Source organism: Candidatus Litorirhabdus singularis (assembly GCF_026262625.1).
GTDB classification, from domain to species: domain Bacteria; phylum Pseudomonadota; class Gammaproteobacteria; order Pseudomonadales; family Halieaceae; genus Litorirhabdus; species Litorirhabdus singularis.
Window position 1 is genome coordinate 1 of record NZ_SHNN01000001.1, and the last position, 57,671, is coordinate 57,671.

Below are 57,671 nucleotides of genomic sequence, written 5' to 3' on the forward strand. Positions count from 1 at the left end.
CATGATCCAGCACCAGGAAGTCGATGCCGCCACCGCCGTAGAGCGTGTCTTGCCCTGCCTCACCTTCCAGACGGTCACCGTCCGCACCACCCCATAGGGTGTCGTTGCCCGCGCCACCGCGCAGATCATCCTGGCCGCTGCCGCCGAAGATAACGTCGTGGCCACCGCCCGCGACTACGACATCGTTGCCGCTGCCGGCGTCTATAGTGTCAATGCCTGCTCCCGAAGTGATCGTGTCGCGGCCAGCACCGCCCCAGATCGCATTGTTGCCGCCGGCAATCGATATAACGTCAGCTCCGGACTGGCCGTGGACTTCACTGTTGCCGATGCCAACGGTGATCGTATCATCGCCGCCCGGACCGGTGCTCTGTCCGGGCCCGTCGTCACCGAAGATGAGCTGATCGCCGCTGCCGACTGTGATCTGGTCATTGCCGGCACCGCCAAAGACGGCCTGGGTTCCCGCGCCGACGTTGATCTCGTCATTGCCGGCTTCACCGTACACGGTGAAATTACCACTCGCGGCAACAATGCTGTCGTGACCCGCCTGACCGTGAATCTCGCTATTGCCAGCACCGACAGTAATAGTGTCCGCGTCACCCGCTCCGGTGTTTTCACCTGGCTTATCGTCGCCCCAGATGAAATGGTTACCGTTACCGGCGACGATCGTATCCGCGCCGGCGCCGCCGTAGACCCTGGTACCAAGAGTCGCGTTGGCGCTGTAAATCTCATCATTGCCGGCTTCGCCCCAGATCTCGCTGTTGCCTGCGGCGACAGTGATCACATCGTCGTCAGTCCCGCCGCGGATCATGCTGTTACCGACCCCGGTGGTGATGGTGTCGATACCCGATCCGCCGTACACCACCTGGTTTCCTGCCCCGAGGTTGATGTCGTCATTGCCGGCTTCACCGTAGACGGTGAAATTGCCATTCGCGGCAACAATGCTGTCGTGACCCGCCTGACCGTGAATCTCGCTATTGCCAGCACCCACAGTAATAGTGTCCGCGTCACCCGCTCCGGTGTTTTCACCTGGCTTATCGTCGCCCCAGATGAAATGGTTGCCGCTGCCGGCGACGATCGTATCCGCACCGGCGCCGCCGTAGACCCTGGTACCGAGGGTCGCATCAGCGCTGTAAATCTCATCATTGCCGGCTTCGCCCCAGATCTCGCTGTTGCCTGCGGCGACAGTGATCACATCGTCTTCAGTCCCGCCGTGGATCACGCTGTTGCCGACACCCGTGGTGATGGTGTCGATACCCGATCCGCCGTGCACAACCTGGTTGCCCGCGCCGAGACGAATGGTGTCATCGCCCTCGTCCCCGAAGACGGTATACGCTCCGTCAACCAGGCTGACATGTCCATCAACCGACGACGAAATGACGTCGTTGCCGGCCTGGCCGTGAACCTCGCTGGCCCCGGTTCCGAACGTAATATCATCAGCGTCGCCAGTGCCCGTGTTTGCACCCGGCTCGTCGTCGCCCCAGATCAGATGATTGCCGCTGCCGGCAACGATCGTATCCGCACCGGCGCCACCGGAGATGCTGCTGCCCGCCGTCGCATTGCCGACAGTAATCGCATCGTCGCCGCCGCCGCCGAATACGTTTAGATCGCCGTTGCTCGCCAGGAAAACGTCGTTGCCGCCACCCAGATCGAACGTGAACTGGGTACCTGTCGTCTGCTGGAGGGCAACCATATCGGCAATCGTCAACGAGTCAACTCCTGCACCAAGCTTGAGGTTGACCATCTCCATCGCCTGGTAGGTGAACCCGCCGGTGATGCCCAGCCCGGAAATTTGCGTCGCAGACAGGGTGCCCGTGCTTGACGCATTGTTGCCCACATCAGACACATTGAGCGTGTCGACACCAAGATCTCCGCCCTGCAGAGTAAGCGAGCCGTTAAGCTCGCCAAGGCTGCTTTCACCTTCGGCACTGATCGAGCCCACGTTGAATGTGTTGGAGCCAGCGCCGCCGATCACGGTCGTATTCACGCCGGACGGAGTGCTGAGCACGGCGATTGTATCTGCCCCGGCACCGGCATCGAGCGTGATCTCGTCGCCACCCGACAATGGCCCGATCTCAAAAATATCGACGTTAACCACACCCGCCCTTGCGACTCGATAAGTATCGATCTCGAAAGTATTGGTCGTGCCATCACTGGCAGCGGTCACACGAGAAACCTTGGCAACCGAAACCTCATAGTTTTCGGCTGCGCTGGTGCCATTAACGGTTACGGTATCCCGCACGCTGTCACTGCCAAGATTCAGGTTGAGCTGACTCAGCTCAGTCCCCGTGAGGTCATTTACGATGAACGAATCCGCGCCACCGCGGCCTTCTATAGTGACGCTTTCCACGGTATATGCGGTCAGAGCGCCCGCACCGATACTGACCTCCAGACCGGCGCCAACGGCGCCAACGACAAACTGCTCCGCGCCGTTCGCGCCTTCGATGCTCAGTGAGTCCTGACCACCCTGGCCGTAGAAGGCCAAATCGATTCCGTCGCCGACAGACCAGATGAAACGATCGTCGTCGGCACCGCCTTCGATGGTATCCCGACCTGCGCCGCCGATGATGACGTCAGTGCCACTGCCGCCAAACAGCAGGTCGTTGCCGCTGCCGCCGGAGAGCTGATCGGCACCGGCATCGCCGTAGGCGGTTACAATCCCTGTTCCCTGACTGATCAAGGTATCGGCGCCACCACCAAAGTGAACCTCTAGCGGCGAGCGGACCCCTTGCGCGATCTGCAAATAATCGTCACCGGAACCCATGTCCTCAATCAAGATGCTGGCAACGTTATCAAAAGTCTGCGATACGCCGAACATTGTGACCTTTACTTTTTCGCCGGTCTGCGACGCAAACCCGACGCGTTCGATCAGGACATGTTCGTTCTCTTCGTCACCCAGTAAGTTGCGCTGTGCGCGTAGCGCCGGAGATCCGACGTTAAGCGTCAACACGCCGCTTTCATCAACCTGGCCGAGAACAACCGGGTTTTCGGGCGGCGTGAGCGCTAGCGTGCCCACGCTGAAGGTATAACTTTTAAGCTCGATGTTAGGGTAGTAAATACGGACGCTACCCAGGAAGCCGAGGTCTACAACAGAGCTGTCAATAAAAGGTACCGGCACCGTACCAACACTCACAAGGATATCGCCGGAGGCGGAATTATAGCTAACACCAACGTCCACTGAGGGAAGCCCGATATAGAAGATTTCAGCACTAACACTAAGGCTGCCTGCGATATTGAGAACCTTCGGTCCCGTTCCACCCGACGATTTCCCGTTGCTATCGAGAAGACTCACAAGCAGGTGCGCAGTGCCGCTAATATTGAAGCCGTCTGGACCCAGTGTCAGGCCGCCATCGATAATAAATTCGAATTCCCCTTCCGTGGAAATGAATGCGCTACCGCTAACGCTACCTATACTCAGAAATTCACCGGACAGCTTGATTTGCAGGCTGGATACGTCAGCGCTCAGCAGCACGTAACCGGACACATCGAGCGTAACCAGTGACAGCAGGTCAAGACTGCCCTCCATGAATAGCAGCCCGTAGGTATAGCCGGGAGTAGACGCATCCAGCGTCCAGGCCTGCCCGTTGATCAGACTCTGCAGATCGGCCTCGGCAACCGCATCTGGCGAGGCAGGAGCTGCCCGGGGAATGATTACCGTGAGGCCACTGGGCCGACTTGGATCCGAGGCACCGCCTGGAATCTCGAAGGTAACATCTTCACCCGTTGTGTTAACGATAAACACAAACTGCCCACTGAGAGTGAGCACGCTTCCCAGGTCGCCACCGCCCAGATTACCGTCCAGAGTCAACAGCAAGTTCGCGGCAAGACCGTCACCCCGAATTGCCAGGAAACCGAATACTTTAAACGTCATGAAGGCGCTGCCGGCCGGACCGATGCTCATTGACGCGGGCAGTAATTCTCCATTCACTTCCTTAAACACCGCGATGTTGAAGCCTTGTCCGGCCGATAACTCGAACACGGCGACGCCTTCGATCTGGAAGGCCGACTCGCCCGGTGCAAAGATTTGGTTATTGTTGAAGTCGATGCGGAAATCAATACTGCCGTCCAGTCGGATAGCGAACGACTCGGCGGGCAGAGCGATGCTGACAGGGGTGTTATCGACATTCAAAAGAACAATGTCTGGCTTTATCTCAGCGGTGGTATTGATGCGTAACAGGGCTTCAGCGTTGGCATAGAGTCCGAATGATTCCAGGAATTCAAAGTTGGTCGTGAGCAGCGCGGCGCCCCATATGTTGAAGTCAGGTATTCCGGGTCCGTCATCCAAGGTCATGATGAACAGGCCATTCGCAACGCCTAGTTCGCCAAAATTGACCTCACTCAGCGCCATATCGAAGGCAAAGTCGATGCGTGCATCAGCAGCGCCAGCAAAAGTGACATCAAGCATAGCCGAACCGGTCAGCGACAAAGTTGTCACCGATGGGACATTCAAATCGACACCCCCGTTAACGGATATGCGCAGACCGTCCCCGAGATCTTTCTGGTTGGCGACCTTGAGAACTGAGTCTGACCAGTAACCGCCAAGGTCCGCACCGACGCCGGTTTGATTCAGGGCCAGGCTGTCATCCGTGTCTGCGACATAGGCATCGCTCAGGGGTTTAGCAATATCCGCATCGATATCGATATGGCCATCGACTACGCTGTAGCGGGAGACCTGGCGACTACCGTCTGCGGTGATGACCACATTTACCAGCACGCGATCGCCGTCGTCAACATCGCTGATGATGCCATCGCCATTGATATCCAGCAGGCCATCAATGACAAGGAAGCCGGCGAAACTGGCGTCATCCTCGTCATTTATAATATTGTTGCCATCGACATCGACCCCGCCAGCAACGATCGCCCGCGTGAACCCGAACCCTTCCCCCCAGAAAGCGGGGTCCGCTCCGATGACGGCAACATCCCCGGCATCGCCGCTGACAACGCTATCCCCGTCAACATCAATATATCCGTCGATAACGGCATAAGGGACGACTAGCTGGGAGCCATCTACACCGACCACAAAGTTGAAGATTTCGCCGTCATCGGCGGCGTCGATCGTCCCGTTCTTGTCGATGTCTAACAGACCAGCAATGACGGGAACTACACCCAGCGCGCCATCATCCAGAGCGCTGATGATGCCGTCGTGATTAAGATCAACACGCCCTTCCAAAACCGATGCCCCGATCACAAAGGAGACCGCACCCGGTGTGACGCCCGGAACACCCGGTGTGACAGCTGAGACGATGAAGGTGCCATCGATAGAGTCCGGACCAGAGCCTGCTACGACAATCGAGTCGCCTACTGAAAAGCCAGTATTTACGTCAGTACTGTCAAGCGTGAAGGTCACTTCCCATGGACCACTGCCGCCGGATAGGTCAGCGATATTCGCTGCCGTTACATTCGTGCCTATACCCGAGGGGAAATCCGAGGCTGCATCGACCGCCTGCGGCACACTATTGATGAGTGTTTCAAAAGTGACATCGGCATAGATGACCATCAGCGGGTCGACGCCGAGGGCCTCCTCAGGCAGGTCAGCCAGGAACAGCATGGAAGCCGCACCAGTATCGAAGTTACTGAGGTCTGCATATACCTTGGCTGATAACTCGACCGTGTTCCCTAGAATCATGGTGCCGTTCAGGAGCAGCTCGAGGCCCAAATCGTCGCCCGTTACCTTGACGCCAAGCAACAGATCTGTATCAAATTTTACCACGTCGTTACTCGTGCGCGGCGCGAAATCAAGTGTCGCACCGGCTTCGATAACAAAAGATCCGAACAGTGCCTCCCAGATATTGTCTGTGCCGGCCTGATTGGCTACCTGCTGATCCAATTGCGCCTCCCACTCTGCCAGGCTCAGTCCCTGGGTAGAATTGAAGCCGGGATCGCGCAGATCGAACGGGTCAGAGATGCTGATCTTCTTGACCTCAATATTGCCACCCAGGGTGTAGGCGAGGGGGTTAGTCTCAGAGCCATTGGCACCGGTGAGATAGGTAATGACGTCCTCGTCTACCGACTCAACGATGAAGTTCTGCTCGCCGCTATTGAGATCAGTATCATCCGCATTAACGATTCGAAATGCATCGCCTTGTCGAAGGGTGTGATCTGGTACTGTCAGGGTAATTCTGACCGGCGCCCCAGGATCGCCAGAGTTGACTGCCGAATTGAAGCCACCTTCTGTATTAACCTTGAGCGGCGCGCGTACCTGCAGGTCCTCGATCGTGGAGCTAAACCTCATCCCGCCGCGTAGCTCTGTGATTGTCAGGCCCGAGGTAGCGTCAAGAAGGATTTTAGTGTCAGAGTAAAGGAAGAATTGCGAAGGCCCATTCTCGCTGACGACATAGCTGACGCCGATTTTTATTGCTCCCTTCTTCTTCTGACCGACTTTTATTACATCTTTGAGAGGTCCCTCAGGGTCTTCCCCGTTGATCTCAAGAAACCCCCTGATCGCCAGATAGGACACCGTTTCTACTGTTTCATTGGTATCCGTCGTGACTACACCGTCACTGTCGAGCCCGACCTCCTTATAGATAAAGCCGCCACCAATTTTGCCCATCTTCGGAATTAGTATCTTGAAGCCCCCGGAAATCCCGGTGATATCTTCGATCGCCGATCGTGCGTAAGAGACATCACCCGATAAATCGTCTCCTAGCGGGGCGATCGGGTATAGGAAATTCAAGTCAATGTCGGAGACGCCCTCGGCCAATCGATCCATGTTGAAGACAACGCTATTAGAGCCTTCAAATAAAACGGCCTTGGAAAGCAATTCATTGGTGCTTTCACTGCCGGTATCAATGCCAATGAAAGTCGTATCCATTCTGAGCGCGCTGTTCGAGTCGTCTTCACGGAAATCGGCAAACTCAAGCTTCAAAAACTCGACCTCGGTCACCAGCCAGCTCAAGGAAGGCCAGATAGCGGCCTCATTGATCGCATCGAAGTTAAGTGTGCTGCTACCGTTACCGAGCTGGATGGTGCCGGACACCGCATTAAGATCAAGATCATCCGTCTCATCCGTATCATCCAATGCAATGACGCTACCACCCGTCCAGGAATCGGCACTTCCCGGATCGAAGCTGTAAGAGACCAGAACATGGTGCTCACCACCCTCAACATAAAACCCTGCGACCGTTATCGTCTTGCCGTCAGCTGGGTCCGTGTCATCAAAGCCGGCCTCGTTTGAGTGTATAACCAGTATTTCATCACCGACATTCAGGTCGCCCCCCAGACTTTTGACCGTCAAGTCCACCAGGTAGGTGCCGTCAGCGACATTAATAGTTTCGGTAACTAGTCCCAGCCCCGCTATATCCAATTCTTCGGTGACCCCTGGGCCACCGGCAATCACCCGGTTGACAGATTGAATGTGTGTTGCAGCGGTAAACTTATCGTCGGTAATAACGATGTTAGGACCGCCGGGGAGCAATATGCCTACTTCGGACTCCACCAGGACCTCGCCAGTCCAGCCGCTGGGCGTGTGAACCAGCTCCGAGAAAGTCAACGTCAGAGCCTCGAGCTGGAGATCGACTCCCCCGCTCAGCGTCGCCCCGACAGTGACGATGTTCGGAATGTCTCCCGCACTGGTAGTGAAGATGGCATTGTTGCCTGTCGGCGGATTGGCTGGGTCAAAGCGGTTGAGAATGCCGGTGATGACGTCATTGAGGGTGGCACCATTGGCCAGAATCGTGTCGTCCTCACCCGGCAGGTGGCGCTCCCCTGACCCCAGCTGGTTAACCATCAGGCCAGCCACGCCAGCAGCGCCGTGTTCAAATCCGAGTACGTGGCCAATCTCGTGCATCACAACGGTGAGCAAGTCGATGCCTGCCGGCGCAGCTCCGCCAAACTCGGAATCATCTGACGGAGTCGTGTCGATGAACCAACCAAAGTCGTCAGCGGTGGCATCGATAGTGATCGTGTTACCGACAGCCTGCGCCAGTGCATCACCAGCCAGATCTGCCACCAGGAATGTGACCGTAGATAGGTCCTCACCGGTCGGGATCAGCCCGGAATCAGTCCAGCGCTGGATGGCCTCCGTAACGATGGCCGCTAGTCTTGGGTCAGTGGGCTCTTCCGTAAGCACAGTCGTGGAGACTGACGCCGGATCAGGGGTGCCAGTACTCAGCAGATAGTCTGCCACATTCTGGTGCAGGTGTTCCTGGGTGCTTGCAGAGCTATATTGTGTGGCGGCCCGCAATGAGCCGGGGGCGAGTGTTGTCTTGATAGCGGCGTTAACGGTGGCGCCGTCGCGCGCAAGTGTGTACGCACGGTCATCGGCAACCGGCGGGGCACGCGGCATGTTTACAGCAGCGGGCGGTGCGCGCGACTGCGCGTCATCTGACGGCGGAGCGCGCGGCGTCGCATCATCAGAAGTGGCTGCTTCAAGTACCGTTTCGTCATAAAGTGCAGACACAACCGGCCCTCTCTGGGCTGTGTCAGATACGTCGGGTTCTCTAACTGTTTGAATTCCTTCACTTACTGGCGGGGCCCGTGGCGAAGCATCATCCCCGCCCTCAGCAATAACGGTTACATTACTTTCCATAACCTGGAAGCCCTGATGCGAGCCGGCCTCCCCGCTTTTAACGGTCTTGCTGTTGCTCTTACGCAACTCGCTGCGCGTGGAACGATTCGATTCCTGCATGCGATGGCTGGCGGCGACCACGCCAATAGCCACGCCAGATGCGCCATCACTGACCCCGGCATTATTCTGAAGCCCGGTTGCCAGAGCGCCCCTATCCAGCACCTGCTGCACTGGATCTGAAGGGCTGTCGCCCGGCGTCGCACCATTATTGCCCACTGCGACCTGCACGCCTTGAGCCGGTGTCGGGGTATATTTAGCCTGCAATTGACCAATTTCAAAGGCATCACCAGCAGTCTCGCCAATGGCAGCCGAACCCTGAGCGCCCGGCATTGCCATCTCTGAATGCTCTACATTCGCTGCTGACGGCCAATTATCTGAAGCCCCACTTACGGCAACCGTGACTGGATCGGCCATCACATGCGCATGGCCGGTTGCGGCCTGCTGTTCCTGCGAGGTTACCTGCTCCTGCAACAGATACTGCATCAGCTGCTGCTTGTTTTGCTCTGCATTCGAACCAGCGGGAGCAGCAGCTGCGTGACTTTCATCCACACCCGCCTTTTCCTGCTCAAGCAGGACGTCAAGCGACCAGCCGTGACCGGCGGCCGTAACATCAATATAAATGACGTCACCCCGGATCTCGGCGATCACGCCATCAGCCAGATCAGCCACTTGAAAGCTGATGTCCGCCAGCCTCTCGGCAAGCGCGCTGTCGGTTGTTGATAATACCTCAATAGCCTTGTCGAGGAAGCCGTTCAGCTGCTCACTCGAAAGCGAATCGGTAACAGCGGTGACACCGCCGTTGGTTTGGCTACCTTCCTGCTCAGAACCATCAGCAGATGTTCGCAAGAGGTCATCAGCCGTTACGGCATGACCCGGCTCCTGACCAGCGAGGCTGGTCACCAGTGAGAGCAGGTCAACCTCGCCGGTGTCGCTGAGGCGCAGCTGTGATGCTGCTTCATTTACTTCGACATGATTCTCGGGGCCGGCCCAGTCAGTTGGCCACGCAACAGTCTGTACGCCATTAGCCGATTCATCAGAACCGTTACCGACCATGATTTCGGTGTCAGCAGCAAGATCAATTTCCTGGATTATAACGGAGAGCTGTTCGGCGTCACTGGCACTGCCATCGTCGGCAACCCAGCGCGCCAGTTCTGCCAACACCGGATCACCGGAGAGCAGTAAACGGGGCTCAAGGGATTCCAGACGAAACATACTGTCTCGCCCTTGCTCACTTTCGGCCGGAACCCCCGTGTCGGGGTGATGACCGTCGGTCTTGGCTTTTTTAAGCCATTCCCACACTGGCGTCTCCCCAGACGTTGAACCTACTTGTTTGCATATACTTTACGAATACGATCCTGTTTGCACTCACCACCCAGGAACGCCCGAGGTATAGAACGACAGCTTTATTTCCTATTTAGTGACTGGACCTCTGCCGAGGAATTTATCCAGCCGTCTTGTTCTTGGATGAAAACGATTATTCAGCAGACCGTGGCCGAGCCTGCGTGCAGAGACTATATACCTGCTCTAACTTGAACAGCAAGCAACAATCCGTATTGGCGTCAGGTGCTTGTTTGCTGGACCCTGTCAGACCTCAGCCAAAGTCAGAACCACTTAAAAACCTGACCCTGTTATCCTGCTCAAAATGCCGAAAAACCTCATCCGATATCATAAAGCAATATTCGTGCCACAGCTTATAAATCAATGACTTAACTGATCATGGCTGAGCAGAAAGCCAGCGTGTGTATAGTTTTCTGACAGCTGCCCGTGTCGCATCAAAGGTGGCGACGGCAAGCTGATTACTGGCTGGCATGTAAAGCGCTGAGCGCAACACTTGCTGAGTCATGAATGCTGCTCCGCCGCAGCCACAGTCTGCCCTGCGCGTCGTCCAAAGAAGGTTGCGTCACCAACCGACATACCACTGGCATAGCCCTTGGCAGTGCGCGGCAGGCCTGCGGTGGTGCGACCCGCAGCATATAGGCCTGGAATGATATCGCCTTGCGCGGTCAACACTTCGCCGGACACTCTCGTCTCCAACCCACCCAGAGTAAACATCAAATAACCCGGGTTCTCCCCCAGCGGGTACTTCACTTCTTGCGGGCAATAGCTGACCAGTGCGAACGGGCCTTTAGCAATCGGCTTCACCCAGTTGGATTCCTTCTGGAACAAAGGATCTTCACCCCGCGCCGCGTGCTCGTTGTAATAGGTTACGGTCGCCTGCAGCGAGCCTACTGGTAAACCTGCTTCCGCCTCTACCTCGGCAATCGTATCGCCGGTGCCGGCAATCCGCAGCCGCTCCATATAATGCGACAGCTCGAAGTCTTCATTCTGCACCAGCATGTAAATCTCATGATTATCCTGCAGCCCAGCGTAATGACCCAGCCGCGCCAGGTAGGTATCTTCATTGATAAACCGCTGACCGCGGCCATTGACCAGAATGCCATAAGTCAGCTTTGCCGGTGGATAGAAAGCAAAACTCAAAAAACATTCATTCATGTTAATCGCATTGGCACCAGCGGCGATCCCCATCTGGATTCCGTCACCCAGATCCCATTGGTTACCGTAAGGCTCGCCCAGACCGATCACATGCGGCGCATGCTTTTCAATCATCTGTCGATTCATCACAAAGCCACCGGCAGTTAGGATCACGCCGCGAGTCGCTTTAATATAACGCTCTTCGCCATCAATTTTTGCAGCGACTCCGCGCACCCTGCCCTCATCATCCTGCAGTAGTCCGACCACGCGGGCGTCGGACTGAATGATGGCACCCGCTTCTTCCACATGACGCATCAGCGCCTGCATGAATATCCTGCCACCCTCATCACCTTCTTTTGAAGGCACATGACCACGCGGAATCGGCGTCGCAATTTTGTTAAAAGGATGAGCGCGCTCGTTACCAGTAAACAGCAGCGACTCGTCAGTGAACGGCACTACGGTACGGTCCATGATCGCTTCGCGCTTGTAGGGAACGCCCAGTGATTCCGCCCAGTCAAAATGCGCTGCCGCACCTTCTACATACGTGCGAATCTTTTCCGCATCGCCGTGGGCACCAAAACACTCGGTGATATAGGCGAGCATGTTCTCAGTGGTGTCTTCCATACCCAACGCTTTGTGGATGGCTGTGCCGCCACTACCACCGAGGTACATTTCACAGCTCGACATCTGGGTAGCACCACCACCACCGCTGGCCCGCTCCAGCACCAACACATCCGCTCCGGCTCGCCTGGCTTCTAACGCCGCAGCAGCACCGGCACCGCCGTAGCCACAAATAACCACTTCGGTGCTGAGATAAAAGTCACTAATGGTTTCGTAACGCCGCAGCCACGGCCTGACGGTTGTTGGTGCCATAGTCGTTTACCCTTTTATTGTCGTTACTGTATCAGTCGACGCAAAGCTGACGCAGAGCCTGCGCAGCTGTTAGCGCACTCGTATTTTGGGTTCCGGTTGCCCACGCCGCATGCGCGACAGAAACTCATTCAACGGCGCCGGCTCTGCGACCTCAGGTTCGCCATCACCCGGCGCAGTCGCCCAAAACTCTTTCCAGCTGGGCCACAAGTCGTGAAAAGCGCCCGCATAGCTCTCGCGATCCGGCCAGCGCATTTTGTCTTCGCCCACCGGCGGCTTATTCAGGTCTGTGGCGTACCAGTAGCAAGGCAAGCGCCTGCGAAAAAACCAACGCCCGTCTACACGCTCATAATCGTCCCAGTACAGCATCTGCATAATCACCCACTCGGTGCTGCCATCGGCACAGGGGGTTTCATGTTCATTTTTGGAATACAGCACGCCATGGGCATGATCGGGATCATCAAACTCAATGATATGGTTGCCCACGTGATGAGAAGTCCCGGTGAACTGCAGACGCAAAGTATCATCCAGCCAGTGCTTCAAATGCGCCCGCCCGACATGCTCGCGACTGACACGAATATCAGCGGCAAACAGGCCAACGTGAGCATCCAGATCGCGCATATCCAGAGACAGGGAATACTTGGCAACCAGTTGGCGAATCTCATCCAGCGACTCGAGCCGGTCTATGCGCGCCAGTAAGGGTTCATCTGACATCATTACTCCTCCCAATCCGCGGTGCCAGCATTGAGCTCCACCGCACGGCCACCGTCAACATTCAGTTCCACGCCGGTAATATAGGACGCTTCATCACTGGCCAAAAACAGTATCGCATTGGCCGCTTCAGCGGGTTCTCCAATGCGGCCCAGAGGCACTGAGCGCCCCGTGGCTTCCTGCCCCGCCGCATCCGGAATAGCTGTGGTCGTAGCGGGCGTCAGCATAATACCAATCACTATGGCATTAACTCTCACCCCCTCGTGAGCCCACTCGATGGCCGCGTTGCGGGTCAGACTTTGCAGGGCCGCCTTGGCCGCGCTGTAACCGGCGACGCCGGGAGTGGCCAGGTCGGCGCAGACTGAAGAAACATTAACAACTGCACCGCCATTGGCGGCCAGTTGTGCATGACACTCGCGCATCAGCAGCATGGGCGCATCCACCGCGATGGCGAAACTTTGGCGCCAACTGGCCAGGTCGTGATCCGCCAGCATGCCTGGCACCAAGGCGTTGGCGTTATTAACCAGAATATCGAGCCGCCCAAAGGTCTTTACGGTGCTCGCCACCAATTCTTTGACAGCGGGCTCATCGGTGACGTCCAGACATACCGCTAACGCCTGCCCACCTGATTCCTCAATTTCATTAACAATGGCGGCCATTAATTGCTCGCTGCGAGCACACAGCACAACCGCACAGCCTTCCGCCGCAAACCGCCGCGCGGTGGCCTCTCCAACACCGGAGCTGGCACCGGTAATAATGGCTACTTTGCCCTGTAATCTTTCCGCCATGACGTGCACTCCCCAACAAAGCCAACACTATAGCCAATAGTGACGGTCGACTACACCGCAGACGGGAGGCAGCAGCAAGGATTCAGGGCGTGGTGGACGCATTTAAACCAGTGCACCCGGAACTGCGCGCTAGGCGTCAGATAACGTTGTCCAACTGCAAGTGCTGGTCGATCTCAGCCAGCACTCTGGCGCTATCTTCGTCAACCAGGATGGCGTTAAATCCCAGCGCCTGAGCCGCCGCAACATTGGCTGGATGATCATCCAGAAACAGGCTCTGCCGGGCAGAGACATCACCCATGCGCTGCAAGGCCAACTCAAAGATTGCAGGGTTGGGTTTGCGCACGCCCTCAAAGCTTGAGTCAATCACCTGCTCAAACAACTCATCGACAGGGAACAGGCTACGCCAGCCATCGCTGAACTCACGCACATTATTGGTGATAATCGCCAGACCGAAGTCCCGCTGCTGCAACTGCACTACTTTGTCCACCAGCTCAGTGCGCAGGCCGCCGTCCCGCGGCAAGCTGCCAAACACTTCATACAGATCAACCTCAAACCCCTGCAGCTGGCCTAACGCAATAATCTCCTCTCGGCAGGATTCCAGGCTCATTTCGCCGCGCTCCAGTCGATGCCAGGGATGATCACCATCGATGTGATAGGAGCCAAACATGATCTCGGCGAACTGGCCGGGAGCCGCACCGCGCTGAATACCAAAATCGTCCACCACAGAAAATGGCGAGAAAGTGAACACGCCACCAAAATCAAAAAATACGGTTTGTATCGTCATAGTTCTCGCACGTAGTCCAGTTGTCCGTCACTCATAATACAACGATGGCGGGGTCCGGCCAGCGCCGGATCAGCATCTGCATAACCCGTATCGCCCTGATACAGGAAGTGGAAGGCGCCATCGAGTTCAGTGATACAGGGTTCATAGACCCAGGGCTCCTGCGCCGAGAGCGACTCAGTCAATGTCTGACACTCCGCATAGGGCAGCAATTCCAAAAGGGTGACATAGGTCGGCGGCATCAACCGCAGCTCCCCAGATCGAAGTTCGCTAATAGCGTCCTGCGGCCGCACCCAGCGATGGTGGGATATCTCCCCGCCATCGACAAGCACATCCTGATTATCATTGAGCACCGCTGCAAAGAACCAGGTCGCAAAGCGCTTCTTCGCCTGCTCTGGTGTGGTCCAGTGCGAGAGATAGAAAAGCTGCTCGGGGGCGACGATTAAACCCGCCTCCTCCTCAGTTTCACGAATAGCGGCATTCAGCGCAGCCTGATCGCTATCCGCGCCATCTTCACGGTCCACGGGATCTACTCGGCCGCCGGGGAAAACCCACATGCCGCCCATATGCTGTACTTGCTCGCTGCGGCAAACCATCAGCACCTCTACACCATCATCGCCATCGCGAACCAGTATCACGGTTGCTGCCGGGTGCGCAGTCGTGGGAGTCTGCTCCAGCATAAGGTTACGACCCCTGACTTTGCATGGCATCGGGCTCCGAGATGGGAAGCGGCCATTCAGTGACCCGGCGCTCGCCATCAGGGCCGATGGCGGTGATAAACAAGTCTTGCATTTTCACAGCCCGACCGTCTGCGGAGCGCAGCTCAAGTGGCGCAACCTCCTCACCGGTTTCACGATCGCGCACTACAATAAAGCGTTGCTCAGGTGTGCACTGCCACTCCTCACTCCACTGCATCATGGCTATCATAACCGGCATTAAGGCCTCACCCTTGGCGGTCAACTGATAAGCACAGCGCTTGCCACCCTCGCGCAGCGGAATACGCTCTATCACCCCCGCATCGGTCAGGGTACGCAACCTTTCTGTGAGGATATTGCGGGATATGCCAAGACCATCACGCAACTGCTCAAAGCGGCGCACGCCACCCCCGAAAAAAAAGTCGCGCACAATCAGCATACTCCACCACTCACCAATTACATCTAACGCCTGCGCAAGCGTGCAGTGCATATCACCGAATGATTTTTTCACCATAATTCTGAAATCCGCATTGAAGGTTCTGTTAGCCCTGTTATTCAGGTCACGATACCGGAATTTCCAGCTCAACACAAAATTAGTTGCATTAAGGGACTTTTAAGTATTATAGTTTCATTAAGAGACTAGTTCTCTTATAAAACTTTTATTGGGAGATTCATCATGAAAACACTTATAGCCTTACCGTTAATTATTGCGGCACACAGCGCAACCGCCGGAATCGTGCCGGACGCCAATGCCTTCGCCGCTTGCGAAGCACGTTTCGAGCGTGTCAACCGCGATCAAGAACTGGGACTGGAGCGAGCCGCGACGCATCGCGCGCCTGGTGAGTCCAGCAACAGCTATCGCTACTACTTCAATGCTTACAGTGGGGAAGATAACTGGCGGGTTGAGTGCCATGCCAGTCGTGTCGGGAAAATCCGTGAGTTTGCGGTTGAGCCGGGCTCATGGGTATTCGAAGCCTCGCTCAGCGAGAGTGTCGCGGGTTATTAGTGCGCTAACGCAGCCTACTTCAACACTACTGACCACCATTGCCCGGAGACGGGCAATGGTGCTTTGGTGACTGTCACGGCGTAAATGCAGCCTATAAGATTTGCGAATCAGGCCGGGAAAAACCGACTGATAGTATCAATGACGCAGGCGGGGCGCTCACTAGCTTCTATCTCCACGGTAATTCTGACCACCACTTGCACGCCCCCTTTAACTGCCTCAGCACTGAGCACCTCACCGCCTCCACGCACGCGACTGCCAACCGGCACCGGCGCCGGAAAGCGCACCTTCTCGCAGCCGTAATTCACGCCCATGGAGACATTGTGCACTTCCATAATCTGCGGCAAGAACAAGTTGGCCAGAGACAGGGTCAGATACCCATGAGCAATGGTGGCGCCGAAGGGGCCATCCTTGGCTTTTTCGGGATCAACATGAATCCACTGGTGATCGCCGGTAGCTTCGGCAAACTGGTCGATACGCTGCTGTTCTATCTGCAACCAGTCGCTATAACCCAAGTGCTGTCCGACCGCGCTTAGCAGGTCATCTGGCTTGTCAAACACTGTAGTCATCGCATTTTCCTGTTACGAAGTATTTTGATGGCACATACTAACTGACGACTGAGCTCGTTGCATCAATCTAGTCATAGATAACCTTCGCTCTGACTGGCTGACATTGGGTTCAAAAGGCATTATCCTGACCAAAAACAACAACAAAAATATTAAAGGAAGACCTCCATGCTAGAAAATCTTGATATCCCTGCACTCGTTAACACCTACGTAGTGCCCTACGCGATTAACATCGTGATGGCAGTGGCCATTTACTACGTTGGTAAGATTGTCGTCGGCATCGTCATTGGTGTGGTCGGCAAATTGCTGAACCGCGCTGAGATGGAGCCCATGCTGGTAACATTTGTGAGCAATCTTCTGCGCTGGATTTTGCTGCTATTCGTCATCATTGCTGCCCTCGGTCAACTCGGAATCGAAACCACTTCACTGGTTGCACTGCTAGGCGCCGCCGGACTGGCCATCGGCCTGTCTCTGCAGGGCTCGTTGCAGAACTTTGCTTCCGGTGTAATGCTGATGGTATTCCGCCCCTTCAAGAGTGGTGACTTTGTTGAAGCTGCTGGCACCTCTGGCATCATCGAAGCCATAGGTATTTTCACAACCACCATGCGTACCGGCGATAACAAAGAAGTCATTATCCCGAACGGCGGCATTTACGGCGGCAACATCATCAACTACTCGGCCCGCGACACCCGTCGTGTCGACATGGTGTTCGGCTGCTCCTATGACGCCGATGTGCGTGAAGTCAAAGCCCTGCTGGAGAAAATTCTCAGTGAGGATGACCGCATTCTTGCCGATCCAGCGTATACCGTTGCCGTGGGTGAACTGGCTGATTCCAGTGTCAACTTCATAACCCGCCCCTGGGTTAACTCGGCCGACTACTGGGCCGTACTGTGGGACACCACTGAGCGAGTCAAAATTGAATTTGACGCAGCTAACATTGGCATTCCGTTCCCGCAGATGGATGTACATATAGAAAAAGACGACTGATATGGAGCAGCTCAGCGGTCAGGACGCCATGTTCCTGCATGCAGAGCTGGACGGACTCCCCCAGCATATTGGGGGCGTCAGTATCTACGACCAATCCACCGCGCCGGACGGCGTGGTGCGATTCAAACAAATTCTGGCTTTACTGGAATCACGCCTGCCCCTTTCTCCAATCTTCCGCCGCAAGTTGCAGACCGTACCTATGGGTCTGGATCGGCCCTATTGGATCGACGACCCCAATTTTAACCTCGAATATCATGTACGCCACATCGCCCTGCCCAAACCAGGCGACTGGCGACAGCTATGCATTCTAGTGTCGCGACTGCATTCGCAACCCCTGCCACGTGACCGCCCGCTATGGGAAATGTACGTCATAGAAGGTCTTAAAAACGTTGAAGGCTTGCCGCATAACTGCTTCGCCCTTTTAATAAAGGTGCATCACGCGGCCATGGACGGTGCCACCGGCGCGCAGTTCATGAACGTCATTCACGACCTGGACCCGAAACCCAAAGAATACGCAGTGCCGGCTACCCACTGGACTGGCGAAAAAATCAGCCAGCGGGAACTGCTCACGCGCGCTTATATTAACGCCTGGCGCAAACCGGCAGAAACCTGGAAGTTGGCCAAGAGCATTATCCCCGCCGTGCGACGCATTCAAGCGGGCAAGGAGAATCAGGATTTCGAGGCGCTTGACCACAAACAAGTCACTCGCTTTCAGGGCAAAATTTCCCGCCACCGTGTGGTTGAAGCGCGCAAGTTCGACTTCGAGAAAATTCGCGCCATCAAGAACTCAGAACCAGGCGCCACTGTGAATGACGTAATGCTGACCATTGTCGCCGGGGCACTGCGCCGCTACCTGCAGGATAAGGACGAGCTCCCCGATGAGACCTTAGTCACCGGTTGCCCTATTGACGTGCGCAGCGATGACGAACGCGCCGACGGCGGCAATATGGTGGGCTTTATGAATGTAGCTTTACATACCGAGATAGCGGACCCACTTGAGCGCCTGATTGCAGTGCACAAAGCTACCAAGGGTTCCAAGGCCTATGCTCAGGCGCTGGGGCCACGAATTGCGATGGATATTACTGATGTGGTGCCGGGCAATGTGCTCTCCGTAGCCCTGCGCGCAGCCTCAGCCACCGGCGTGGCAGAAGCCACTGTCATTCAAAATACCATTGTCACCAACGTTCCGGGAGCCCCGTTCCAGCTGTTTTTATGCGGCGCCGAATTGGTCGACTCGATCAGCCTGGGACCGCTGCTGCCCAATGTTGGGCTGTTCCACATTGTGTACAGCGCGGTGCAGAACAAACAGGGTACGATTACGCTGTCCTTTACCGCTTGCCGCAAGATGCTTCCAGACCCGGCCTTCTACGCCGACTGCCTGCAGCAATCTTACGACGAGCTGTGCCAGGCTACACTCGGCCACTGAGCTTTTATTGCAACGCACGGGGACTGGCGCCAACCGCCTGATCCCAGCTAATATCACCCCCCCTATCTGATTCCTATAATGACGAGGACACTATGAGAGCAGCCGTGCTTGAAAACCCTGGCCAACCGCTGAAGATTTATGATGATGTAGACATTATCGAACCACGCACTGGCGAAGTTAGAGTCAACGTCAAATATTGCGGTTTGTGCCACTCGGATCTCAGCATCGCCAACGGCACCATGCCCACCGGTGAAAATCCGATTATTCTTGGACATGAAGCGGCAGGTATTGTCGACAGCGTAGGGCCGGGGGTCACCAACCTGAAGCCCGGCGACCATGTGGTACTGACACCAACACCACCCTGTGGCCAGTGCTACTACTGCCAGCGCAACCAACATAGCCTGTGCGTAAACAGTATGAACATAATGACTAATACGCTCGCCGATGGCACTACCGGCCTGTCACGCAATGGCGCAACGCTAATGCGCGGCCTGGGCGTGGGAGCCTTGGCTGAGTATGTTATTACCCCGGCCACGGGCGCCATCAAAGTCGACAACGACGTGCCACTGGAGACTGTCTGCGTGATTGGCTGCGCCCTCCAGACCGGCGTCGGTGCAGTGCTCAATACCGCTGAAGTTGAAGCCGGGGCCACTGTGTTGGTGATGGGCGCTGGCGGCATAGGCATCTCTACCATACAAGGTGCGGTACTCGCCGGTGCTGCCATGATCGTGGTGTCAGACCCGGTTGCTGAGCGCCGCGCCGCTGCGCTGGAGTTCGGTGCTACACATGCGTTCGACCCAATCAGCGAGGACTTGGTAGCCCGCTGTTTTGAGCTAACCGGCGGCATAGGCATGGACTATGCGTTTGAAACCGCAGGAGTCGCAGCCCTGATTGAGCAGGGCATCAACGCTACACGTATGGGTGGCAAAATAGTCTGCGTAGGCGCGCCTCCGGTTGAAGATCCTATCAGTATTCCCAGTGCCGTCATCTTCGCTATCTCAGAGAAAAAACTCTGTGGTTGCCTGCTCGGCAGCAGCAATAGCCTGCACGAAATTCCCCGCCTGATCAGGCTGTGGAAAGCCGGCAAGCTCAATCTTGAAGATATGATCACTGCTCGGCGTCCGCTTTCGGAAGTCAACGAAGGCCTTGCCGATCTGGCGGCCGGCAAGGGTATTCGCACCGTTCTCGAAATCTAACAGGCGCCGCTTACAGGCGAAAGGCCTGTACGGCGGCTCTGGCCGCCGCAGCTCTTACAAGAATGAGTATTTTTATGGATTTTGAGCTCACTTAGAGACGCAAAGTCCGACAATCGCGACACATTGAAGCGATTATCCGCGCCCACACCGCTCCGGCTGCCCTTCCCCAAGGTCGGACGCATGTCACGTATTACGCAAATTTAATCAAAAAATGGTCAATAGCCGCAAAATTATCAACAGCTTGCAGTCTATGCAGCTCGTCATCGCTGTATAATCTCTGGCCGTTCCACCATCAGTTTCAGACGAAAGGTATTAGCGTGGCTTCCAGCGCCGTGAGAAAATTTCTGCCAGTGCTCCTCCTGCTTGGCTCCGTAGCCGTCACCGCTGTGCTGATCGCCAATCGTCCGCAAACCGTTATGGCACCACCACCAGAACGAGCCGCACTGGTCGATGTGGCAGAAGTTGTACTGCAAGACCTGCGCATTGAGGTTCAGGCACAGGGTACGGTGCAGCCGCATCGCGAAACCACGCTAGTACCCGAAGTGAGTGGTAAAATTATTTACGTAGCACCCAACCTTGAAGCCGGTAACTATGTCGCCGCTGATGAAGTACTGCTGCGCATCGACGACCGCGACTATCAGGCTCATCTGCTGCGGGCGAAGGCGGCAGTAGCTTCCGCTCAAAGCAACTTGGCGCAGGAGCGCGGACGCGCCGAAGTCGCCTTTAAGGAATGGAAGAAGCTACCCAAGAGCACCCAGCGCAGCCAACAGGCGACTGACCTTTATCTGCGCAAGCCTCAGACGGAGCAGGCCGAGGCAGAGCTGTTGTCAGCTCAAGCAGATATGCAAAGAGCCGCGGACGACCTCGACCGCACCGTCATTCGCGCACCCTACGACAGCCTGGTGAAAGAAAAACAGGCGGATCTGGGCCAGTACGTCAGCCCAGGGACCTCACTCGCAGCCGTCTTCTCCGTGGATTACGCAGAGGTGCGTCTGGCTATCCCGCAAAGCAAATTGAACTACCTCGAGCTCCCCGGGGTCACTGGCTACGATGTAGCCAGCGCACCAGTCGTAGATCTGTATACCGACGTAGCTGGAGAAGTGAGTCACTGGCCGGCACGCCTACAGAGAACCGAGGGGGTATTTGATGAACGCTCCCGGGTCTTATTTACTGTGGCCAGGGTAGACGACCCTTACGCACTTGGCTTGGGCGACCACAAGCCCCTGCGAGTGGGAAGCTTCGTCAAAGCCAATATCCAGGGCAAGCTGATGCAGAATCTGGTGGTACTACCGCGCTTCGTCTTGCGCGCAGGTAACAACATCTGGGTTATCGACAAAGAAATGACGCTGCGTAATCGCAAAGTGCAGACGCTGCGCACCGAGGGTCGAGACATTTATGTCAGTGAAGGTCTGCAGAATGGCGACCTTGTCTGCCTCACCACTATCAGTGCGGCCCTACCGGGCATGAAGGTACGCATCAATGATCGCCGCAGCACGCTCCTGCGCCAGGACTCGGCCATGGAGGCCGCAGGCGCACCGGACAGCGATACCAACCAGGCTAGCGACGATAAGAACGGGGCTGACCAAACCTCCGCAGCAACCAGCAGCGACGGTAGCAAAGCCGCATGAGAAATAAGCAACGTAGCGGCATCATCGCCTGGTTTGCCACCAACCCGGTCGCGGCCAACCTGCTAATGCTGGTCATTATTGTCATAGGTCTGTACACCGGATTAACCATCAAACGATCGATGATGCCGGAGTTCACCATCGACATGGTGCAGATCACCATGGCTTATCCTGGGGCGGCACCAGAAGAAGTCGAAAAGGGGATTGTCCTCAAGATCGAGGAGTCCCTGTCTGATCTCGAGGGCATCGAGCGCATCCAATCTGAGGCCATGGAGTCGCTGGCTCACGTTTATGTCGAGCCGGACAACGAAGACGATGTGATGGAGTTGATGAATAACATCAAGACTCGCATCGATGCTATTGCACATTTCCCCGAGGGCGCCGAAAAGCCCATCGTCGGGCGCATAGAAATCCCCTTTAACGCCTTGACCATCCAGATTTGGGGCGACCTTGACGAACGCAGTATGAAGGAGCTTGCCGAGGAAATACGCCTGGAGCTGATCGCCGACGAAAACATCTCGTCGGTTGATATCTGGGGCGGCCGCGACTTTGAAATAGCGGTAGAGATTTCCGAAGAACGCCTGCGTGAGTATCATCTGACACTCGGCCAGGTGGCCAATATAATCGCGACTTCTTCCATCGACCTGCCCGGCGGCTCTGTGCGCACCGAGAATGGCGATATCATGCTGCGCACGCAGGGCCAAGCCTATGAACAGGGTGATTTTGAGACCATCGTCCTAAAGACGTTTCCCGACGGCACGCGGCTAACGCTTGGCGAAATTGCCAACATCAACGACGGCTTCACCGATACCACCGGATTCGCTGTGTTCAATGGTAAGTATTCTATTGGCCTGCCTATTATGGCCATGGGGGAGCACGATATTCTCAAAGCAGCGACCGCAGCTCATGAGTACGTCGAGCGCAAGAATGCCCGATTGCCTGAGGGTGTCCAACTGACCATTTGGCAGGATAGCAGTTACTACCTGAACCAACGTCTTGGCATGATGATGAAAAACCTGGGCATGGGCGCCATCGTCGTATTTCTGGTGTTGGCCCTATTTCTGGATATCAAACTGGCATTCTGGGTGATGGTGGGTATTCCCATCTGCTTCCTCGGTTCCATAGCGTTGTTTGGCTCACCGTTGATCGGCGGCACCCTCAACATTATCAGCGTGTTTGGCTTTATTCTGGTGCTGGGTATCGTCGTGGATGATGCCATCATTATAGGCGAGAGCGCGTTCAGCGAACAGGAGGCCAAAGGTCACAGTGTTGACGCGATAATCTCAGGTGTACATAAGGTCGCCACACCTGCCACCTTCGGGGTACTCACCACCATAGTCGCCTTCATGCCAACCCTGTTCATAGAAGGCGGTATCGGAAATTTCGGCGAAGCCATCGGTTGGGTCGTGATCTTCTGCCTGGCATTTTCACTGGTTGAATCAAAATGGATTCTGCCGGCACACCTGGCGCACACCAAGCCAGCCACCTCAAAGTGGCTGAAGTCGGTTAACCAGCTGCAGGCCTCCGTCAACCGCCAGCTCAAGCATTTTATCCACACCAAGTACCGCCCATTGGTGGAGAAATCCATCGACAACCGCTACATGACAGTGTCTATTTTCCTGAGTATGCTCATTCTGACGATAGGCTTGCTGGCCGGAGGCCAGGTGCGCTTTGTTATGGCTCCTGAAATGGAAGGCGAGTTCATTGATGTAGAGCTACGCATGGCCGAGGGCACGCCGCAGTCACGTACATTGGAAGCTGTGGGACTGGTATCTGCGGCCATCATAGAAGTCGAGGCAGACTGGCAGGCAGAGACCGGCAGCACTGACAAGCTGGTACAAAACACCTTTGCGTATGGCCGTGGTCTGATCAACGCCAGCATGGTGGTAGAACTTACCAGAGCCGAAAACCGCAGCCTGGGCACCACCCAGATTATGCGACTCTGGCGTGACAAGGTTGGCGAGATAGCTGGCGCTGAGGTATTGTCCTTTTCCAGTGAAGACGGCCCCTCCTTCGGCGCCGATATTTCATTGGACCTGACACACTCCGACTGGAAGGTGCTGCAGGCCGCCTCGGAGGACCTGGAAACCAAACTCAAGACCTACGACGGCCTGTATGATATTCAAAGTAGCGCCAGTGTGGTCGCCGACGAATTCCACATTGACATACTGCCGCAAGCAGAGGCACTGGGCATTACCCGTTACGACCTGGGGACACAAATTCGACATGCTTTTCATGGCGCAGAAGCGCAACGTATTCAGCGCGGCACCCACGAAATAAAAGTCATGGTACGCTACCCCAGAGAGGACCGCCGCACCACGGCGAGCCTCGACAGCATGTTCATCCGCACTCCGGAGGGTATAGCAGTCCCGTTTAATTCAGTGGCGAGCCTGGAGGTCAAACCCGGCCTAAGCCGCACCACGCATATCGGGTTTCAACGGGCTGTGGAGGTCACCGCGGAAGCAGAGTCCGATCGGGTTGAGCCCGGCAAAATCACCAACGAAATCGTGCGGACCTTCCTGCCGGAATTGACGAAAAAGTATCCCGGCCTGGGCTTCAAAATGTCGGGGATGTCGGAAGAAGAGAACAAGATGATTCGCAGTATGAGCATTGGGTTTTCAATGGCACTGTTTGGCATCTACGCGCTGCTCGCCATACCCACCAAATCTTATCTGCAGCCACTGATTATCATGGGCGTGATTCCCTTTGGCATCATTGGCGCCGTAATCGGCCACATGATTACCGGTTACGCCGTAGGCATGATGTCGCTGCTGGGCATTATTGCGCTATCAGGAGTGGTTGTTAACGACTCTCTGATCATGGTGGACTACGTAAATAAGGCGCGCGCACGTGGCACAGAAACTCGCAAAGCCGTGATTGAAGCCGGCAGCTTCCGTTTCCGAGCCATTCTACTGACCTCGCTGACCACCTTTTTTGGATTGGTACCTATTCTGCTGGAGAAAAGTGTGCAGGCTCAGGTGATTGTGCCTATGGCGATTTCGCTGGCCTTTGGCATCGTATTCGCCACCGTCATTACCCTGCTACTGGTGCCCTGCCTGTACATGATTCTGCAAGATCTGGGGCATCTCACACGCCCTGAAAGACGCGCTCGCCCCCGCATCAAAGACTCGGGGCTACAGCTGTTTCCGCCATCCGCTCAAAAGTAGGGAATAAACACCAGCGCCGCGACCAGCACGGCAACGCCGGCGCAGATTAAAACTCCGGCTGCAGCAACATCTTTGGCCTTGCCGACAAGTGGATGCTGCTCGGGAACGGTAGCGTCAGCCAGATATTCTAGCGCGCTATTCATTGCCTCAGACAGCCATACCAGCGCCACCGTCAGCAACAGTATTACCCACTCCAGTCGCGAGACTTCAAAATTCCATCCCGCTGCCGCAACCACCAACGTCGCCGCCACATGGATGCGCGCATTGTGTTGCTCACGCACCAATGTTGCCAAACCCTGAAACGCGTAGCCAAAACTACGCACCCGGGCCAGCAGCGAAAAGGGCTCATTCACGGGACATATACCGCCCTTCCTGAGTATTGATTCGAACCCGCTCACCAGATTCCAGATACTCAGGAACCTGCACCACCAGACCGCTGGCGAACGTCGCTGGCTTACTGCGTGCGGATGCCGAGGCACCTTTTATCGCCGGGGCGCACTCGGTAATTTCCAGAACCACTGACTGCGGCAGCTCGATGGCAATAATTTCGCCCTCTACCAACAAGCCCATAATGCCTTCCAGGCCATCAGTAATGTACTGCACCTGATCACCAAGCATATCTTCAGCCAGCGTATACTGACTGTAGTCCTCTGCATCCATGAATACGTAAAATTCGCCGTCCATATAGGAGTACTGCACCCGCCGCCGCTCCAGCGCGATATCTTCCAGCATATCCTCGCCCTTGAAAGTCTCGTCGAGCTTCTGCTTAGTCTGGGCGTGGTTAAAGCGCACCTTATACAACGTGTTAGCGCCGCGGCTACTGGGCGCCTTGATATCGATGTTATTGACGATGTAGGGGTGCCCATTAATGGCCACCACACTGCCGCGTTTCAGATCACTTGCTTTAGGCATACTTATAGCACCACGCAAAGGTCGCAGCGTACATACAATGCCGCCGGATCGTTGAATTCAGCCAGACGACTCAAGCCGTCGCGCAGGGGAGCGGCAATACGTGCCAGCCCCTGCTGCCAACCAGCCGTGTCACCAAAGCCCCATACTCGGACCTGCTCACGCAGTTGCCGCAAAAAGGTCTCTTGTGGAGTTAGCGGCGTTGCGATCTGCAGGATTTCATAATCTGCCATCTGCGCCAACCGCGCCGCCGACACGATAGCATCATCGAGACCACCGAGTTCATCTACCAGTCCGAGCTCAAGTGCGTCATAGCCACTCCAGACTCGACCTCCCGCAACCGCATCTACATCTTCCAGACTCATGCTGCGACCATCTGCTACTAAATTGATAAATCGCGAATAGAGATTATCGACATTCGCCTGCACGCCCTGCGCCAACTGTGGATTCAAGGGTCGGTCTATACGGAAGGCTCCTGCCAACTCCGTGGTGCCGACCCCATCGACATAAACCCCCAGGCGATTAAATAGCTTCTCAGCTGTTGGGAAAGCAGCAAAGACCCCAATAGAACCAGTGATAGTAGTCGCTGTTGCCCAGACCTCGTCAGCGGGCATGGCTATCCAGTAGCCACCAGAGGCGGCTACGCTGCCCATTGAAACCACCAGCGGCTTGTCCGACGCCTCCACCTCCAACAGTTTCTGACGGATCACTTCAGAGGCAAAAACGCTGCCACCCCCACTGTCGACCCGAAGCACAATTGCCTTGACAGAATCTTTCTTCAGCGCCTGATCAATCAAAGCCGACAACGACTCACCGCCAATAGAGCCGGCGGGCTGCTCACCGTTCTGGATAGCACCGCTGGCAGTTATAACTCCCACACTATCACCACTGAAACCGGGCGGAATGATGGGCCGTTTCTGCGCCAGATAACGCCCAAAACCTACCCCTTGATAATACCCCTCATCATTTCGCGCGCCCACGTGCTCGGCGATAATCGAGTCCGACTCGTCCCAGTTGACCAATTCATCAACCAAACCCTGTGCAAGAGCCAGCTGCGCCGGATCGCCGCCGGCGCCCGCAAGCGCCGAGGCGTAATTATCGATGCCATTTTGCAGAGCACCGGGCTCCAGCCCACGGCGTTCCTCTACTGTCTTGGTATAGGTCTCCCACAAGCGTTCCAGCCAACGTCGCGACAACTCTTTTTCATGTGCCGACATATCGTTGCGGGTAAAAGGCTCGACAAAGGACTTGTAGTCGCCGGCCCGAAATACGTGCATCGACAGCGACATCTTTTCCAGCAAATCTTTGAAGTACATTTGATAATTGCTAAAGCCCTGTAAATCGATACCGCCAAAGGGATGCAGCAGTACGGTATCAGCCTGCGATGCCAGCAGGTATTGGCCCTGTGAGTAATAGTCGCCACGGGCAATCACGGGTTTGCCGCTGCTGCGGAAATATTCGATGGCGGTAAGAATTTCACTGCTCTTGGAGATACCCACTGACAGCAGCTGATCCAGCTCCAGCACTAATGCTGTGATAGCTGGATCCTCTTTGGCGTAAACAATGGCATCCACTACATCACGCAGTAGCACCTCTTGTTCAGCTGGCAAAGGCTCAGCAAAAAGTAGTGTGAAAGGATCAGTGTAGGCCCGCTCCTCAACGATACTGCCGACGGGATTCACCACCAAGGCGGCGGTTTCGGGCAGTGCTTCAGGCGCGCTATCGCGAAAAGCCATAACAATAACGACCAGCAACAACAAGAATATCAAGTTCGCCAATATCTGCCGCAAGCGAGTCAGCAGACTCCAGATCACCAGCAACAAACGTTTTATCAAACCTGGTTTTTTACTCATCAGACATAATCCCTTTCAATTCCTGAGCTCGCCAGCGCACATACAGCATCGCAGACAGGAACAGGCTAACCACACTCACCAGGCTCGACACAGCCAAGACGTCACCTGGTATCGTAAACAATTTAAGTACCGCACCCACAAAATATAGCAAGCTGACAAAACAGAGCCAGATGTAACTGCGCAGCGAATCTTTGATCATACTGGGCACAAACATCAATAGCGGCAGTATTCGCGCCGCCCATACAATCCATGGCGCTTGCTCCAACACAGATGCCATGACCTGTACCAGTAACAACACCAGCAAGCTGGCAGCTACTATGCCACGGCTGACCGCCACTCGCGATTTTCTCATACCTTATACCTGCTGCGACTCGACCACTGTGCGACGCGGGTGCCAAGGGCGCGGCACAGTTCGAGTTCTGTTGTATCCGGAGCGCGGTCGGCGTTGGCACCGGCCACATGCGAGGCGCCATAGGGCGTACCACCGCCGGTGGTCGTCATCAATCCACGCTCACTGTAGGGTAGCCCTACCATTACCATCCCATGGTGCAGCAGGGGTAACATCATAGAGAGCAAGGTCGACTCCTGCCCACCATGAAGACTGGCTGAAGAGGTAAACACACCGGCTGGCTTATCAATCATAGCGCCGCTCAACCATAGCCCGGAGGTCTGATCGATAAAATATTTAAGCGGCGCTGCCATGTTACCAAAACGGGTCGGGCTACCCAGCACCACGCCACTGCAATCGGCAAGGTCATCCAACTCAGCATACAAAGGTCCACTGTCTGGCACATCGGCAATACTGGCCTCTGTGTCCGCCGAGATCGGCGGTACCGTGCGCAGACGCGCCTCCATACCGGTCACTTGCTCTACCCCACGCGCAACGTGGCTAGCCATAGCTGCGGTACTGCCGTGACGAGAATAATAAAGTACGAGCACAAATCCGGATGACGACATCAGTTGAGCAACGCCAGCACATTCTCGGGCGGCCGCCCCAATACCGCGCGCTCACCGGCTATGACAATGGGCCGCTCTATAAGCTTGGGATGCGCCACCATGGCAGCAATCAGTTGCGTATCGGTCAACCCTGTATCCGCCAGGTTGTTGTCGCGGTAAGCGTCCTCACCTTTGCGTAATAGTTCACGCGGAGGCATGCCCAACTTGGCGATGACAGCCTTGAGCTCGCTGGCATTCGGCGTCGCCGTTAAATATTCTACGATGTCGGGAGTGACGCCGTTCTCTTCGAGCAGCGCCAGCGTCTGTCTCGATTTAGAGCAGCGCGGATTGTGGTAAATGGTGAATTGGCTCATTGGCCGACTCCTGAGTAATCGGGTAACTTGGCAAGCGCCCGATTATAGCAGAGCTGGCCCTGCACTCAGTATCACAAACATGCCATAATCAGGGACTATGCCGATTAATCCCACACAATTTCTACCGTTTCTGAAGTACGTCTACGAACGCTTTTTTGACGACCAGTGCATGCGCTCTGCAGCCGCTCTCACTTACATGAGCCTTTTCGCGCTGGTTCCACTGATGACTGTCATGTATGCCATGGTGTCAGCGATACCGACTTTTCAGGGGGTAGGCGAGCAAGTCCAGGCCTTCATGTTTGACAATCTGGTGCCCAGCGCCGGCGCAGAAATAGAGAACTACCTGAGTGACTTCTCACGCCAGACCCGAAATTTGACGGGTGTCGGCATCGGTTTCCTTATCGTTACGGCAGTATTGATGCTGCGCAATATAGAAAGCGCCTTCAATATAATCTGGCGCAGCCGCGCGAATCGAAGCACGATTGCCAGCTTTTTACTGTATTGGGCAGTGCTAAGCCTGGGCCCGGTATTTATCGGCCTGGCGCTGGGTATCAGCACGTATCTGACCTCCGCTGCCGTGCTGTTTGAGGACTTTGATCTAATAGGCATCACCGCGGCACTGCTCAAGCTGGCGCCGGTATTGCTCACAGGCGCGGCATTTACATTGATCTATGCGGCAGTGCCCAATACTCCGGTACCCATTAAGCATGCTCTCATTGGCGGCCTTTTAACGGCAATCGTATTCAATGTGGCCCGCAGCCTGTTTACCAAACTGGTGGTTGGCTCTAGTTATACCGTGATTTATGGCGCCTTTGCGGCCTTTCCACTGTTCCTGTTGTGGATCTACGTATCCTGGAATATTGTCCTTGGCGGAGGCATTATCGTGCACTCTCTGAGTTCATTTCAGAGCGAACAATCCAGCCGCAAGCCGCTACTACTCAAGGCATTGTCAGTGTTACACCTGTTCTGGCAACGACAACAGGCGGGTGTCAGCATTAGCGAGATATCCCTACTCAAGCTGGCCAGCCCTGATACACGGGGATTGGACAGTGACACCTGGGCCGTACTGCGCGATATTTTCCTGTCCAGAAATCTTATCTGTATCGACGAGAAGGGTAAGTTCCTGCTCAGCAGAGACCTGCATGAGGTACCACTGTGGCAGCTCAAGGAATGGGTAAATACCGAACTGCCGCTGGAAGGGCTCACCGCCGAGGAAGACAGCGGCTGGCAGAGCCAAGCCATGTCACTGCTGCAGGGGCAGCGCAAGCACCAGCGCGAACTCATGCAAACCAACCTTGCAGATTTATTTACTCAATGAAACTCGGACTTACTATCATCCTGACGGCACTGTTGGTCAGCTGCAGCCCGCCACCTCCCGCTGGCACTGGCCAACTGCTGGAAAATGGCCGCTGGAAGCTGATCAACTACTGGGCCACCTGGTGCAACCCCTGTCGTGAGGAAATGCCGGAGCTGAACGCCTTCGTGCATGAGCAGCGCGGACAGCTGGATGGCTACGCAGTGAACTTCGATGGTGTTACTGGTACCGAACTCGTGGTTCAGGCTACTGACCTGAACATAGAATTCACATTGCTGGAGGACGACCCTGCCGCCGAGTTGGGTTATGCTCGCCCAAGCGTTTTACCGACCACTTTATTGATCGACCCCGCAGGCGAGATCAGGGCCCGATTACTCGGCCCACAGACCGCTGCAAGCCTGCTTGAGGCCATGAAATAGGGCACTGCTGCTATGCTCACACTGCACCACTCCTGCCTCTGCTATCAAAAAGTACCGCGGAAACAAGCGGGCATCAGAATTCGAATCAGGACCGCACTGTGAAACTGAATTTTGTCGAGCGGAGCAGCACCGACATGCTCACCAGAGCCGATGAATTTTATCGACTCATGAAGACTCGACGCAGCGTCCGCGGCTTTTCCTCCAGCCCTATACCTCCGCAAGTACTTGAGTCGTGCCTGATGACAGCAGGCACCGCACCCAGCGGGGCCAATCGCCAGCCCTGGCATTTTGCGGTGGTTGACAACCCCGCCATAAAACAGGAGATCCGTCTGGGCGCAGAAGCAGAGGAGCGCGAATTCTATCAACGCCGCGCACCTTCGGAATGGCTGGATGCGCTGGCACCACTGGGGACCGACGAGCACAAGCCATTTCTGGAGACAGCCGCTTGTCTGATTGTTATCTTTGGACAGAAGTTCGATGTCGACAACAGGGGCGACAAACACAAGAACTACTACGTCCCTGAATCGGTAGGCATTGCTACCGGCATGCTCATCACTGCGCTGCATAACGCCGGCCTGGCCACTCTCACTCATACGCCCAGCCCGATGAAGTTTCTTAACAACATCCTGCAACGACCAAGCACCGAAAAACCGGCGATGATACTGGTTGTGGGTTATCCGGAAGCTGACACCGAAGTTCCCGACATTACTCGTAAAACACTAGATCAAATTGCCAGCTTTCATAATGGCGCCTGAGCGCTATCTGACAACTTACCAAGGAGCATAATAATGACCGACAATATTGAAGAAAAAGTCGCCAGCGGCGCGAGCTGGGAAGAATTCTGAGACAGCCTCAAAACGCTGGGCCAGCAGATTACCCGTCCGGACACACCCACCGACGGCTTCAACCGCGCCGAAGGCTTTCGTTATTTGACCCGACTGCTGCGCAACGGTCTGGAGTCGACAATAGAAGGCGGCAGTGCCGAATACCCGGCGCTGCGCAGCTTGGGCAATATGGTCAAAATGGGTGCTGACAATCCCGACAACTTGTATCAGGGTGCCAGCATTAATGGCGACTACGAATACCGTATCAGTGGCAACCGCGGGTCGGTATTTTATCTGGGCTTCAGCTCTATATCAGGAGGCTACGGCACAGATGGCACGATGATCACCGATGGCTTTCTTGATCATACACAGTTAAAAACCGAGGCAGATGGCAGTTTCGAGATCATTCTGAGCAAGCAAGAACAAAGCGGCAACTGGCTGCCGATGACAGATAAGACACGCTCCATCAATATTCGCCAGACCTTCCTTGATCGCAGCACCGAGCGCCCAGCACAACTGCAGATAGAGCGTATCAATATCGAAGGCACGCCACCACCTTACTCCGCCCAGCAGCTGGATCGCGACCTCAACCGGGTCAGCAAGTACCTGCACGGTACCGTTAACCTGTTCGCGGACTGGTCCAACAGTTTCGGGCCCGACAGCAACACCCTGCCGCCTGCCGACCAGGCGTACTGCCAGTCGATTGGCGGAGATCCCAATATTTTCTACTTCCACTCCTACTGGGAGCTGGCGGCGGATGAGGCTCTGGTGATTACCGCCAAGCGCATACCCGAATGTCAGACCTGGAACTTTCAGCTCGACAATTACTGGATGGAGTCACTCGATTACCGCTATCACAACATCACGGTAAACAAACACACGGCCAACTACGAGGAAGACGGCAGCGTCACTCTTTATGTGACCCATAATGATCCCGGCGTACGCAACTGGATTGATACTGCAGGCCACCTCAACGGCACTATGTGCTGGCGCTGGATCGGGACTGATGACCATCCTGAGTTGGAAACCAAAGTCATTAAGATTGCGGATATTCCCACCAGCTAAGACAAGGTGGTGTATCGAAATTAACGCAAAAAAAAGCCCCGCCTGCGACGCAGACGGGGCTTGATTCTAATACCAGAAAGGTCCGCTTAGAAGGCTACGGTCAGATCCAGTCCATAGCTGCGAGGCTTGTTGAACTGATGTCCCGCCGTCGACAGGTCATAGACCTCTTCTGCTTCGTCAGTGAGGTTCTTGCCCCACAATGCCACCTTAACCTCGGTGCTGCCCAACTCTACACCCGTCAGCGCGATACGGCCGTTGACCAGGCCCAGCGCAGGAACCGGTAGACCCAGTCCGGGCTGCGAGAACACTTCATCCCGATAAACGTAGTTCACGTGAAAGTCCAACGAACCAAAGCTCAGCGGAAACGAGTGATCAAGCGAAACACTCAAGGCTGTTTCAGGCGCATAGGGAATAAATGTGCTGTCCGAAATGTCCTCGCCACGACGGTCGGTCGCACTCGCAGGTGGACCACCCAGCAGGAAGCTCTGATCAGGTACAACTACACCATCAAGTTCCCAGTCCAGATAGGTGTAGTTGAATGTAATCATTGTGTTCTCGGTAACCAGCGCCGTCACATCAAGTTCTACACCATTGATCTCAGCTTCACCGGCGTTGAATACCTCAACAAAAGAGGCATACAACGGTGGCTGACCGGAAATAGTTAACAACAGGTCGTCGTAGTCAGAGCGGAACACCGCCGCGTTAACGCGCAAACGACCATCGGCAAACTCAGACTTCAAGCCCAGCTCATAGGTGGTGTTTTCTTCTTGATCAAAGGTCTGCGAGAAATCCAGAGACCGCTCTGCAGAACCACCTGCACGATAGCCAGTAGCTACCCGAACATAAGTATTCACGGTATCACTGAGCGCAAAGTCCAATGTCACATTGTAATCCCAGTGACTGTAATCATCTTTGTTAGCACCGGCCCCAAAATTGATACTGGGGTTTTCAGGATCGAGTGTGCGCACGGCTTCACGATCGTCCTCGGTATAACGCGTACCCAGCGTGATGCCAAGCCGGTCGTCCATTCCAGCGGGACGGAAAGTACCTTGCAAGAACGCTGCAGTGGACTCCAGCTCAGTTTCGATCATGGCACCACCCATATTGGTTCCACCCAGGAACAAACCCGTGGACGCACCCGGCTCTGCCAGAGCATCAAGTATTCCAGGGAACGCACCATTGGTGTACTGAGTCTCAGCCTTGCTACCTTCTTCCTTAAAGTAGTACAGGCCAGCGATATAACTGAGCTGATTGTCAAAGGCATTACCCAACAATTGAAACTCTTGACTGAAGGCTTCAGTTTCCCAGTCCAAATCAGTGGCAAAGAAGAGGGTGTCTGACCAGTTCTGAATGCTGGTCTCTTCCATTTCACGATAACCGGTGATCGATTTTACGGTCAGGTTTTCGCTGAGATCCCAGTTCAATGTCAGATTATGACCGCTCTGCTCATTGCGGCTTTCAGGCAGAACATACGCATACGCTGTATTACCCAGAACCTGATTGGTGGTTTCCTCTTGACGATTATCCGACTGTGACTGGTAGTACGCCGGCGTAGCGTCAGCCTCGGAAAAGTCATAGCTGTAGTCTGCCGTGAAATTGTCGGTGACGTCCCAAGTGGCAGCCACACGATAACCCATCTGCTCCTTGGCGTAGAAATCATTACCTGGCTGTCCGGCCAGATCGTTAGGCCCCTTATTCTCTACCCAACCATCTTCTTCGGAGCCAGCGGCACTGATCTTGGCGCGGAAGGTATCGGTAATGGGAATATCTAATGACGCAGAAAGACGCTTCAGGCCAAAGTTACCGCCACCGACCATGACCCTACCACCAAACTCTTCAGCTGGCTTTTTGGTAATGAAGTTGACGGAACCGGCAGATGAGTTGCGACCAAACAGCGTGCCCTGCGGACCGCGCAGAATTTCGACACGCTCCAGGTCAAGCACATCGAGAATAGCGCCAGAAGTACGCGCTATATAAACATTGTCTACGTAAACGCCAACTGGATTATCAATAGTCAGCGTCTGTGAATCAGTGTTACCAAAACCGCGCAGGAACAAGGCAATATTGGTGGTACTGGTGGGGAAGTCATAGGCTTGCAGGCTAGGAGTCTGCACCGTCAGATCTGTGAGGTTCTGTACGCCAAGATTCTCCAGTGCCTCAGCACTGTAGGCGCTAACCGCTACCGGAGTGTCCTGCAGTGATTGCTCACGCTTGGTCGCTGTCACTACGATCTCTTCCAACGCTGCCTGCGCAGCAACACTGCCAGCCAGCAAAATTGCCGCCACCAGCGGCTTGCGAATATAACTACCTACCATTTCTGTCTTCTCCATAATTGTCATTAACACGCACCAGAGCACGGCATGCTGCCGCCCCGAAAAATGCGCGACTATTATGGCTTAACTCATTGAATTTGTTGGTATCGTTGGCAATACCGCTCGAGATTTCTGAGCGGTATTAATACCTAAAACCAAGTTTTCTATGTCGCTGCGAGGCTAGCGCAGCGGGTGTAGTTTAACCTGCAGCTCTGAGTAGCCTTTGACGAAAGAAGAAGCAATACGCACCGGCTCGCCCATCACCTCCACTCTATCAAAGCGCTGCATGATCTCTTCCCACAGTATCCGTAGTTGCAGTTCTGCCAGGTGACTGCCCATGCAGCGATGAATACCGTAGCCAAAGGACAAGTGCTTACGCACCTGGGGACGATCAATGATCAGCTGGTCCGGGTTCTCGAACACAGACTCGTCACGATTACCCGACACATACCACATCACCACCTTGTCACCAGCCTTGATGTGCTTACCTCCCAGCATCGTATCGACGGTCGCACGGCGACGCATATGCGCCAGCGGCGTCTGCCAGCGAATCACCTCAGAAACCATTGACGGAATCAGCTTTGGATTGGCACGCAGCTTGTCGTACTCAGCGGGGAACTGGTTGAGTGCCAGCACACCGCCGGTCATTGAATTACGCGTGGTGTCGTTGCCGCCGACAATTAGCAGCACCAGGTTGCCCAGATATTCCAGCGGCTGCATATCGCGAGTGGCCTCGCCATGCGCCAGCATGGATATCATGTCGTTACCGGGCTCTCCATTGACTCGCTGGTTCCAGAGCTCGGTGAAATACTCCAGACATTCAATTAGCTCGGCGCGACGTTGTTCTTCAGTATCAACAATCCCAAACCCCGGAATAGCCGTTGCCACGTCGGACCACCGCGTTAGCTTGCTACGCTCCTCAAACGGAAAATCAAACAGCGTCGCCAACATCATTGTAGTTAACTCAATCGATACCTTATCTACCCAGTTAAACGTCTCACCGACGGGTAGGGAATCGAGTACACCGCAAGTACGCTCGCGGATCAATTCAGCAAAGTTGGGCAGATTGCGGGAGCCGACGACGGGATTAACAGCCGCGCGCTGCTCACTGTGGCGCGGCTGATCCATGGCTATGAACATAGGCAATGTAAAATCTTCATCCATCGCACGAATGGTAATACCCGGCTCTGAGGAATAAACGTCATGTGACGTGTCTACCTGCATAATGTCTTCGTAACGCGTGACAGACCAATAGGGGCCATATTCACTGTTGGCGCAATAATGGACCGGGTCTTCTTTGCGCAGGCGCTCAAAATAGGGCCAAAAACTGTCCGCTGCGAACAGCTCAGGCAGCGAAACATCCATGTCTTCAAGGGGTATTTCCCAAGCATTCGGCTGGCTGGTTTGACTCACAAGGTTGTCCTCATTTTTGCGGTTACCCATACTATAATCCAGCTGGGCATTTATACCAAAACTCACCATATCGATGCCACGCCCGAGATCAGTGGTTAGCTGGGGCTACCTGAATCATCAAGCTGAAAGCCGTCGCTACCCATTAGCAGCCGATGCCGTGGCCCTGGCGTAGTCGCATCACCCGATTCATAGCCCGCATCGCCTTCCCACATAGCCACCAGGTCATCGCCCTCTTGCCCAATATGAGTTGCGTAATAGCGTGGTTCCGCCGTGCCCAACTCTGTGAGCGCGGTCTCCGGGTCTGAGTATTGGGACAAATAGTGCAGGCTTACGTAGGTAGGAGGCGCCAACTCTATATCCCCGCGCTGATGGCTAGCCAATGCGGCGGCGGGAGTCATCCATTGACTGTCCGTGATTTCTCCCTGGTCGATGACCACTTCTGCAGGCGGAGCGGTGGTGACAAAAAACCAGGTGGCAAAGCGGCGATTCCCCAATGGCGGCGGCGTCCAGTGTGAGAACCATTCCAGGTCTTCCGCGCGCAGCTCCAACTGCGCCTCCTCCATTGCCTCGCGCACGGCCGCAATCCGCGCGCGTTCATCCATCGGCAAATCTTCGTGCCCATCCTCGGGATCAATGCGACCTCCCGGGAACACCCACATACCGCCGAAAGCCAGCTTTGAATTTTTGCGCAGCATCAGCGTCTCGAAACCGTCCGGACTGGGCCGCAGCAACACCACCGTGGCCGCTGGCACCAACTCCTGACTACCTTCGCCCGTTCCCGACAACCGTTTCGAAAAATCCTTGATCTTGTCACTGGCCATAATTTGCCTCTCTGGTGAGCTGGCAAGTTAGCATGTAGAGGTCACGGATACATCCATCACCTGGACATCCTGCGCCAATTGCGCAAAGCCGCGGCAGAGCTGGCCCCAGCATTGCCAATGCTATTTTTGCTGCCAGCGGCCAGCGCCTGCGAGAACTGCCGCTGAACCGACATCTACGCCGGTAGTTGCAAGCGCTGCAGGCAGGATTGACCTGAAACAGGACAACCTGCCTGGAAATTACCTACAATGTGAGGAACGGAGACATCCAGCATCACCGCTAAGACTCCCACTTATTTCCTGCCATTCAGAGGGCTCACTATGACGAACTCAGTGCAAATTGATTACTACTCCGATGTGCTGTGCGTGTGGGCCTGGATCGCCGAACGGCGGCTGTCGGAAGTAGAAAAGGAATGGGGTGAAAAGGTGACTATTCGCCATCACTTCATGGATATCTTCAGCGACAGTCACACGAAAATCCCCCAGCAGTGGGCCGATCGCAATAGCTGGTCAGGGTTTGCACAGCATGTGCGGGAGTCGGCGGCACCTTACGAACACGCCGAGGTGAACGCCAGGATATGGCAGAGTGTGCGCCCCAGCACCTCTGCCAACGCTCACCTGCTGCTGAAGGCGGCGCAGCTCGAGCTGGGAGAGAACCCTGCACAGCAGCTGGCCTGGGCCTTTCGTGAGGCATTTTTTATGCACGCTCAGGACATCGGCAGACTCGACGTGTTGCAATCCATTTGTGATGACAGCAACGTCGATTACCAGAGCCTGCAGCAGCATCTCAACACTGGCACTGCCATGGCCGCACTGCTGAGCGACCATAAGCTAAGCCAGCAGCAGGGGCTCAAAGGCAGCCCTTCCTGGGTGATGAACAATGATCGCCAAACCCTCTATGGCAATGTCGGCTACCGTATTATCTCTGCCAATATCGAGGAAGTTTTACGCACGCCTTATACCGAGGCAAGTTGGTGCTAGTAGCAGCTCTGGTTTAACTATCTAAGACCCGGGCTCTGGTGTCTGCCAAGCGCGGCGATTATGCTGACGCCAGTACCTGAGTACAACACAAACCCATGAGGCAACACCGATGTCAAACATACTGGTCATAAGCTCCGACTGCCATGCAGGCGCTCTACCGGACACCTACAAAGACTATATGCCCCAACAGTTTCATGCAGCTGCAGATGCGTGGTGGCTGAACTATGCGCGCGAGATGATGCAACGCATGGGAACGTTTTTTGACCAAGAGGCTGCGGAAGAGTTTGCCAGCAAAGCCGGCGAGCAGGGCTCGGGTAAGTTCCAAAAGGACGCCATGAGTGCCGCCATGAGCGCCAGCGATGACGATTTACGCGCTTTTCTGGCAGACCCAGACAGCATTATCGCCCCCCGACGGGGTGAGTATGATGCCGCCGTGCGACTGCAGGAGCTGGAAGACGATGGTATTGCCGGTGAGGTGATATTTCCACAAATGGCTCCCTTCGGAGCTGGCTTGATGCAATACCGTCACCCGATTTCCGCTGAGCAAAATCTCGCCGGCAATCAGGCCTATAACCGCTGGCTGGGAGATTTATGCAAGAGCAATCCTGGACGTCACGCGGGCGTGGCTATTGTCAACGTCGATGACATTGAAACCACAGTGCGAGAGATTCGCGAAGCCCATGCGATGGGCCTGTTCGGGGGCGTGCTGCTGCCGACCAGTACCGGTGATAACCCCTTCTATCACCACTACAACCATTACGCGCCACTGTGGTCGGTTTGCGAAGAGCTCAATATGCCCATTCACACCCATTCTGGCTGGTCACCGGACTACGGTGATTCTCCCGCAGCGACACCTATGTTCATCAGCGAAGTCGATATGTGGGCACACCGCCCGTTTACCGCGATGCTCTGGTCCGGCGTGTTCGAACGCCACCCCGGCCTCAAGCTGGTCCTCACCGAAACCGGATGCTCCTGGATTCTGGAGACTCTGCGCACGCTCGAGTTCAAATCCAACAACCCAATTTTTGCGCACTTCACCAAAGACATGAGCCTGACCCCGTCTGAGTACTTTCAGCGCAACTGCTACATTGGAGCCTCTTTCTTACCCAGGCATGAGGTCGGCGATCGCCATCGTATTGGGGTAGACAAGCTTATGTGGGGCTCAGACTATCCACACATGGAAGGCACCTGGCCCAACACCATGGAAAAACTACAGGAGACTTTCTTCGATGTGCCCGAAGCGGAGATCCGCACCATGCTGGGCGAGACAGCGCTAGACGTCTTTGGCTTCGACGCCAAAGACATGCGTGCTATCGCCGACCGTATTGGCCCCGCAGTACAGGACATTACCGGTGGCAGTCAAAGCGCCGCCTGACCAGCTCAGCGATTCTGGTAACGATTGAGGTCGAACAAGCCCGCCTCCAGTGGCTGCCGCTCGCGATACACACGGTGCATGCGGTCACTGACATGCCAGAAATAACTGGCGTTGCGACGCACTCCATAGCGCGCCATCAGTGCTGAAAAATCGGCCTCACTGCTCAAGCCAGCCACAGCAGCCACAAACCGCGGCAACTCCAGCTCGTTAACCTGAAAGAAAACGTTGGGGTAATAGCCGACAAAGCCGCGCACCACCGTCAGATAATCTTCCTCGGGCAGACGCTGCTTATTCTCACGAAAAGGGTCGGTAATATTGGAGTGACCGATATTACGAATCAGGGTATAGACCCGGTCGCTGCTATCTGCCGTCAGAACATCCACAAACGCTATATCTGGCATATAGCTAAAAGCAACACCTGCGCTATTCTGCAGCGGTGTAAACGCAGGCTCATCAACCTGATAACGCTGGGCGTCGGCCCCGGGAATGCTGCTGCGTAAGCGTAACAACAACTCTGATTTCGGGTCCTCGGTGGCATACTCGACATCGGTCTCCCGATTGAACCAGGCGCGACGCCCCAGCACGTAGTTCTTGGTATGCTCAGGTGCATCCCGATACCAGAAGTCGCGAAGTTCGAGCCGGTCCTTTTCTGGCAGCAGAATCAGAAAATTGTATTCGCCCTCCATGCGCAAGAAATCCATATACAAGCGTGTTTCTAATTGATGTCCAGCATGACCAAACACATCAAAACCCGCGACCAGCAGGTAGTGGATTCTCTCCAGCAGAGAGTAGCTGATAACCCAAGCCGTTTTCGGCACCTGACCGACCATGCCTTTATGCACTGAGGCGCTATCGAAGTGTCTGAATATCGTAAGCGCCGCATTCTCATTGTGCCCATCACCGTCCCAGATCAGGCCGGTATCTAACTTGAACTGCCCCTTGTCTGATAACGCTTCAAGATAATCGGACTTGGCTTCCAGGTAGCGCCTCTGACTGCGCGCGTACTGCCGCCAATGCACCATTGTGGTCAACGCGCTCTTGTCCGTCACAGGCAGGCGCATATTGTCGCGCTCGACCGTCAAAAAGGCATTGTCCTGCTCAGGGTCCTCAATATCAGGGTCAACGAAAACCACCCAAAAATGGTCATCAATCACATTCAGTGCTACCTGACCGCGACAGACGGGACCCTTGATGTAGCCCATGATGGTGTACTGCGCTTCATCCAGCATAAAGCGATAGCGCGCCTGCACCGGTAACGCCGCGAATGCCTTGAATGGATTGTTGACGGTTGCCCGGTCGTAGTCGGGTAATTCAGTGACGGCGTAGTCGGGCTCAATAAACAACTCTCGCCAGCGCTGCATCCGCGCCGGATCAAGCGCGTAGGGCATATGCCGTTTAGTCAGCACGCTGAGTGATTGACGCTGCAAGCGATACCAAAACGGTTTATCTCCCGGTGAATCGTAGGGGCGTCGAGTGGCAATAAGCCTGATGGGCTGCCCTGGAGGTGTTGAGGAGCGCACTAATGCAAAATACCCGGGAATATCAGTGCCCGGAAAGTGCAGCGCAGCAATATACAAGTGCTCGTACATATAGCGAGCCATCAGCTGCTGCTTGAGTGTTACGCCATTAAAAAATGCTTCCCAGCGCGCTAACTCTGCTTGTTCCTGTGAACCGGGTGCAGGCACTGCGACGCTCGGAGCACCCTCCTGCAGCCATTTGACCAAGTGTTCCTGCTCATCGCTGTTCAGGCCAGGTAATCCATAGGGCATTCCCCAGAGCGGACGCTCGGCGACGTAGCGATCCATCTGGTCCGGCTTTGGACACTGTTGATCACGATCCAATCCAAAGTCGAAGCTGTCGGGCAGCAGCCCTTCAGCAGGCAGCGGATGATCTGCCTTTAGTTGCAGCAGACGCAGCATTTGTCCGGCGGCGGGGTCGTCAGTGTCCAGCACCGGATAAAAACCCTTGGCGCGCCACTGTTCATCATTCTGTCCATCGACCAGCAAACGAGTAGGGGCGGCGGTACGTAAACGAGTACCAGAGTAGACTTTATCCTTGTGCGCACCCCGCGCCAGCCCCCTAAAAGCATCGAGTTTTAATTGGCAGGGTGCGTCATAACAGCCGTGGCATACCATGCAGCGCTGCTCAACCAAGGGCTTGATATGAGCAGGGTAGTCGAGCTCGGCATGCGCCGGCAGCCACCACAGAAACGCGCAAACGCAAAGCAGCAAAGAAGGCCTGGTGAATAAAAAAATGGAGTTGCGGGGTCTGTGCGTTTGCATAGCGCAACTGTAACGGGATACCGCCAAAAAAGACAATTCGCCACCGCTGCAACGGCGGCGCCCGACCACTGCGGCAAACCAATACAAAGCAACTGCAAGCACTGCGCAGGCGACCCACCAGCTTGTACAATAACCTGTGGCAGAGTAATCTTTGCGATTCAAGACACCCTAATCTGTAAGGATACCCCTATGCTTAGTTCATTTAAGGCAACCCCCGTCAGCAGCGCTCGCGCAGCTCTGGTCATGTTGCTGACTGCCTGTTTGCTTACCGTTGTCGGTTGTGGCAGTACCAAGGTCATTAACTCCGACAAGACCCTCGTGGTGCGCGACTCTGTTTACAACATCTCCAATGTCAGTGTTTTCAAGTCAACCTCCGAAGCTGTGATGGACGACGCTGACAATATTGACTTATACGGCGCTGACAAAAAGCGCATCAACGCCCTGTTAAAAGAGCACGATTCACTGTTTGTGAGGCAGACACTGCAACTGGATGATCTGGATATTGTGTATCAGGCCAAAAGCATCGACAGCTGGCGTGATTACAGCAAGCTTGCCAAGAAGTTTGAGACTGCCAACAAGGAATTGCGTAAATTCCTGGCGGATTCCAAGAAAATGCAGCTGGAACTCTAAGGTGTGACTCGCGGCGTGCGCCCTGTGCACGCCGCGGCCGTACAACCATGACCTGGAACTAGTCACCCATGAAGACAACCGTGGCCAGCGCAGACTAACTCTTCAGCTACACCAGATTGCCCGGGTCCAGAAGCTCTTGCAGGCGGTCTATACCGAGATCCGTCATCTCCTGCGCCACATCGAGAATATCACGGCCCTCCTGATACGCGCGCTTGGCAATTTCCGCGGCCCCGGTGTAGCCAATCTCACGATTGAGAGCCGTCACCAATACCGGGTTGCGCGCCAGGTTGGCAGCCAGATTTTCCTCACGAACCTCAAAATCGGCGACGCAGCGCTGCGTCAGGGCGCTGCAGCTGCTGCTCAATAACTGAATACTCTGCAATAGGTTATAAGCGATTACTGGCAGCATTACGTTCAGCTGAAAATTGCCCGATTGGCCGGCAATCGCGATCGTCGCATCATTGCCCATCACCTGGGCCGCGGCCATCGCCACCGCCTCCGGAATCACCGGATTGACCTTACCAGGCATAATACTGCTACCGGGCTGCAGTGGCTGCAGGCTGATTTCGCCCAACCCTGCCAGCGGACCACTGTTCATCCAGCGCAGATCATTGGCAATCTTCATCAGTGCCACCGCTAATGTGCGCAGCTGTCCAGACAGCGCAACTACGGTGTCCTGGCTGGCCAGCGCCGCAAAATAGTTGTCCGCGGCACCGAACTGACAACCACTCAGGCGACTGAGATGCGCACAAAAAGCCCCCGCAAAACCTGGGTCGGCGTTTATGCCTGTGCCCACCGCTGTGCCGCCCTGGGCGAGCTTACGCAACGGCCTGCGGCAGTCGTCGATACGTTCAGCGGCGGCTTCCAGCTGCGCACGCCAGCCGGATATCTCTTGGCCCAGCGTCACCGGCATCGCGTCCATCAGATGGGTGCGCCCGGTTTTTACAATATCTGCCAGCTCTGCTTCACGCACGGCCAGGGCAGCGACCAGCGCCCGCAGCGCGGGCATCAGCGACTCGACTAACGCCAGTTCTGCGCTAACATGAATAGCCGTGGGAATGACATCATTACTGCTCTGGCTGCAATTGACGTGATCATTGGGGTGTACGCCCGTGCCGAGCAGTGCACTGGCCAGCGCCGCAATCACTTCGTTGGCATTCATATTGGTACTGGTACCAGATCCAGTCTGGAACACGTCCACGGGAAACTGTGCATCATGCACGCCCGTTGCAACTGCTGTGGAAGCCTCAATAATAGCGGCAGCGATACCTGGTTCGAGCACACCTGAGTCAGCATTTGCCGAAGCAGCTGCGGCTTTGATCAAGCCCAGGCTGCGAATAAAGGCAGCCGGCATCGACAACCCACTAAAGGGGAAGTTTTCCACCGCGCGCTGAGTCTGCGCGCCATACAATGCATCAACCGGCACGGCTATCTCACCCAGACTATCTTTCTCGATTCGCGATTCAGTCATGTCACACCCGCGCTCAATAGGTTCTCAGTCAGTTCCGCTCATGCGATTAAGGACGTACGTCAGCACACCGCCGGCCCGGTAATAATCGACCTCTACCGCCGTATCGAGCCTGGATTGCAACTTGATCTGACGGCTCTCGCCATTCGGATAGTGCACTAGCGCAGACAATATCTGTTTGGCGCTCAGCTCTCCGTCCAGGTCCAGAATGTCAAAGCTCTCATCACCGCTGAGCTGCAAAGACTGGCGGCTGTCACCGGGCATAAACTGCAGCGGCAATACCCCCATACCGACGAGGTTGGAGCGATGAATGCGCTCAAAGCTCTCCACAATAACCGCCTTTACACCCAGCAAGAGCGTGCCCTTGGCAGCCCAGTCGCGGCTGGATCCAGTACCGTATTCACTCCCTGCCACAATGACTGTGCTGCGCCCCTGCTGCAGGTAAGTCATAGCCGCATCGTAAATAAATTGGGGGTCAGACTCCCCTTGCATGCGCGTATACCCGCCCTCTAACTGCGGCGTCATTTCATTGCGGATACGGATATTGCCAAAGGTCCCGCGCATCATAATTTCATGGTTACCGCGGCGTGAGCCATAGGAATTGAAGTCCTTCTCGGCCACACCGGCATCACGCAGAAACTGCGCCGCCGGGCTGTCCAACGGAATCGATCCGGCGGGGGAAATATGATCGGTGGTCACCGAATCGCCTAGCATCGCCAGCATCGGCGCTGCAAGGATGTTGCCACGATTGCCGCTGTACATGGGATCAAAAAACGGCGGCAGCTGAATGTAAGTGGAATCTGGTTCGAAGTCATAGGTAGAACCATCACTGCTATCAATCGCGTTCCAGTTGCCGTCGCCAGCGAACACCGCAGCATACTCGCGCTTGAACATTTCGTTATCGATGCTTTGCATGATCCCGGCAATTTCAGTGTTGCTGGGCCAGATGTCTCTGAGGTAAACCGGCTGACCCTTGCTATCTTCACCCAGCGGTTCTTCAGCCAAGTTAATACGTGTGGTCCCCGCCAGAGCATAAGCAACAACCAGCGGCGGCGATGCCAGCCAGTTGGCCTGTACCAGCGGATGTATACGACCCTCGAAATTGCGATTGCCTGATAATACCGAGCTCACAACCAAATCATTCGCCTGAATAGTGTCCTCCACCGCCGCCGGCAGTGGACCGGAGTTGCCAATGCAGGTGGTGCAGCCATATCCCACCAGATTAAAGCCAAGCCCATCAAGGGAATCCTGCAGCCCGGCCTTCTCCAGATACTCGGTAACTACCTTGGAACCAGGGGCCAATGAGGTCTTAACCCAAGGCTTGCGCTGCAGACCCAATGCCAGCGCTTTCTGCGCAACCAGTCCAGCACCGATCATCACCGCCGGGTTGGATGTATTGGTACACGAGGTGATAGCCGCAATCACCGCATCCCCGTGGTGCATGCCCTGCTCTTCTCCAGCCAGCGGATACTCCGCATCCATCTGCTGCGCCTTGCCTTCTAACTCAATAAACTGATCGATGGCGGCTTTCAGAGAACGCACCGGCACCCGGTCCTGAGGCCGCCGTGGGCCAGCCAGGTTAGGCTCTACCGTGGTCATATCCAGATGCAAGGTGGCGGCAAAATCTGGCACCTGATAGTTTTCATCTCGCCACATACCCTGAGCCTTACAGTAGGCCTCGACGAGAGCAATAGTGTCCTCATCGCGACCACTCAGGCGCAGATAGGTAATAGTTTGCGCATCTACCGGGAAGAAGCCGCAAGTAGCGCCATATTCCGGCGCCATGTTGGCAATGGTGGCGCGATCAGCCAGCGGCAGTTGGTCGAGTCCCTGGCCAAAGAACTCTACAAACTTACCCACCACCCCATGCTCACGCAGCATCTCTACCACCCTCAACACCAAATCCGTGGCGGTAATGCCTTCCTGTAACTGCCCGCTGAGTTCAAAACCCACCACGTCGGGAATCACCATCGAGATGGGTTGACCCAACATAGCCGCTTCCGCCTCAATACCGCCGACACCCCAGCCGAGCACGCCCAGTCCGTTGATCATGGTGGTATGACTGTCAGTGCCTACCAACGTGTCGGGGTAAGCCAACAGACCGGTCTCAGTTTCGCGGTGCCAGACGGCACGCGCCAGATACTCAAGATTGACCTGGTGACAGATACCGGTACCCGGTGGCACCACGCGGAAATTATCAAACGCGCCCTGCCCCCATTTTAGAAATTGATAACGCTCCAGGTTACGCTGCATTTCCATCGCAACATTCTCGCCAAACGCACTTTCACTGGCAAAGCTGTCGATACTGACTGAGTGGTCAATAACCAGATCAACCGGTAGCAAGGGGTTAATGGTTTCCGGGTCAATGCCGCGCTCCACAAGAGCAGCGCGCATGGCAGAAAGGTCGACCACTGCCGGCACCCCGGTAAAATCCTGCATCAAAACGCGGGCTGGATGGTAGGCAATCTCCTGATCGCTGCCACGACCGCCGCTAGCCGCCAGCGCCGCTATATCTTCGCGGCTGCAGGCGAAGCCATCTTCATGGCGTAGCAGATTCTCTAGCAGAATCTTGCTCGACACAGGCAGTCGCGCGACGTCGGTCCGGTCAGCAAACTCACCGCCATTGACGGCATAATAGCGGTAGCTATCGCTGCCCACCGTGAGCGCAGATTCAGTACCAAAAGAGTTGTCTGGGGAGTCCATTGCAGCTTATCACCTAATATTTGCTAGCACTAAAAGAGCGCGGCCTTAGTTATTGTAGTGTAAAGCCCAAAGCCTGGCACTGTTCATCCAAAGCCTCATTCTGTGCGTATCTCCGTTATGGATGACACAAAAACAGACTACGTCAAGAATCCCAATCCTCAGGGCAAGGGCACTGTTGCCATGCTCGCGGACTGGGATGCCCTCCGGCCCCAACTACCGGCAGTCAAGACTCCCACAGACATTCTGCGGGACTACTGCCTGTCCGCGCTGGTGCTGGCAGCAAAATTCAGTTTTCGCCCGGTACTGGGCAAAATCTATTATCTCTACCATGACCAGAGCCAATGGAAATTGTCGCTGGTGGCGCCGTCAGAGTGGGGGGATCGCCTACCGGGTCACTTCGTAGCGGCCTGTGAACTGCAGACCGATATGACCTGGAAGCTGGATTTTGCAGAATTGGAAAAGGACAGCTCCGCCGCAGCGGCACTATTACGATTTGTAGACGGCTTTACCGACACGCTGGCCAACCAAACCAATCTGGTTGATGAGCTGCCTTTCTATTCCAGTAGTCTTCCCTACTACCAGCGCATGCTCGCCACGGGGTTGTCTGTATCTCTAAGTTTCTCTATTGGAAAAACTTCTCCCGCGGCGTTATTGCAGGCGCGCACCGCTCTCTTGCCCAGCGGGCGCTAGTTGCCACATCGGCAACGCCTGCCCGCTGAAGGACCCCGCCACTAGTTAATGGTCGGAGGCGGGTATGCATCCAGTGCCAAAGGCACCTCTAAAGTATTATCTGCTTCTCTAACGGGTTGCCCGACCATTTCATCGTAGGCCGAGGTTTGACGCAGGCTCAGCTTGGCTAGCGGTAACAAGCGCAGAGCTTCGCGCACCTGCTCCAGGGCGTGACGGCGAAACACCTTGCCGTCATTCTCACTCAGCAGGTAATCATGTCCATCGATTTTTACCGTCACCTGGTACAGCGCCATATCCAGCGAGTGCACCACCATAACCAGTGGCTGGGCGCGACGCTGCAGGTCGTTAAAGCTAAGCTTCATGCTGGTTCTCGTACTATTTAGGTTATCTTACTGAACTGTACGCAGCAGCGTGCGCCGAGGTTCACATGATGCGCCATCAACTCTCATCTCCCGTCTGGGCAAGCACGCGGCGCTGCTCCTGATACTGCAGCACGAAGCTATAGATAACCGGTAATACCAGCAGATTCAGTAGGGTGACCGTGAGCATTCCGCCCAGCATGGGCGCGGCGATACGGTGGGTGACGTCGGACCCAGTGCCACTGCCCAGCATGATGGGGATTAGTCCCGCCATTGTGGATAGCGCCGTCATCGCCACCGGCCGCACCCGTGTGGATGTCCCCGCCAACACCGCGGCACACACCTCATCCGGGGTCAGGCGCCTGACGCTGGTTCGTCGGCACCTGGCTACCTCTGCATCTATAAAACTCAGCACCAGCACCCCAATCTCTGCCGCCATCCCCGCCAAGGCGATGAACCCAACCCCTACCGCCACCGACAGATTGTAGTCATTGATGGCAACCAGCCAGATACCGCCGATCAGCCCAAACGGTATCGAGAGCATCACCAGCAACGGCTCTGTGATATTTCTGAAATTAAAGTAGAGCAGCAAGAAAACCATAAACAGCGTGGCCGGGACTACAATCGACAGACGTTTTGCGGCGCGCTCCATATACTCAAACTGGCCGGACCAGACCAGCGTATACCCGGGGGGTATATCAACTTGCTGCCTGACGAGCTCGCTGGCTTTGGCGACATAACCGCCGATATCCGAGCTTGAAATATCAACGGTTATCCAGGCATTGGGCCGCGCATCTTCACTTTTAATAACCGCAGGACCACGGCGATAAGTAATATCAGAGACCATCGCCAACGGGATTTGCGCTCCGGTAGGCGTTGCTATCAGCACTCGCTGGAGCGACTCCAGATTGTCACGTAATTCACGCGGGTAGCGCAGATTAACCGGATAGCGCTCCAGACCCTCTACTGTCTCGGTGATATTCATGCCGCCTATGGCGGTCTGGATAACATCCTGCACGGCACCGATGGTCAGGCCATAGCGGGCAGCGTTGTCACGCTGAATGTCGAAGTCGAGGTAGTAACCGCCCACCGTGCGATCACCAAACGCCGACGTGGTTTCGGGTAGGGTTTGCAGTACCTGCTCTATGTCCTGCGATAGTTCCTGCAACACGTTCAGGTCGGGCCCCGATACCTTGATTCCTACCGGGGTTTTGATGCCCGTCGACAGCATATCAATGCGGGTTTTTATCGGCATTGTCCAGGTATTGGCAAGTCCTGGAAATTGAATGGCCTGGTCCATCTCATTCATTAATTCACGCGTGGTTTTACCCGGGTCCGGCCACTCAGCCCTGGGTTTCAGGCGCACGGTGGTCTCGAACATCGACAGCGGCGCGGAGTCAGTGGCCGTCTCGGCCCGACCGGCCTTGCCAAATACCTGATGCACCTCGGGAAAGGTGGCCAGGATCTTGTCGGTTTGTTGCAGTAGCTCCCTCGCCTTGGTAATCGAGAGCCCCGGGAACGTGGTGGGCATATACAGTATATCGCCCTCATCCAGCGGCGGCATAAACTCACTCCCCAGCCTGGAATAGGGATAGTAGGTCAACGCCAGTACTACCAGCGCGCAAAAAACGGTCAAGCGTCGCCAGCGCATGGCAGCTCCCAGCAGCGGCCGGTGCACGCCGTGCAGGGCACGATTCAGGGGATTGGCGCGCTCCGCAACGATCTTGCCGCGCAGTAAATAACCCATCAACACCGGAATCAGGGTGACCGCAAGAATTGCCGAGGCCGCCATGGCATAAGTGGCGGTAAAGGCCAGCGGACTGAACAGCCGCCCCTCCTGGGCCTGCATGGTAAATATAGGCACAAACGATACGGTGATGATCAGCAGCGAGAAGAACAGTGCCGGCCCCACTTCACGACAGGCTTCGCCAATAGTGTGCCAGCGCTCAGCGCTGGTCAGCTCAACACCCTTCTGCTCACGCGCCAACGCCAGGCGGCGGTGGCCATTCTCGACCATAACAATGGCGCCATCGACCATGGCCCCGATCGTAATAGCAATTCCACCCAGGGACATGATGTTGGCGTTCAGTCCCTGCACCCGCATAACAATGAATGCCATCAGTATGCCCAGTGGCAGCGTGACAATGACCACGAACGCAGAACGTGCGTGCAGCAAAAACAGAATAACCACCAGGCTGACTATAGCCAGCTCCTGCAGCAGTGAGGTTGTCAGGCTGTTAACCGCACGCTCAATGAGATCACCACGGTCATACACTGGCACAATTTCCACGCCTGCAGGCAGACCGGCCTTCAACTCCTCCAGTTTCGCGCGGACGCCCTTGATCGTCGCCAACGCGTTTTCACCGTAGCGCATGACAATGACGCCGCCGGCCACTTCACCCTCACCATTGAGCTCCACCAGGCCACGGCGCAGCTCCGGACCCAGCTGGACGCTCGCCACATCCTGCAGCCGCACCGGAGTCCCCTGCGCATCAACTGCCACAGGAATACTTTTCAGGTCAGCTATGGAACGGATATACCCACGACCCCTGACCATATACTCGGTCTCTGCCATTTCAATCAGGCGACCGCCCACGTCTTTATTGGACATTTGTATCGCGGTTTTAACCTTGCCCAGAGGAATGCCGTAGCGCAGCAGCGCATTGGGGTCGACCTCTACCTGATACTGCTTGACGAAGCCCCCGACCGAGGCGACTTCGGCAACCCCCTTAACGGTCTGCAGGGGATAGCGTAAATACCAGTCCTGTAAAGAGCGCAGCTCGGCAAGATCATGCTGACCGCTTTTATCCACCAGGGCATATTCATAGATCCAGCCGACGCCGGTTGCATCGGGTCCCAGGGCGGGCGTAACCCCGGCAGGCAGGCGTCCACTGACGTAGTTGAGCGACTCCAGCACGCGCGAGCGCGCCCAGTACATATCGGTATGGTCCTCAAAAATAATGTACACGAATGAGAGCCCAAAGAAGGAGTACCCGCGCACCACCTGCGTATGCGGCAGGGCCAACATAGCAGTCGTCAGTGGATAGGTGACCTGGTCCTCCACCACTTGTGGTGCCTGGCCCGGGTAGCGGGTAAAGATAATCACCTGCACATCGGACAGGTCAGGTATGGCGTCCAGCGGCACGCTCCTAAGAGCATAAAGGCCCGCTAGCCCGATAATAATGGCGGCCACAAGCACCATAAAACGCTCGCGCAATGAGGCATTGATAATGGCCCTAATCATGATTGTGGCCACCATCGCCGTCTTGCATGGAGCCCATCATCTTCGCCGTGGCCTCGCGCAGCTTTGACTCCGAGTCCAGCAGGAACTGGGCCGAGGTAACGACTTCCTCGCCGGCGCTTAGGCCTTCGATAACCTCTACCCGACCATTGGACTCAATTCCCAGCACGACGCTGCGCGGCTCAAACTTACCCGGCTCCCTGACGACAAAAATCAGCGGCCTTACACCAGAACGCACCACTGCTTCGGCTGGCACAACCAAGGCGTTACTGCGGGCATCTGAAAAAATTGCGATAGCGGCGAACATATCGGGACGCAGTAACAAATCCTCATTATCAAAGATGAGCCGCACTTTGGTGGTCCGGGTTTTTTCCTCCGCGTAGGGGTAAATATAGGAAAGCTCACCAACAAAGGTTTTACCCGGTACCGAGGCAAGCGTCATCTCGACGCTATCGCCAACCTTGACCCAGGGAATTTCGTTTTCATAAATATCAGCCAGGACCCACACCTGATGCAGGTCAGCCAGCATATAAATTTCTGTCTGGGGTGTCACATACTGGCCCGGTCTGGCGCCAATGTGCAGCACTGTGCCAGCCGCGGGCGAGTGCACATGCAGTTGTTTTTTTATCGCGTGGGACTGCTCCAGCTCGAGAATTTGATGCTCTGGCACATCCAGAAACTGCAGGCGCTCGCGGGAGCTACGCACCAACTCTCTGGCGCCCTCGCGAATCTCTGCAAACGCGCTATCCTGCAGCGCCGCCAGGTTGTTAAGTGCCAGCAAATACTCCTCTTGCGTGGCCACCAGTATGGGTGAATAGATGCTCAGCAAAATGTCGTCCTTTGCAACGGACTCACCGGTCTTGTCTACTCGCATTGCCTCGATCCAGCCCTGTACTTTCAGGTGCAGCCTCGTCATGCGCTCTTCGCTGAATTCCACCCGCCCCACGGTGCGCACCGTGCGACTGATAGACTCCGTCATAGCGATAGCAGTACGTACCCCAATGTTCTGTACCACCACCGGGTCAATGCTCACCGTACCCGCGACCTCCCTGATATCTGTCTCTGCATACACCGGCACATAGTCCATACCCATAGAATCCTGCATCGGTGTGGGTGATGTCACCGCCGGGTTCATCGGATTACGATAGAACAGCGGCTCGGCCTGCTCCGGCACCGCTGACAGCGGCTCGGCCTTTTGCTGCGCGAACCAGTAGCCCCCTGCCAGACCGATAGCCAGCATCAAGGCGCCCGTTATAAGACTTGCCTTACTCATAAAGATCACCCTGCCCTACCGCAGCTTCCAGACGCGCCAGCGCCTGTCTCGCTTCACTCAGAGCCTTCCAGTATTGAAGTTCGTAATTAAACAGCGTCATCTGACTGCGCAGCAGATTCAGAAAATCGACTTCGCTGACCTGATAGGCTGCCAACATTGATTGCACGGTTAGTTGTGCCTGCGGAATAATGCCTGTGGCAAACAATTCAAATTGCCGTCGCGATCTGCGGTAGTCGGTTACCGATGCCGAAATGGCCGCCCGCACTGCCCCCTTCTCGTCAATCAACTGATAGCGGCTCCGCGCCAGTTCAGTGGTGCGTTGGGAAACAGCTTTCGATTGCTTACTGCCGCTGTAGAGCGGAATCTGTGCGCCCAGCATCACTGAAAAAAGGTCCGCCCGTGACCCGCCCACCGAGGCCGGGTTGTCACCGTCCCTGGCACCGTAGACAACGCCAAGGCGTAAGTCCGGGTAGCGATCTTTCTCTGCCAGCTCCAGTCTCGATCGCGCCGCCTCGATATGGGTCGCGCGCTGTTTAAGGGTGGGCCGGTACATCTCCGCAGCCTCATACAGTGCCATTTCATCTCGCAACGCGGGCATGCTCAGTGGAACTTTTACCGGAATATCAAAGCGTTCGGCTGCCGGCCTGTCGAGCAGGGTATTGAGGGCTATGGCCTGGTGCTGGCGCAGGGCCTCCAGCTGTATGCCCTGATCCATAAGCCTGGACAGCTCCAGTTGCGCCAGCAAGATATCCTGCTGCAGGCCCTTACCGGTTTCGTACTTGGTTTTGGCGACCGCAATAAACTGGCGCAGCAGGGTCTGGTTCTTGTTCAGCGTATCGAGTGCGCGATCCAGGTAGTACACCTGCCACCACCTGGCTTTGACGTTCTGCACCAGCTGTATGCGCATTTCATCCACCGAATGCCCGGCGGCCATGGCATCAAAGGCTGCAGCTTCTTCATGCAGTCCACGCTTGCCCGGAAACGGAAACACCTGACTGATACCAACCTGCAGCTGCGTCATCGCCTCTTGATCACGGTCCCAGCTATCGGTGGGAAAATTCATGGCATTCAGATTCAGCATCGGGTCAGGTAGCGCACCAACCTGACTGGGCACCGCAAGCAGGGCCTCATAGCGCAACTGCATTGCCATAAGACTCGGGTTGTCTGCCAGTGCCTGCTCGACCGCCGTCTGCTCTGTCAGCAGCCCGGTAGCGCCTTGCGCAGTAGCACCGGTAGTGGCGCTGCCAAGGCAAAATGCTATGGAGACAAACGCCAACAGACGATACTGATATCTATGGTCTGAACTGACACAGCAGCGCCGGACCAACGTCATAATCTTATTCACTACACGCCTCACTCTGCCTGGTTGGCAGTAGGTTCCGGGCCGACGTGTGCCTGTGTTTATGACCCATCACAGGTCATGGCTACAGTCCGCAGGGACAAGCTGGACATCGGAACGAGGTGACAATAACCGGCTACCAGGGCAACCGGTCTGACTTCGAACGCTCAGGCGTTATTACACCTGAGCCAGGGGGGGTTAAGCGTGTTTGGGAGGGTGAAAAATACGCGCAGCAACAGCGTGCCGAGAGCCTTCAATAGCAGCTACTAGCGGCGCAGCTGCGGTGCGGTGGGGAATAAGCGCTGGCTGGCCCAGGATTGCCGCCGCGCCCAGAGAGCATGCGGAGGCGCAGGCACCATTGGCACAATCACCCTCACAATCTGCGCAATGCCCAGGCGCCTCAAGCTCAGCCACAGGTTCATGACACGGTGCTGTAGAGTCCTGATCGGCAGCCATAGCGGCGTGATGAGCGCTGGAAATCGCCGTATCTGCTGTTGTGGGAAGCGAAGAGGAATCGATATCCGCTGCAAAATCAGGCATAGCATACGCCAGGGACTGAAAAACCAACCCCAGAATCAGCAACGACATGCCTAACACGCGAATCATAACCTTTACCTCTCATACCCATAAAAGCATAGATCCAGTAATTCTGGCAAGCGGCCAGGCTCAGACTTGTGACAGAGCTACTGCGCTTCCCACACCGGAAACACTTTATCCGGCGCACAGGTTTCCTCGACTATCCACTTGCACATACGCCGCAGTGGCTCAATCGCGTCCTGTGGCATAGCGACAGAGGGTGAGCAGGCATAGCCCAGCGACGTCAAACGCTGGGCGCCATACAGCGGCAGCAGATCGCGTAGTTCTTCCTTCAAGCTATCCGGGTAAATTCCTACGGTCTGCGTGTAGGCGTTAACCGCGCGGGTGACTGCGTCAATGGAATCTACTGGGACTAGATTTGCGACCCGTCCCGAGAGCATGGGTGAATAGTCTACCGGCTCATCAAACTGCGACACGATGACTGCACCTTCGAGATCCTCGCCGCCGATAATACGATAGAAGGTATCGTCCAAGCGGGTAGCGTCCATGTACTCCGCCAGTTCACGATCAAAGGTCTTTGGCTTGGTCGAGATGTAGTCCGGCATCGCCATTAGCTTGGCGTAGATCAATTCACCCAAGCGGTTAATATTGTCGATACCGGCAGCATCGGTGCCGCTGAGTACGTAAATCACGCGCGCGCTGGCGCAGGCCTCTTGATTGGCTACCCCGATATCACAGGCGGCGCGAGCAGCGACTTCGTGCAGGGTCGCCTCACTGGCAAATGCTTCAGCGCCAATGATAGTCGTGCTGCGCTTTGGGTCCAGTGAGATCAACTCCAGACCCGGCTGAATAAACTGGGTGATGTGCTTGACCGAAGCGAAGCCACCCCAGGCCACAATTTTTTCGATATGCTCAGGACGATACAACGTACTTTCCAGCTGCGTATCACCGCCTTTCCAGTAAGCCACAGTCAGGTGCCGGGTGATGGGATGGTCTGGGGCAATATCATGCAGCGTGCGCACAATGGCCATGGCCGTCAGCGGGTCATTGCTGGGCGCTTTGATGATGGCGTCACTACGGGTAATCACATTGCGAATAATCGTCACCGCACTGACCAGGCCGCCATTCCCCGCAGGAATATGCAGCGCGCGTGCGCCCATGGCGCGAATGCGTAGCTGCCTGCCATCATGCAGCGTCTGTTCAACCCAGCCTTCCAGATAATCAATACCAATCCGCTGCTCGGCAATTTCCCTGACTGCATCGCGACTGAACGCCGACGGCAACATCACATAGCTGGCCTTGAGCATAGCAGCGGGATAGTTTGACGCCGCCAGTCCAGCCGCAAACGCTTCTTGTACATGAGCGTTAGTCTCAAAATCCAGTGCCTGCCCCAACTGCTCCAGCACATCGAGAATTTCCTCAAAGGACACCTGGTACAGATCGGCCATGTCACCCGGATTGCGCAGTGGCAACTGCTCTGCATACTGATGTATATCCGGCGCCCGAAAGGTGGCACTGCCACCACGACCGCCAAATTCAACCCAGTTGTCTTCAATCAGCTGGCCGCGAATAAACAGCGGCACGCTAAAGTCGGCCTGGTCGTTGCTCATACCTCGAACTCTTTCATGAACTCGATAGCCTCGTTTTGTACCTGCTGGGTAGCCGAACAACTGATGCGGTCGTCTTCAATACCTTCCTTCTCGCTGTAGCGCATAATATCGTGATGGATGTGAACACTGTTGAGCCCACACTCACAGGGCGTACTCCAGTCGATGGTAATTTCATCGCCAGAGATGATTCCCCCCCAGTGACTCTCGTTGAAAACATCATAGAAAGCGGCACGTCCGGTTACCACGCCTTCGCGGGGCAAGGGTTCTGAGGTCTCCGGGTCCAGCAGGAACGGAATAATCCAGGGCTGCACATGGTAATGGCCCTTCTCACAGGCCCAATGAAAGGCGCTGATCTCTGACATGCCATAACCCTCCTGAATAGTATCCACACCCAGGAAATCCTTGATCACTTCCATAAAGTTATCGGGCAGCTCAAAGCCCTTGGTGCCGCCACCGGTCAGGATGGCAGAATCCGGGGCAAAGCCGGCTTTGAAACCCTGCTCTAAACCATTGCGCGCCATGTCATACATCAGTGGGTAGGCGCTGGTCATGAATATTTTTTTACCCGCCAGCTGTCGGGTAATGGTGTCGAAGAAAGCCGCCATTTCTGCCGGCCGCCGCGCCTGCATGGCTTCAAACTCATCCTTGCGGGCCAACAGTTTCGGGTCGATTTCCAGTCGATCCAGTTCACCGCGGGAGGCGGCCGCACGCAGCTTGCTGGCCAAAAACATCAGGTCGGTATCAATAGGGTCGTTATACAGTGCATGAAAGCGGCTCTCATCGCCGCCGGTGAATTCGGTCTTGATCATTTGCCCTACACGAAGGTGGCCAAGCTTACCTTTGTAGTGATTGGGCCAGATTACATCGACGACGGGGTTGAGCTGCTTCGCGGTGGGCTCCTCGCCAAAATTCTGAAACAGGAACATTTTCCACAGCTGCATGTTGTAGCGTGCACCGCGTTTGGATTTGGGGATCAGCGAGATGGTGCCGGTAGTACCCGAGGAGGTGATTACCTCCAGCGGCGTTTCCGCATCGAGTCTATCGATCCACTCGTCCACGCTGCCGCAGTCGGAGACATCCAGCTGCGAGAGGTCGTAGCTGGTCTGCTTGTCCAGCCATTTGGTCATCAGGTCAAAACGCTTTTTATCGAGCAGTGCCGCCGGATAGGACTTGAACGCAGTGTGCGGAAAGAACAGCGGCACGACATCGTTGAATTCTCGCAACTCGCTCACACCCAGGCGATCGGCGAGAGTGCGCAATACTTCGACCGACTCATAATGCTCCTGAAAGCGGGTCGCCATGGCGCTGCGCTGCATCGCCTCCAGCTCGGTCCGATCTATCATATGCATTTGGGTAATGGATTGGTTAAACAGCGCAATGGGGTCGTCCATCAGCTGCCTGGCGCGAGCTTCAAGTTGATCTGACATCATCAAGGCCTCCGTTATTTTTATAGCCTGATATCAGAGTAATCCGCGCCTCCGGTAAATACCAGAGACCTTGGCGCCTCAAAACATACCCTGTATTTCAGTTGGCCAGCATTTAATCCATCTGATTAAAGTTACACTGACCCCATTTTACGATTCCGCTTACACGGCGATTTCGCTTAGAATGCGCGAACTATAGTCCCACCGGTAGAATCTTGAGTCGCCGCAGGCCTGAAGCCACACCAGGATTGTTTAGAGGTATTTATTGCTATGTTTTCAGAGTTAGAACCACGACCAGCCGACCCGATTTTGGGACTTTCGGTGAAATTCAAGGCCGACACTAATCCCAACAAAATCGACCTTGGCGCCGGCATCTACAAAGACGAGGCCGGGCACACACCTGTATTGGCCTGTGTGAAAGCCGCTGAGAAGCACCGCTTTGAAAACGAGACCAGCAAGGCCTACATTAATTCGGCGGGGTCAGCCTTGTTCAATGAGAAAATCACGGCGTTGAATTTTGGCGATCACAAGGTTGTTCGCGAGAATCGCGTGCGCACGATCTCCGCCCCGGGCGGTACTGGCGCTCTGCGTATTGCAGGGGAGTTTATCCGCAGCTGTAACCCCGCAGCCTCTATCTGGGTGAGCAATCCGACCTGGGCCAACCATCAGGG

At 55.5% G+C, this 57,671-nt stretch carries 42 protein-coding genes (1 of these 42 running past the window's edge); 15 read left to right on the plus strand and 27 right to left on the minus strand.

The genetic code is table 11. From position 1 onward, the window contains the following. The 7 genes from EYC98_RS00005 to EYC98_RS00035 all read right to left on the minus strand — a co-directional run. Positions 1–9,862: LEPR-XLL domain-containing protein (locus tag EYC98_RS00005; protein ID WP_279243245.1), on the minus strand; the 9,862-nt coding region annotated here is incomplete at its 3' end. 540 nt (positions 9,863–10,402) lie between these two features. After that, on the minus strand, positions 10,403–11,908 hold the full coding sequence (locus EYC98_RS00010) for an FAD-dependent oxidoreductase (protein WP_279243246.1): 1,506 nt from the start codon (positions 11,906–11,908) through the stop codon (positions 10,403–10,405). A gap of 69 nt (positions 11,909–11,977) precedes the next feature. Next, positions 11,978–12,622, minus strand: coding sequence for a nuclear transport factor 2 family protein (locus tag EYC98_RS00015; RefSeq protein ID WP_279243247.1), 645 nt, complete (start codon positions 12,620–12,622; stop codon positions 11,978–11,980). Then, the gene (locus tag EYC98_RS00020) at positions 12,622–13,404 is read right to left on the minus strand and encodes an SDR family NAD(P)-dependent oxidoreductase (protein WP_279243248.1); all 783 of its coding nucleotides are present in this window, start codon (positions 13,402–13,404) and stop codon (positions 12,622–12,624) included. The genes EYC98_RS00015 and EYC98_RS00020 overlap by 1 nt, the downstream gene beginning before the upstream one ends. 136 nt (positions 13,405–13,540) lie before the next feature. After that, on the minus strand, positions 13,541–14,188 hold the full coding sequence (locus EYC98_RS00025; protein WP_279243249.1) for an HAD family hydrolase: 648 nt from the start codon (positions 14,186–14,188) through the stop codon (positions 13,541–13,543). Then, positions 14,185–14,865 carry an NUDIX hydrolase gene (locus EYC98_RS00030; RefSeq protein ID WP_279243250.1) on the minus strand — a complete coding sequence of 227 codons (681 nt, stop codon included), beginning with the start codon at positions 14,863–14,865 and terminating at the stop codon, positions 14,185–14,187. The genes EYC98_RS00025 and EYC98_RS00030 overlap by 4 nt, the downstream gene beginning before the upstream one ends. 4 nt (positions 14,866–14,869) lie before the next feature. Next, positions 14,870–15,394 (minus strand): winged helix-turn-helix transcriptional regulator, encoded by a 525-nt coding sequence (locus EYC98_RS00035; RefSeq protein ID WP_279243251.1) that lies wholly within the window; start codon positions 15,392–15,394, stop codon positions 14,870–14,872. 162 nt (positions 15,395–15,556) lie between these two features. On the opposite strand from EYC98_RS00035, the gene EYC98_RS00040 reads away from it, so the two are divergent. Then, on the plus strand, positions 15,557–15,886 hold the full coding sequence (locus tag EYC98_RS00040) for a hypothetical protein (RefSeq protein WP_279243252.1): 330 nt from the start codon (positions 15,557–15,559) through the stop codon (positions 15,884–15,886). A 107-nt stretch (positions 15,887–15,993) separates the two neighbouring features. Here EYC98_RS00040 and EYC98_RS00045 read toward each other — a convergent pair whose 3' ends face one another. Beyond that, positions 15,994–16,452, minus strand: coding sequence for a MaoC family dehydratase (locus EYC98_RS00045; RefSeq protein ID WP_279243253.1), 459 nt, complete (start codon positions 16,450–16,452; stop codon positions 15,994–15,996). 165 nt (positions 16,453–16,617) lie between these two features. Here EYC98_RS00045 and EYC98_RS00050 point away from each other — a divergent pair, with 165 nt between their 5' ends. The 5 genes from EYC98_RS00050 (at position 16,618) to EYC98_RS00070 (ending at position 24,850) form a co-directional block, all read left to right on the plus strand. Next, positions 16,618–17,436, plus strand: a complete 819-nt coding sequence (locus tag EYC98_RS00050) for a mechanosensitive ion channel domain-containing protein (protein ID WP_279243254.1) — start codon at positions 16,618–16,620, stop codon at positions 17,434–17,436. Position 17,437: 1 nt separating this feature from the next. Beyond that, a complete protein-coding gene (locus tag EYC98_RS00055; protein ID WP_279243255.1) occupies positions 17,438–18,862 on the plus strand; it encodes a WS/DGAT/MGAT family O-acyltransferase in 1,425 nt (474 codons plus the stop codon). A gap of 92 nt (positions 18,863–18,954) precedes the next feature. Continuing rightward, positions 18,955–20,058, plus strand: coding sequence for a Zn-dependent alcohol dehydrogenase (locus EYC98_RS00060; RefSeq protein ID WP_279243256.1), 1,104 nt, complete (start codon positions 18,955–18,957; stop codon positions 20,056–20,058). A 317-nt stretch (positions 20,059–20,375) separates the two neighbouring features. Continuing rightward, the gene (locus tag EYC98_RS00065) at positions 20,376–21,686 is read left to right on the plus strand and encodes an efflux RND transporter periplasmic adaptor subunit (protein WP_279243257.1); all 1,311 of its coding nucleotides are present in this window, start codon (positions 20,376–20,378) and stop codon (positions 21,684–21,686) included. Beyond that, positions 21,683–24,850, plus strand: a complete 3,168-nt coding sequence (locus EYC98_RS00070; protein ID WP_279243258.1) for an efflux RND transporter permease subunit — start codon at positions 21,683–21,685, stop codon at positions 24,848–24,850. Before EYC98_RS00065 ends, EYC98_RS00070 begins: the two co-directional genes overlap by 4 nt. Here the strand turns inward: EYC98_RS00070 and EYC98_RS00075 are convergent. From EYC98_RS00075 to arsC, 6 genes are read right to left on the minus strand one after another with little or no spacing between them, the layout of a single operon-like run. After that, the gene (locus EYC98_RS00075; RefSeq protein WP_279243259.1) at positions 24,841–25,203 is read right to left on the minus strand and encodes a diacylglycerol kinase family protein; all 363 of its coding nucleotides are present in this window, start codon (positions 25,201–25,203) and stop codon (positions 24,841–24,843) included. The two genes, EYC98_RS00070 and EYC98_RS00075, sit on opposite strands and share 10 nt — an antisense overlap. Continuing rightward, on the minus strand, positions 25,196–25,762 hold the full coding sequence (gene efpL, locus EYC98_RS00080) for an elongation factor P-like protein EfpL (RefSeq protein ID WP_279243260.1): 567 nt from the start codon (positions 25,760–25,762) through the stop codon (positions 25,196–25,198). Before efpL ends, EYC98_RS00075 begins: the two co-directional genes overlap by 8 nt. Before the next feature lie 2 nt (positions 25,763–25,764). After that, positions 25,765–27,612: a signal peptide peptidase SppA gene (gene sppA, locus EYC98_RS00085; protein ID WP_279243261.1), complete on the minus strand. Its 1,848-nt coding sequence runs from the start codon at positions 27,610–27,612 to the stop codon at positions 25,765–25,767. Then, the gene (locus EYC98_RS00090) at positions 27,605–27,964 is read right to left on the minus strand and encodes a DUF2069 domain-containing protein (protein ID WP_279243262.1); all 360 of its coding nucleotides are present in this window, start codon (positions 27,962–27,964) and stop codon (positions 27,605–27,607) included. The genes sppA and EYC98_RS00090 overlap by 8 nt, the downstream gene beginning before the upstream one ends. After that, the gene (gene wrbA, locus EYC98_RS00095; RefSeq protein ID WP_279243263.1) at positions 27,961–28,569 is read right to left on the minus strand and encodes an NAD(P)H:quinone oxidoreductase; all 609 of its coding nucleotides are present in this window, start codon (positions 28,567–28,569) and stop codon (positions 27,961–27,963) included. The genes EYC98_RS00090 and wrbA overlap by 4 nt, the downstream gene beginning before the upstream one ends. Next, positions 28,569–28,922, minus strand: a complete 354-nt coding sequence (arsC, locus tag EYC98_RS00100; protein ID WP_279243264.1) for an arsenate reductase (glutaredoxin) — start codon at positions 28,920–28,922, stop codon at positions 28,569–28,571. Before arsC ends, wrbA begins: the two co-directional genes overlap by 1 nt. 97 nt (positions 28,923–29,019) lie before the next feature. On the opposite strand from arsC, the gene EYC98_RS00105 reads away from it, so the two are divergent. The 4 genes from EYC98_RS00105 to EYC98_RS00120 all read left to right on the plus strand — a co-directional run bounded on the left by EYC98_RS00105 (position 29,020) and on the right by EYC98_RS00120 (position 32,545). Then, positions 29,020–30,240: a YihY family inner membrane protein gene (locus tag EYC98_RS00105; protein ID WP_279243265.1), complete on the plus strand. Its 1,221-nt coding sequence runs from the start codon at positions 29,020–29,022 to the stop codon at positions 30,238–30,240. Next, positions 30,237–30,656, plus strand: coding sequence for a TlpA family protein disulfide reductase (locus EYC98_RS00110; protein WP_279243266.1), 420 nt, complete (start codon positions 30,237–30,239; stop codon positions 30,654–30,656). Before EYC98_RS00105 ends, EYC98_RS00110 begins: the two co-directional genes overlap by 4 nt. A 98-nt stretch (positions 30,657–30,754) precedes the next feature. Then, positions 30,755–31,411 carry a nitroreductase family protein gene (locus tag EYC98_RS00115; RefSeq protein ID WP_320415533.1) on the plus strand — a complete coding sequence of 219 codons (657 nt, stop codon included), beginning with the start codon at positions 30,755–30,757 and terminating at the stop codon, positions 31,409–31,411. Positions 31,412–31,585: 174 nt separating this feature from the next. Then, positions 31,586–32,545 (plus strand): DUF1214 domain-containing protein, encoded by a 960-nt coding sequence (locus tag EYC98_RS00120; protein ID WP_279243267.1) that lies wholly within the window; start codon positions 31,586–31,588, stop codon positions 32,543–32,545. 86 nt (positions 32,546–32,631) lie between these two features. On the opposite strand, the gene EYC98_RS00125 is transcribed toward EYC98_RS00120, so the two are convergent. From EYC98_RS00125 to EYC98_RS00135, 3 genes are all read right to left on the minus strand, one after another. Next, entirely contained in the window at positions 32,632–34,884 is a 2,253-nt protein-coding gene (locus EYC98_RS00125; protein ID WP_279243268.1) for a TonB-dependent receptor, read from the minus strand. 153 nt (positions 34,885–35,037) lie between these two features. Next, entirely contained in the window at positions 35,038–36,300 is a 1,263-nt protein-coding gene (locus EYC98_RS00130; RefSeq protein WP_279243269.1) for a cytochrome P450, read from the minus strand. Positions 36,301–36,365: 65 nt separating this feature from the next. Further along, on the minus strand, positions 36,366–37,091 hold the full coding sequence (locus EYC98_RS00135; protein WP_279243270.1) for an NUDIX hydrolase: 726 nt from the start codon (positions 37,089–37,091) through the stop codon (positions 36,366–36,368). A 318-nt stretch (positions 37,092–37,409) separates the two neighbouring features. Between EYC98_RS00135 and EYC98_RS00140 the strand changes: the two genes are divergently transcribed. Both EYC98_RS00140 and EYC98_RS00145 read left to right on the plus strand, forming a co-directional pair. Beyond that, positions 37,410–38,069: a DsbA family oxidoreductase gene (locus tag EYC98_RS00140; RefSeq protein ID WP_279243271.1), complete on the plus strand. Its 660-nt coding sequence runs from the start codon at positions 37,410–37,412 to the stop codon at positions 38,067–38,069. Between the two features lie 109 nt (positions 38,070–38,178). After that, on the plus strand, positions 38,179–39,444 hold the full coding sequence (locus tag EYC98_RS00145; RefSeq protein WP_279243272.1) for an amidohydrolase family protein: 1,266 nt from the start codon (positions 38,179–38,181) through the stop codon (positions 39,442–39,444). A gap of 5 nt (positions 39,445–39,449) precedes the next feature. Here the strand turns inward: EYC98_RS00145 and EYC98_RS00150 are convergent, their stop codons facing one another. Beyond that, on the minus strand, positions 39,450–41,726 hold the full coding sequence (locus EYC98_RS00150) for a fatty acid cis/trans isomerase (protein WP_279243273.1): 2,277 nt from the start codon (positions 41,724–41,726) through the stop codon (positions 39,450–39,452). A 189-nt stretch (positions 41,727–41,915) separates the two neighbouring features. On the opposite strand from EYC98_RS00150, the gene EYC98_RS00155 reads away from it, so the two are divergent. Next, on the plus strand, positions 41,916–42,356 hold the full coding sequence (locus EYC98_RS00155) for a hypothetical protein (protein WP_279243274.1): 441 nt from the start codon (positions 41,916–41,918) through the stop codon (positions 42,354–42,356). Between the two features lie 106 nt (positions 42,357–42,462). Here the strand turns inward: EYC98_RS00155 and EYC98_RS00160 are convergent, their stop codons facing one another. Together EYC98_RS00160 and acnA are read right to left on the minus strand one after the other, a co-directional pair. Continuing rightward, positions 42,463–43,827 carry a class II fumarate hydratase gene (locus EYC98_RS00160; RefSeq protein WP_279243275.1) on the minus strand — a complete coding sequence of 455 codons (1,365 nt, stop codon included), beginning with the start codon at positions 43,825–43,827 and terminating at the stop codon, positions 42,463–42,465. A gap of 24 nt (positions 43,828–43,851) precedes the next feature. Continuing rightward, positions 43,852–46,527 carry an aconitate hydratase AcnA gene (gene acnA, locus EYC98_RS00165; protein ID WP_279243276.1) on the minus strand — a complete coding sequence of 892 codons (2,676 nt, stop codon included), beginning with the start codon at positions 46,525–46,527 and terminating at the stop codon, positions 43,852–43,854. Positions 46,528–46,644: 117 nt separating this feature from the next. Between acnA and EYC98_RS00170 the strand changes: the two genes are divergently transcribed. Then, positions 46,645–47,217, plus strand: coding sequence for a DUF2452 domain-containing protein (locus tag EYC98_RS00170; protein ID WP_279243277.1), 573 nt, complete (start codon positions 46,645–46,647; stop codon positions 47,215–47,217). Positions 47,218–47,258: 41 nt separating this feature from the next. Here EYC98_RS00170 and EYC98_RS00175 read toward each other — a convergent pair whose 3' ends face one another. The 7 genes from EYC98_RS00175 to EYC98_RS00205 all read right to left on the minus strand — a co-directional run bounded on the left by EYC98_RS00175 (position 47,259) and on the right by EYC98_RS00205 (position 57,006). Beyond that, a complete protein-coding gene (locus EYC98_RS00175; protein ID WP_279243278.1) occupies positions 47,259–47,579 on the minus strand; it encodes a DUF6482 family protein in 321 nt (106 codons plus the stop codon). A gap of 76 nt (positions 47,580–47,655) precedes the next feature. After that, positions 47,656–50,820, minus strand: a complete 3,165-nt coding sequence (locus EYC98_RS00180) for an efflux RND transporter permease subunit (protein ID WP_279243279.1) — start codon at positions 50,818–50,820, stop codon at positions 47,656–47,658. After that, the gene (locus EYC98_RS00185) at positions 50,813–52,090 is read right to left on the minus strand and encodes an efflux RND transporter periplasmic adaptor subunit (protein WP_279243280.1); all 1,278 of its coding nucleotides are present in this window, start codon (positions 52,088–52,090) and stop codon (positions 50,813–50,815) included. The genes EYC98_RS00180 and EYC98_RS00185 overlap by 8 nt, the downstream gene beginning before the upstream one ends. Beyond that, positions 52,083–53,435 carry a TolC family protein gene (locus tag EYC98_RS00190; RefSeq protein WP_279243281.1) on the minus strand — a complete coding sequence of 451 codons (1,353 nt, stop codon included), beginning with the start codon at positions 53,433–53,435 and terminating at the stop codon, positions 52,083–52,085. The genes EYC98_RS00185 and EYC98_RS00190 overlap by 8 nt, the downstream gene beginning before the upstream one ends. Positions 53,436–53,627: 192 nt before the next feature. Continuing rightward, a complete protein-coding gene (locus EYC98_RS00195; protein WP_279243282.1) occupies positions 53,628–54,035 on the minus strand; it encodes a hypothetical protein in 408 nt (135 codons plus the stop codon). A 77-nt stretch (positions 54,036–54,112) separates the two neighbouring features. Next, on the minus strand, positions 54,113–55,576 hold the full coding sequence (locus tag EYC98_RS00200) for an acyl-CoA reductase (RefSeq protein WP_279243283.1): 1,464 nt from the start codon (positions 55,574–55,576) through the stop codon (positions 54,113–54,115). Next, on the minus strand, positions 55,573–57,006 hold the full coding sequence (locus tag EYC98_RS00205; protein ID WP_279243284.1) for a long-chain-fatty-acid--protein ligase: 1,434 nt from the start codon (positions 57,004–57,006) through the stop codon (positions 55,573–55,575). The genes EYC98_RS00200 and EYC98_RS00205 overlap by 4 nt, the downstream gene beginning before the upstream one ends. A gap of 264 nt (positions 57,007–57,270) precedes the next feature. Here EYC98_RS00205 and EYC98_RS00210 point away from each other — a divergent pair, with 264 nt between their 5' ends. Beyond that, on the plus strand, positions 57,271–57,671 hold the start of the coding sequence (locus EYC98_RS00210) for an amino acid aminotransferase (protein ID WP_279243285.1). It continues 787 nt past the right edge of the window; only the first 401 of its 1,188 coding nucleotides appear in the window; the start codon lies at positions 57,271–57,273; its stop codon lies beyond the right edge, outside the window.

Excerpts from the sequence above, each read along its gene's own strand:
- EYC98_RS00020 (WP_279243248.1), bottom strand. The coding sequence starts at position 13,404 with ATGGCGGAAAGATTACAGGGCAAAGTAGCCATTATTACCGGTGCCAGC.
- EYC98_RS00055 (WP_279243255.1), top strand. The coding sequence starts at position 17,438 with ATGGAGCAGCTCAGCGGTCAGGACGCCATGTTCCTGCATGCAGAGCTG.
- EYC98_RS00125 (WP_279243268.1), bottom strand. The coding sequence starts at position 34,884 with ATGACAATTATGGAGAAGACAGAAATGGTAGGTAGTTATATTCGCAAG.
- EYC98_RS00175 (WP_279243278.1), bottom strand. The coding sequence starts at position 47,579 with ATGAAGCTTAGCTTTAACGACCTGCAGCGTCGCGCCCAGCCACTGGTT.
- EYC98_RS00030 (WP_279243250.1), bottom strand. The coding sequence starts at position 14,865 with ATGCTGGAGCAGACTCCCACGACTGCGCACCCGGCAGCAACCGTGATA.
- wrbA (WP_279243263.1), bottom strand. The coding sequence starts at position 28,569 with ATGTCGTCATCCGGATTTGTGCTCGTACTTTATTATTCTCGTCACGGC.
- EYC98_RS00025 (WP_279243249.1), bottom strand. The coding sequence starts at position 14,188 with ATGACGATACAAACCGTATTTTTTGATTTTGGTGGCGTGTTCACTTTC.
- efpL (WP_279243260.1), bottom strand. The coding sequence starts at position 25,762 with ATGCCTAAAGCAAGTGATCTGAAACGCGGCAGTGTGGTGGCCATTAAT.
- EYC98_RS00015 (WP_279243247.1), bottom strand. The coding sequence starts at position 12,622 with ATGATGTCAGATGAACCCTTACTGGCGCGCATAGACCGGCTCGAGTCG.
- arsC (WP_279243264.1), bottom strand. The coding sequence starts at position 28,922 with ATGAGCCAATTCACCATTTACCACAATCCGCGCTGCTCTAAATCGAGA.
- EYC98_RS00070 (WP_279243258.1), top strand. The coding sequence starts at position 21,683 with ATGAGAAATAAGCAACGTAGCGGCATCATCGCCTGGTTTGCCACCAAC.
- EYC98_RS00060 (WP_279243256.1), top strand. The coding sequence starts at position 18,955 with ATGAGAGCAGCCGTGCTTGAAAACCCTGGCCAACCGCTGAAGATTTAT.
- EYC98_RS00155 (WP_279243274.1), top strand. The coding sequence starts at position 41,916 with ATGCTTAGTTCATTTAAGGCAACCCCCGTCAGCAGCGCTCGCGCAGCT.
- EYC98_RS00010 (WP_279243246.1), bottom strand. The coding sequence starts at position 11,908 with ATGGCACCAACAACCGTCAGGCCGTGGCTGCGGCGTTACGAAACCATT.
- EYC98_RS00185 (WP_279243280.1), bottom strand. The coding sequence starts at position 52,090 with ATGAGTAAGGCAAGTCTTATAACGGGCGCCTTGATGCTGGCTATCGGT.
- EYC98_RS00045 (WP_279243253.1), bottom strand. The coding sequence starts at position 16,452 with ATGACTACAGTGTTTGACAAGCCAGATGACCTGCTAAGCGCGGTCGGA.
- EYC98_RS00090 (WP_279243262.1), bottom strand. The coding sequence starts at position 27,964 with ATGAGAAAATCGCGAGTGGCGGTCAGCCGTGGCATAGTAGCTGCCAGC.
- sppA (WP_279243261.1), bottom strand. The coding sequence starts at position 27,612 with ATGAGTAAAAAACCAGGTTTGATAAAACGTTTGTTGCTGGTGATCTGG.
- EYC98_RS00050 (WP_279243254.1), top strand. The coding sequence starts at position 16,618 with ATGCTAGAAAATCTTGATATCCCTGCACTCGTTAACACCTACGTAGTG.
- EYC98_RS00170 (WP_279243277.1), top strand. The coding sequence starts at position 46,645 with ATGGATGACACAAAAACAGACTACGTCAAGAATCCCAATCCTCAGGGC.
- EYC98_RS00180 (WP_279243279.1), bottom strand. The coding sequence starts at position 50,820 with ATGATTAGGGCCATTATCAATGCCTCATTGCGCGAGCGTTTTATGGTG.
- EYC98_RS00145 (WP_279243272.1), top strand. The coding sequence starts at position 38,179 with ATGTCAAACATACTGGTCATAAGCTCCGACTGCCATGCAGGCGCTCTA.
- EYC98_RS00205 (WP_279243284.1), bottom strand. The coding sequence starts at position 57,006 with ATGATGTCAGATCAACTTGAAGCTCGCGCCAGGCAGCTGATGGACGAC.
- EYC98_RS00040 (WP_279243252.1), top strand. The coding sequence starts at position 15,557 with ATGAAAACACTTATAGCCTTACCGTTAATTATTGCGGCACACAGCGCA.
- acnA (WP_279243276.1), bottom strand. The coding sequence starts at position 46,527 with ATGGACTCCCCAGACAACTCTTTTGGTACTGAATCTGCGCTCACGGTG.
- EYC98_RS00135 (WP_279243270.1), bottom strand. The coding sequence starts at position 37,091 with ATGGCCAGTGACAAGATCAAGGATTTTTCGAAACGGTTGTCGGGAACG.
- EYC98_RS00110 (WP_279243266.1), top strand. The coding sequence starts at position 30,237 with ATGAAACTCGGACTTACTATCATCCTGACGGCACTGTTGGTCAGCTGC.
- EYC98_RS00150 (WP_279243273.1), bottom strand. The coding sequence starts at position 41,726 with ATGCAAACGCACAGACCCCGCAACTCCATTTTTTTATTCACCAGGCCT.
- EYC98_RS00035 (WP_279243251.1), bottom strand. The coding sequence starts at position 15,394 with ATGGTGAAAAAATCATTCGGTGATATGCACTGCACGCTTGCGCAGGCG.
- EYC98_RS00140 (WP_279243271.1), top strand. The coding sequence starts at position 37,410 with ATGACGAACTCAGTGCAAATTGATTACTACTCCGATGTGCTGTGCGTG.
- EYC98_RS00200 (WP_279243283.1), bottom strand. The coding sequence starts at position 55,576 with ATGAGCAACGACCAGGCCGACTTTAGCGTGCCGCTGTTTATTCGCGGC.
- EYC98_RS00160 (WP_279243275.1), bottom strand. The coding sequence starts at position 43,827 with ATGACTGAATCGCGAATCGAGAAAGATAGTCTGGGTGAGATAGCCGTG.
- EYC98_RS00105 (WP_279243265.1), top strand. The coding sequence starts at position 29,020 with ATGCCGATTAATCCCACACAATTTCTACCGTTTCTGAAGTACGTCTAC.
- EYC98_RS00130 (WP_279243269.1), bottom strand. The coding sequence starts at position 36,300 with ATGGGTAACCGCAAAAATGAGGACAACCTTGTGAGTCAAACCAGCCAG.
- EYC98_RS00195 (WP_279243282.1), bottom strand. The coding sequence starts at position 54,035 with ATGATTCGCGTGTTAGGCATGTCGTTGCTGATTCTGGGGTTGGTTTTT.